The following is a 51,353-nucleotide window of genomic DNA, read 5'->3' as shown; positions in this document are numbered from 1 at the left end:
CGAAGCCGTCCTCGTAGCAGTACAAGGCGTCGGCCGGGTTGGCCCGGCGGCACTTGGGGCAGGTCTGGGGCATTCGGTCCCCCGGGGAGGAGACGGGCGGCTGGGGGAGGGGGGAGTGGGGGAGCGGGGGGGGGGGGGGGGGGGGGGGGGGCTGGCGGGGGTGTACTTCTCGCGGCGGGTGCTGCGGCCCATGCGCTCGCTGGTGAGCGCGGCGGGGCAGGTGGCGCGCGGCGACCTGCGGGTGGCGGTGGTGGCGCCCTCGCACGACGAGGTGGGGGACCTGGGGCAGGCCTTCAACGCCATGGTGGGGGACGTGCAGCGGATGCTGCGGGAGATGGGCGAGGTGTCGCGGGCGACGGAGTCGGACGCCCGGCACATCCACCACTCGGCCGAGGGGCTGAAGCACGCGGCGCAGGACCAGTCGCGGGCGCTGCGGAGCATGACGGACGCGGTGATGGGGATGACGCAGGAGCTCGCCGTGGGGGCGCGGCAGGCGGGGGAGACGGCGCGCTCGGCGGAGGCCAACGAGCAGGTGGCGCGCGAGGGCGGCGCGGTGGTGAGCGGCACGGGCGAGAAGATGAAGCAGATTGCCCAGGTGGTGGAGCGCTCGGCGCGCACGGTGGAGCGGCTGACGGAGTGGAGCGAGGAGGTGGAGCGGGCGGTGGAGCTCATCTCCGACGTGGCGGACCAGACGCGGGTGCTGGCGGTGAACACCGCCATCGAGGCCATGCGCGCCGGGGAGCACGGCAAGGGCTTCGCGGTGGTGGCGCAGGAGGTGCGCAAGCTGGCGGAGCGGGCGCGCGCGGCGGCCGAGCGCATTGGCGCGCTGATGCGGCAGAGCCAGGAGGAGACGCAGGCGGCGGCGGCGCAGATGCGCGAGGGGCGCACGCGGGTGCACGAGGGGCTGGCGCTCTCGGCCCAGACGGGAAGGGCCCTGGAGCGGATTGTCTCGGGCGCGGAGGAGATTCAGCGCCAGGTGAAGGACACCGCCCGGGCCCACGCCTCCCAGTCCGAGGCGGGCGAGGCCCTCACCCTGCGCATCCACGCCCTGGCCCACCAGGCGGCCGAGTCGGCCCTGGGTGTGGTGCAGATAACGAAAGCCGTGGAGGACCTGGAGTCCCGGGCGCGGCAGCTGCGCCAGCTGGTGACGCACTTCCAGGTGGAGCAGCCCGGGCCGCCGCAGGCTCCCCCCGCGAGCAGGCAGGGGACCGTGTGAGGGCCAGGAGACACCACCCCGGCGGCGGCTTGAGGGTGGCGGCGCCGCGTGTTTGAGTGGGACGCAGCAGCCAGAAAGGGAACCGCGGTGGCTCGCAACTCGCGTTCGGACCAGGTCGAGGTGTACGGCAGGAGCGTCCAGGCCCTCCTCAACGCGATGGAGTTCTTCCAGCTCAAGGCCCACAGCATCCTGGCCTCGCACGGAATCGAACGACTCGAGGCGGAGAAGTGGTACCCGCTGCCCAGCGTGCTCGACAGCTTCGAGGACATCCTCGAGCAGGTGGGGCCCCACACCACGCGCGCCATCGGCCATGCCGTGCCCGAGCACGCCGTCTTCCCGCCCGGCATCGACTCGTTCACCTCGGCGATGGAGGCGCTCGACGCCGCCTACCGGATGAACCACCGGGGCACCGGGGACATTGGCGGCTACGCCTTCCACCTCATGACGGAGCGCACCGCCAGCATGGTGTGCGACAACCCCTACCCCTGCGAGTTCGACCGGGGCCTGTTGGAATCCCTCTACAAGCGCTTCCGGCCCAAGGGCTCGCTGCTGCTGCACTTCGACCACGACCCCGCGGAGTGCCGCTCCACGGGCGCCCCGGCCTGCATCTACCAGCTCAAGTGGTGACCCGGGCGTGACTCAGGCGTGCGCGGCGAGCATCGCCCGGCCCGACACGCTCGCCTGGCGCACGCCGGGCGCGGCGCACAGCCCGTCGAACATGGAGTGGAAGGCGGCGTAGACGCGGTCCACCAGCGCCAGGGCCTCGGCCTCCAGCGCGGGCGACATCTCGATGGCGTTGAGCATCGCCTCCATCTGCTCCTCGAAAACCTCGTGCTCCTCCTCGGCCTCCATGTGGTGGGGGGCGAAGTACTTCAGGCGCCCGGCCGCGCCAGCCGCCTGGGCGAGGGCGGCGACCCGGCTGAAGAAGGCGTGGCTGGTGGACTCCAGCGCGAGCACCAGCAGCACCCGCAGCCGGTCATCCATCGGCCGGAGCACCTCGGCGAGCAGGGCGTAGCTGGCGTCCCGGGTGCTCTCGTGCGCGCGGCCCCAGGGCTCCTCGAGCCGGGGGGCGCGCCCCGTCAGCTCGGCGAGGTCCTCGAAGAACCAGTGGTCGTGGCCGCGCTCCTCGGCGCGGTGGCGGCGCATGAGCTGGGAGAGCTCGGCGTCCTGCACCCGCTGGGCATTGAGGCGCAGCACGTCCTGGAAGCACATCACCCAGAAGGACAGGCGCGGGGCGAAGGCCAGTACCTCTTCCAGGGGGCGGCCCGGCTGGAGCTCGTCGAACAGCGGGTGCGCCAGGAACCGGGACTGACGGACGCGGATGTGCTGCAGCGCTGCCCTCATGTTCGTCCTCCTTCACGTGCGGCGAGTCCCCGTCCAGCAGGGACCAGACCCGTGCGGCATGACGGAGACGGAGCCCGCCCGTCCCGCTGCCGTGGATGGGGCGAAGGAGTAGGTACGGATTTTGAGAATGGGAAGTGTTGGCCGGTTCAGCACTGCAATAGCACCCCGGGCCAAGCCCCCGTGGGCCAGGGCCCATGCCACCTGGCCGACAGTCCTCGCCGCGCGAGCGTTCGCGGGGACTCAGTGCTCGGGCTTGCAGCGGCCGAGGAAGCGGACGAGCTCGGTGTGGAACCACTGGGGCGAGTCGAGCATGGGCCAGTGGCTGGCGTGGGGCATCACGGCGTGGGAGAGCGAGGGCCGTTGGGCCACCAGGGTGTCCGGGCCGGTGGTGGCCACCAGGGCGTGGAGGGGCCCGGAGAAGCGCGCGAAGGCCTCGTTGGGGTCGTAGCTGAAGAGGGAGGCCACGTTGCCGGCGATGGCCTCGCGGCGCGAGGTGCGCAGCGTCTTCATCACCAGGTTGCGCGTCTTCTCGCGGGCCTCGAGCAGCAGCGGGGTGAGCCAGTGCTCGTGGAAGGTGCCGTACTTCGCCGGGCTGAAGTTCTCCAGCCAGGCGTCCGCGTCGGTCTTCGTCCAGCGGCGCAGGTCGCCCGGGGCCTCGACGTAGAGCAGCCCGGCGAGGCGCTCGGGGAAGTACGAGGCGAAGGCCCCGGCCACCGCGGCGCCGAAGCCATGGCCCACCAGGACGAACTTCTCGAGCAGCAGCGCGTCGGCCACGGCGGAGACGTCCTCCACCCCGGCCTCCACGCCGAAGGGCCCGTGGGCCCCGCCGCTCTCGCCGAGCCCGCGCAGGTCGAACGCGACGCTGCGGGTGGCCAGCCCCTGCTGGGTTTCCGCCCAGTGCGTGCGGTCGGCGGCGTTGTCGTGCACGAAGAGCACGGGAATGCCCCCGCTGCCCTCGTCCGTCGCCATCAGCCGCCCCGCGCTTCCGGTGACGGACACATTCGTCGCTTCCTTGTGCTTCATCGCGCTGGCTCCTGGCCCCCGGAACGCGCCTCGAGAGGCGGGGGGGCCCTGGCCTCCGAGTCTGACCGACTCCCCCCCGGCGACGCGCCGCGGCAGGGGGGCGAGCGCCCACTGGAGAACAGAGGCGGGCGCGGGAGCTACGCGCCCTCCCCCTCGGAGTCCCCGGTCTCGAGCAGCGCCGCGAGGAAGAGCGCATAGGTGAGCTCGGCGACGGGCCGCTTCTCGCGGCGGGCCTGGGTGCGCAGCGCCTTGGGCAACGAGCACGGCTTGCCGCGCTCGCCCTCGCGCATCCGCACATAGCCCCGCTCGGAGAAGCCGAGCACCTGCCAGCCCCGCTCGCGCAGCGCCTGGCTGAGGTCGTCGGTGAGCTGGTGGTGGACGGCCTTGGCCAGGGGGTGCAGGCCGAAAATCCCGCTCGACCAGCCGCCTGCCTCCTCGCGCCACCCCCGAGCACGCAGGTAGTTCGCCTTGCGCGCGAGCGAGAGCCCTCCGACGTGGCGTTCGAGCTTCATGGGCTCCCCCGGGCCGGCGCGGCGTCGAACGGAGCCCTGTCGGGCCTTTGTACAGGGAGGGTCATCTCGTCGTGGCCGCTCTTCAGGAGAGGGGGCGCGCTCCGAGGGCGCACTCCCGCGTTGCGGATCCTACATAGGTCTGTTCCCATCTGGGCCCCCATGACGGGACTCCCGAAATGCTGAACATCCCAGGGTACACGCTGCGCGGGGCCGTCAAGTCCACGGGCACCAACCTGCTGTTCCACGCGGTGCGCGACACCGACGGGCTCGCGCTCATCCTCAAGACGCCCATGGCGGCCTCCCCCAGTCCCCGGGAGTACGAGCGCTACCGGCGCGAGCTCGCCATCCTCCAGCGGCTCCGGGACGTGCAAGGGGTGCCCCGGGTCCAGGCCTGCGAGCAGCTCCAGGAGCGCCCGGTGCTGCTGCTGGAGGAGATTGTCGGCACGCCCCTGTCCGAGCTCTCCGGCAAGCCCTTCGAGGTGCTCCGCGCCCTGGAGGTGGCCAGCTCCCTGGCCGCGACCCTCGCGGTGCTCCACCGCCGGGGCGTCATCCACAAGGACCTCAAGCCCTCCAACATCATCCTCACGCCCGAGGGCGAGACGCGCCTCATCGACTTCGGCATCGCCAGCCTCCAGCTCGTCGAGCACGTGGATGCGACGCAGAGCTCGCTCGTCGAGGGGACGCTGGCGTACATGTCCCCGGAGCAGACGGGGCGGATGAATCGCGCGGTGGACTACCGCACCGACCTCTACTCCCTGGGCATCACGCTCTACGAGCTGCTCACCGGGAGCCGCCCCTTCCAGGGGAACGACGCGCTCGAGTGGTTCCATGCCCACATGGCGCTGGCGCCGCAGCCCCCGCACGAGCGGGTGAAGGAGCTGCCCGCCGTCCTGTCCGCCATCGTCCTGAAGCTGCTGGCGAAGGTGGCCGAGGAGCGCTACCAGAGCGCGGAGGGGCTGAAGGCGGATTTGGAGCGGGTGCGCGAGGGCCTGCTGCGGGGCGTGCACGAGGACTTCCCGCTGGGCGTCCACGATGTGCCCCCCCGCTTCCAGCTCCCGCAGCGGCTCTACGGGCGCGGCCCGCAGGTGGCCGCCCTGCTGCAGAGCTTCGAGCGCGTGGGCCGCAACGGCCGGCCGGAGCTCTTCCTGGTGCGCGGCTACTCCGGCATGGGCAAGTCCTCGGTGGTGCACGAGCTGCACAAGCCGGTGGTGCGCCAGCGCGGCTTCTTCCTCAGCGGCAAGTTCGACCAGTTCCAGCGCGACATCCCCTACTCCACCCTGGCCCAGGCCATCCGCGGGCTGACGCAGCAGCTGCTCGCGGGCACGGACGAGGAGCTCGCCCGGTGGCGCGAGCGCCTGCTGGAGGCCTGGGAGGGCCAGGGCCAGGTGCTCGTGGACGTGGTGCGGCAGCTGGAGCTCATCACCGGCCCGCAGCCGCCCGTGCAGGAGCTGCCGCCCGCCGAGGCGCAACAGCGCTTCAACCAGGTGTTCCGCAGGTTCCTCGGCGTGTTCGCCACCGCCGAGCACCCCCTCGTGGTGTTCCTGGATGACCTGCAGTGGGCGGACCTGGCCAGCCTCCAGCTGCTCCAACACCTGCTCATCCACCCGGACGCCCCGCCCGTGCTCCTGCTCGGGGCCTACCGGGACAACGAGGTGGACACCTCCCATCCGCTCTGGCTGGTGCTGAAGGCGCTGCGCGAGGCTGGCGCGAGGATGAACGACCTGCAGCTCGAGCCGCTGAGCCTCGAGGAGGTCCAGCGGCTGGTGGCCGACACGCTCCCCGGCGCGAGCGGGGACGTGGTCGGGCCGCTCGCGGTCCTGGCCCTGCAGAAGACCGGCGGCAACCCCTTCTTCCTGCTGCAGTTCCTGCTCACGCTCAACCAGGACGGCCTGCTGGCGCGCACGTCCGAGGGCACGTGGCGCTGGGACGCCGAGGGGGTGCGGGCCAAGGGCTACTCCGACAACGTCGTGGACTTCGTGGTCGGCAAGCTGCGCCAGCTGCCCCACTCCACGCAGCACCTGCTGCGCCTGGCCGCGTGCGTGGGCAACACCTTCTCCCTGCGCATCCTGCTCGTCATCTCCAACGTGACGGAGGCCGCCGAGGTGGAGCAGGAGCTGGGGCCCGCGCTCCAGGAAGGCCTGGTGATGAGCGCCGGGCCCGAGCAGTACCGCTTCCTGCACGACCGCATCCAGCAGGCGGCCCACGCCCTCATCCCCGAGGACCAGCGCAAGGCCGTGCACCTGCACATCGGCCGCTTGATGCTCTCGAGCCTGTCGCCCGTGGAGCTGCGCGAGAAGCTCTTCGACGTGGTGGGCCAGCTCAACGCCGGGCTGGAGCTGCTCACCGACCCCGGGGAGCGCCACCGCGTGGCCCGCCTCAACGCCGAGGCCGGCGCGAGGGCCCGCACCTCCACCGCCTTCCGCTCGGCCATCACCTACCTCACCACCGCCTTCCAGCTCCTCCCCGGAGACCCCTGGGAGAGCGACCCCGAGCTGGCCTTCGAGCTGCGGCGCTCCCAGGCCAGCTGCGAGCTGATGAGCGGCAACGCCGCCGAGGCCCGCCTGCTGCTGGAGGAGCTGCTGCCCCGGGCGCGCACCCCCGCGGCCACGGCGGCCGTCTACCGCTTGAAGAGCGGCCTGCACCTCGCCGCGGGCGAAATCCAGGAGGCCTCCCTCTGCCTCGTGGAGTGTCTGGAGCGGATGGGCCTGCCCATCCCCCCGCACCCCACCTGGGAGGAGGTGCTCGCCGCCAACGAGGAGGTCTGGGCGCTGCTGGGCAACCGCTCCATCGAGAGCCTCATCGACCTGCCCCCCGTGGCGGACCCGGACACGGAGGCGCTGATGAACGTGCTCTCCACCCTGTCCGCGCCCTCGTCCTTCTTCGACCGCAACCTGTTCATCCTCCACCTGTGCCGGATGACCACCCTCGTGCTGCGCCACGGCATCACCCGGTCCGCCCCCTATGGGCTGGGCTGGTACGGCGCGCTGCTGGGCTCCGTCTTCGGCCGGTACCGGGAGGCCCAGGCCTTCGGCCAGCTCGCCTGTGCGCTCGTGGAGCAATACGACCTGACGGCCTTCCGCAGCCGGATCATCTACCTCATGGAGATGCTCCACTACTGGACCCAGCCGCTCTCCAGGACCCAGGAGCCCCTGCGCAAGGCCTTCCAGCTCGCGCTCCAGGGCAGTGAGTTCCAGACGGCCTGCTACTGCTGCATCAACATCCTCACGGACCGCTTCGCCGTGGGGCACCCCCTGGAGGACGTCTACCAGGAATCCGTCGCGCGGCTCGCCTTCGTGCGCAAGGTGGGCTTCCGGGACGCGGGGCACATGCTCCACCACATCCAGCGGCACGTGCAGCAACTGCGCGGGCTCTCCCCCTCGTTCGGCTCGCTGAGCGGAGAGGACTTCGAGGAGCAGGCCTTCGAGGCCACGCTGACCCCCGAGCGCATGAGCACCATGCGGTGCTTCTACTGGATTCTCAAGATGCGCTCGCGCTTCATGAGCGGGGCCTGGGCGCAGGCGCTCGAGGCGGGGACGCGCGCCGCCGGGCTCACCTGGGCCTCGTCCGTCCAGCTTCAGCTCCTGGACTTCCACCTCTACCGCGCCCTGTCCCTGGCCGCCTGCTTCGGCGAGCTGAGCGCCGGGGAGCGGCCCGGGGCCCTCGAGACGCTGCGGGGGGACCACCGCCAACTGGCCGGGTGGGCCAGCAACGTCCCCTCGACCTTCCGCGCGCCCGAGCGGCTGGTGTTCGCGGAGCTCGCCCGCCTGCAGGGCCGCAAGGACGAGGCCCTGCACGCCTACGAGGAGGCCCTCCAGTCCGCGCGCGAGCATGGCTTCATCCAGAACGCCGCCCTGGCCTGCGAGCTCGCGGCGCGCTACTGGCGTGAGCAGCGGGTGCCGAGCATCGCCGAGGCCTACGCGCTCCAGGCACGGGAGGCGTACCAGCGCTGGGGCGCCCACGGAAAGGTCCAGCAGCTGGAGGCCCAGTGGCCGCGCCTGGCCGCCTCCGCGACCACCGAGACGACCGTCACGGACACGAATACGACGCAGGTGGACGCGCTCACGGTGGTGAAGGCCCAGCAGGCCATCTCCGGGGAAATCGTCCTCGAGCGGCTGACGGCCACGCTGCTGAAGGTGGCCATCGAGAACGCGGGCGCCCAGCGCGGCGCCCTGCTGCTGCCCCAGGGCAACACGCTCTCGGTGGTGGCCTTCTCGGGCACCGCGCCCGAGGACGCCGCCCCTGGCATGGCCGAGACCTCCCTGCCGTGGACCCTCATCGCCTACGTCAAGCGCACGCGCGAGCACGTGCTCATCGACGATGCCACCCTGCTGCCCCACCCCTTCTCGTCCGATGCCTGGCTCGAGCGCGGCCGGGCCCGCTCGGTGCTCTGCCTGCCCCTGCTGCGCCAGGAGGAGTTCCGGGGCGTCCTCTACCTGGAGAACAGCCTCGCCACCAACGCCTTCACCCCGGCGCGCCTGGCCCTGCTGGAACACCTCGCCTCCCAGGCCGCCATCTCCATCGAGAACGCGCGGCTGTACGCCGACGTCCAGCGCGCCGAGACGGCCCTGCGCCTCGCCAACGACGAGCTGGAGAAGCGGGTGGACGAGCGCACCCGCGAGCTGCGCCAGGCCCAGGCGCAGCTGGTGGAGACGGCGCGCTCGGCGGGCATGGCCGAGGTGGCCACCAACGTGCTCCACAACGTCGGCAACGTGCTCACCAGCGCCGTCATCAACGTGCAGATGATGCACCACGCGGTGGACTCCTCGCGCCTGGAGCGCCTGAAGCAGGTCTCCACCCTGTTCGAGGAGCACCGGCGGGGGCTCGCGGACTTCCTCACGAAGGATCCCCGCGGCGCCCTGCTGCCGGACTACCTGCGCGAGCTGTCCGACGAGCTGCTGCGCGAGCAGGCGGTGCTGAGGGAGAGCCTGGAGGCGACGACCCAGAACGTCGAGCACATCCGGGCCATCGTCCAGGTGCAGCAGGCCTACGCCCGCAACACGCTCGTCACCGAGGAGTGCGAGCTGTCCCAGCTGGTCGAGGACGCCCTGCGCATGCAGCGGCCCGCGCTCGAGCGCCAGGGCGTCACCGTCGCCCGGGAGGAGTCCGCGCTCCCCCGGGTGCGGGTGGACAAGCACAAGGTGCTGCAGATCCTCATCAACCTGCTCAGCAACGCCCGCAACGCCCTGGCCACGCAGCCCCCGGGACAGCGCCACCTGCACGTGCGGCTCGAGGCGCGAGGCGGCATGGCGCGCATCCACGTGATGGACAACGGCATGGGCATCGCGCCCGAGCTGCGCGGGCGGCTCTTCTCCCAGGGCTTCACCACCCAGGAGGGCGGACATGGCCTGGGCCTGCACTCGAGCGCGCTGGCGGCCCGGATGCTGGGCGGGCGCCTCACGCTCGAGAGCCCGGGGCCGGGCCAGGGCGCCACGGCCACGCTGGAGTTACCGCTGGGCCCGGCGGTCACTCAGCCGAGCTGGAGCGGCAGCGACTTGTAGCCGAGGCTCACCGGGGCGGCCCGCTGCCGCACCGCGGCTCCCGTCCCCCGTCCGAGCACCGGGAAGCGATCCAGGAAGGCGTTGAGCGTGATGCGGGCCTCGAGCCGGGCCAGCGGGGCCCCCAGGCAGAAGTGCGTCCCGAGCCCGAACCCGAGGTGCTGTGCGTTCGTCGGGCGCTCCGGCCAGAACGTGTCCGGATTCTCGAAGACGGCGGGGTCGCGGTTCGCCGCCCCGAAGACGACGTCCACGATGACTCCCTCGGGAATCTCCACCTCACCGACCTTCACCGGCCGGGTCGTCACCCGGGGGAAGCGCTGCACGGGGCTCTCGTAGCGCAGCACCTCCTCGATGATGGGATCCACCAGCGAGCGGTCCTCGCGCGCCCGGCTCCAGAGCTCCGGACGCTCGGCGAGCAGGGCCAGCATGTTGCCAATGAGGTTGGTGGTGGTTTCGTTGCCCGCGAGGAGCAACACCGCGGCGAAGCTGCGGATCTCCGCGTCGGAGAGGGCCGCGCCCTCGACCTCGGCCTCCACGAGCGCGGAGATGAGGTCCCCCGTGCGCTGCGCGCGGCGCGAGGCGATGGCCCGGCTCAGGTAGCCCATCATCTCCTGGGCACTGCGGGCGCGCTCCTCGGGGGGGATGCCGACGTAGGAGAGGATGGCCTCCGTCCACTGCTTGAAGGACGGGTAGTCCTCGTCCGGAACGCCCAGCATCCCGGCGATGACGCGCGTGGGCAGGGGCACGGCATACGAGGCCATGAGCTCCACGGGGCCCTTGCCCGTGGTGTCGAGCAGCTCGTTCGCGATGCGGCCAATCCACTCCGACAGCGAGGCGATGCGCTGAGGGCTGAACGCCTTGCTCACGAGCCGCCGCAGGTGGGTGTGGTGCGGTGGGTCATCGTGCAGCAGCGCGAACTTGGGCATCGTCTTGAGCACCAGCTGCGACTGCGAGGAGAACGTCGCGGGGTCGCGGATGGCGGCGAGGACGTCTGCGTGGCGGAGCAGGGCCCAGGCGTAGAGGGGCTCCGTCCTGCCCGTGATGGCCCCCGCGGGGAGGCGCACGTAGCGCACCGGGTTGGGGCTCCGGAAGGCGCGATAGGCGGGATAGGGGTCGGCGATTCCCTCGGGAGTGCCGAGCACGTCGGGGGTGAGCGGAGCGGGAGCGAGCATGACGGTCATCTCACCTCAAAGGGCTCCAGCGCGCCAATCCCACCGGGACCACGGGTGAAGCCCCCACTCCCTGACGCGGTGCGGGAACCGGAGCGGCCCGCCGGAGCGTGCGCCAGGCAAGTGCCCGAGGGCTCGGCGGCGGGCAGCGCTCGACGGCGCGCTCACCCCGGATTCACGCCGGAGCCCCGTGGCTCGCCGAGAGGGTGCGCCGGTCCACCTTGCCCGCGCTGGTGCGCGGCAGCGCCTCGAGGAAGCGCACCGAGCGCGGCTGCTTGTAGCGGGCGAGCCGGCCCTGGCAGAACTCGAGCAGCTTGCCCTCGGTGAGGTCGGCGCCGGGGCGGCCCACCACGAGCGCCCGGGGCACCTCGCCCCACTTGGCGTCCGGCACGCCAATGACACACACCTCGGCGACCTCGGGGTGCGCGGCGAGCACGTTCTCCACCTCGGAGGGGTAGATGTTCTCCCCGCCCGAGATGATGAGGTCCTTGCTGCGGCCGACGATGGAGAAGTACCCCTCCGCGTCGCGCCGGGCGAGGTCCCCGGTGTGGAGCCAGCCACCGGCGAACGTCTTGGCGCTCTCCTCGGGGCGGCGCCAGTAGCCGGAGCACAGGTGGGGGCCGCGCAGGAGCAGCTCGCCTTCCTCGGCGTCGCCCTCGATGCGGGCCTCGACGTGGAACAGGGGCACGCCGACACAGCCGGGCTTGCGGCGGGCGTCCTCGGGGGGGAGCCAGAAGTTGTTGGGCCCGGCCTCGGTGAGCCCATAGCCCGTCTTGAAGGCCACGCCGCGAGCGAAGAAGCGCTCGAAGACGGGCTGGGGGCACGGGGCGCCGCCGCTGATGAGCAGCTTGAGGCGGGAGAAGTCCACCGAGTCGAAGCGCGCGTGGCGCTGCATCTCGATGAACATGGTGGGCACGCCGAAGAAGAGGTTGATGGTGCCGTGGTGGATGAGGTCGAAGACCTGCTCGAGAGCGAACGAGCGGGCGACGACGGTGGTGCCGCCCACGTAGACGAGCGGGGTGGTGAAGACGTTGAGGCCGCCGGTGTGGAAGAGGGGCGCGTTGAGGAGCGCGGTGTCGTCGGCGGTGAGGCCCCAGCTCACCACGGTGTTGGCGGCGTTGGCGGTGATGGAGCGGTGGGTGAGGACGGCGGCCTTGGGGATGCCGGTGCTGCCGCCGGTGTAGCAGAGCACCCACGGATCCTCGGGCTCGACGTCCACGGGGGGCAGCGGCGCGTCGGAGAGGGAGTCGCGTCGGCTGAAGGGGATGTCGCCGGGCTGGACGGCGGACGACTCCTCCAGGTGGACGAAGTGGCGCACGGCGCGGGCGAGCGGGCGCACGGCCTGCACCTGGGACTGGAAGTCGGAGCCGTGGACGAGGACGGCGGGCTCGGCGTCGGCGAGGAGGGCGGAGAGCTCGGAGGGGCTGAGGCGCCAGTTGAGGGGCTGGAGGATGGCGCCGAGCTTGGCGCAGGCGAAGAGCAGGTCGAGGAACTCGGTGCAGTTCATCGCGAGCACCGCGACGCGGTCGCCGCGGCGCACGCCGAGCACGTCCTGGAGGAGGCGGGCGGTGCGGTTGGCGGAGGCATTCCACTGGCGCCAGGAGATGCGGCGGTCACCATGGAGGGCGTCGATGAGGGCGGTGCGCTCGGGGGCGAGCGCGGCGCGGCGGGCGAGCCAGTCGTAGACGATGGGCACGGGTCGGGTCCGGGAGGGCGTTTGCCCCATCATACCCGCCGCGCCGCCGCGCCAACATCCTGGCGGCTACAGCTCGACGATGGACTTGAAGCCGCCGTAGACCATCCGCTTGCCGTCGAAGGGCATGAGCTTCGGGTCCACCATCATGGCCTTCATGCGCGGATCCTCCATGACCTTCTTGTTGACGCGGTCGCGGTGCGCGCGCGACTTGTAGACGATCCACGAGAACACCACGGTCTCGTCCGGCTTGAGCTTGACGCTCTGCGGGAAGGACGTGAGCTTCCCCGGCTTCACGTCATCGCCGATGCATTCGATGTACTCGAGCGCGCCGTGCTCCTTCCAAAGCCTTCCCACCTTCCGGGCGATGCTGCGATAGGCCTGCAAGTTCTTCTTGGGTAGAGGTATGACGAAGCCGTCGACGTAGCGCATGAATCCCCCGCACGAGATGGCGAAGTGGTTACTCGAACCGGCGGCAGCGGACCAGGGCTTCGGTGCGGGGACTTCCCAAAAGCCATCAGATTGCGCCTCACTCCGAGCGACGATGCACACTCTCCTGCTCTGCCTCGCCCTGCTGTTCGCCACGGCCGCTGCGGCCGAGCCCCCGACCACCCTGTCCCCCACCCGCTCGAGGAACCTGGAGACGGTGCTGCTGCGAGCGGTGCGCGAGGTGGGCTTCGACCAGGTGCGGGACTGGAGACACAAGGGCGAGCGCATCCGGCACATGCCGAACGTGGACGTGGCGGTCATCGAGCTGGACGCGGAGGGCCGTCCGGTGGCGGCGGCGAACGTGCTGCTCTCGAGGGACTACCCGAAGGGGCAAGCGGTGCCCCTCGACGCACGGACATTGGGAGCGGAGTCGGTGCGCTTCACGAAGTGGGACCTGGAGCGCTGGGACGACAAGAAGGGGTGGGCGGACGCACCGGCGGGTGACGACATTGTGCCCGGGCGCGAGGGAGCACCGCTGCGCTTCATGGCGCCCTATCCCGCGTCGCTGTTCAAGATCCTCATCGCGTACCGGGTGATGAGGCTGGTGGACCGGGGGGAGCTGACGCTGGACACGCCGTACCGCTTCCTGAGGGACACGGAGGACAAGGGCGAGCGCCCGCTGCGGGCCTGGCTGGAGCCCATGATCGTCGAGTCGAACAACACCGCGACGGAGGCGCTGGTGAAGCTGCTGCATGAGCGGGGGGCGATGGAGGGGCTGAACGCGGAGTACGCGGCGCTCGGGCTGGGGACGCTGCAGGTGAACGGGACATCGCCGGTGACGGGGAGGAACTGGCAGCCGGGGAGCCTCCACATGACGGCGATGGACACGGCGAAGCTGTTCCTGCTCATCAACGGAGGGCCAGGGGTGCTGTGGAGGACGCGGGAGGGGCGGGCGGTGACGGCGGCGGAGCTGTCGGAGCCGGCGAGGCGCTACCTGAAGAAGCTGCTGGCGGATCAGGGCTACACGGAGGGGCTGAGCTCGACGGTGGTGTGCGGGGACCCGCACGCGAGGAAGGGAATCCCGACGGCGGAGCCCGCGAGGTGGCTGGCGGCGGACGGGACGGCGACGGTGGGGGAGACGGCGTTCAAGAGGGACACGCGGCCGTGCAACGCGGCGGCGGAGGTGGAGTTCCTGCACAAGACGGGGCGGACGGAGAACTACGCGAGCGACGCGGGAATCGTGCATTCGCTGCCGGGGAATGCGCCGCGGCACTACGTCATCGCGTTCCTGTCGAACCTGGGGGACCGCTACTACGACGAGGGTCTGGCGGGAGCGGCGAACTTCGCGGACGAGGAGAATGGCACTCCCGCGAAGGTGACGGGCATCCGGGAGACGCAGAGCATCGCGGAGCTGGGCCACCGGGTGGACGAGGCGCTGAAGCAGCGGAGCCCCGGGAAGCGGTAGCTCCGCCCCTCACGGCACCAGCACGAGCTTGCCCACGGTGGAGCCGGACTCCAGCGCGCGGTGCGCATCGGCGACGCGCTCGAGCGGGAAGCGCGTCACGGTGAGCGGAGCAATCCGCCCCTCGTCCACCCACGCGAGCAACCGGCCCATGGCCTCCTCGAGCACGTCGCGCCGCTCGAAGAGATAGGACAGGTTGAAGGCAAGCACGCTCGCATTGTCGTTGGTGAGCTTGAGCGGCTCGAAGCGCGGGGTGCGCAGGAAGTCCGAGGCGAGCTTCACCCAATTGGGCCGTCCACCCTCGCGCGGCAGCATGGAGTGGAAGCCGTAGATGACGAGCTTGCCGGGCTTCGCGAGGTGCCGGTAGCTCTCGCGCAGCGTGGACACCCCGTTGGCATCCAGCACCACGTCATAGCCCCGGGGCGAGGCCTGCTCGGCGGCGCGCCAGAGGTCCTCGCGGCTCTTGTCGATGACGACGTCCGCACCGAGCGCCCGCGCGGCCTCGACCTTGTGACTGGAGCCGACGACGCCCACGGTGCGGCACCCGGCGATGCGCCCCAGTTGCAGCAGCGCTCCGCCCACGCCACCCGCCGCCGAGTGCACGAGCAACGTATTGCCCGGACGCGGGTGGGCCAGCTCGAAGAGGGCGAAGTACGCGGTGAGGAAGACGGTGGGGAACCCGGCGGCCTGGGCCATGTCGAAGCGCGCGGGCAGGGGGAACACCTGATGCCGGGGCACGGCGATGTGAGAGGAATAACCCCCGAAGCGCGTGACGCCGAACACCCGCGTCCCCGGAGCGAGGTCCTTCACGGCGGCGCCTACCGAGGAGACGGTGCCAGCGAACTCGAAGCCGGGAGTGATGGGCCAGCCCACGTACTCCTTGGCCGAGGCATACAGGCCCATGCGGATGACGCAGTCGGCGTAGTTGACGCCGATGGCCTCCGTGGTGACGACGACCTCCTCGGGGGCGGGAGTGGGCTCGGGCTGCGTCTGGAGCGTGAGCCGGTCGTAACCACCGGCGCGGGGGATGACCACCTTGCGCATGGCCCTGACATACCCCCTCCCGGTCGCATTCTTCAGCAACTGGTCCGACCATCGGACCAGTTCGTACGAAACGTGACCGGCAGGCGCTCCAGCCTCACGCCTCGTCGTCGAACGGCAGCCCCACCGGCTTCGCTTCTGGCTGCGCGCCGGAGACCTCGGCGGACCCACCGTGGACCGGGACCGCCGCCGGAGCCTCCACCGGGGCCTCGCTCGACACCTCCACGGACAGAGCGGCCACGTCCTCCGCGAGCATCACGGACGGCTCGTCCGCCACGGGCTCCCCCACTCCGCCCTGCTCCACCGCCTCGGGGGCCGATTCGAGCGCGGCCTCGGAAACTGGCTCCGAGGCGGGCTCGATCGCGACCTCGGGAGCCGGCTCGGGCACGAGGTGGGCGATGTCATCCAGGCTCGCGACGAAGTCATTCGCGTGGGGGTCATCGAACTCCGCCCCACCCTGCTCGAGGTTCTCGATGTCCTCGAGGCTCGCGACAAACGAATCCGCGCCTGGATCGCTGTACGCCTCCTCGGCCCCATCGAGCCCCTCCACCTCCTCCAGCTCCGCCTGGAGCGCCGAGAGCTCCGCCTCCATCCAGCTGTTGTCCTCCACCCCGCCCCCAGCGTCCACGGAGGCAGCGGCCGCCTCCGCCGCGGCCCGTTCCGCCTCGGCCTGGGCCAGCGCGGCCCGCTCCGCCTCGGCGCGCTCGGCCCGGGACACCGACGCGTACACATTGGCCCGGGCCAGGTGCGCGAGTGATACGCCCGGCTTGCCCGCCCCGGCCCTGTCCGCGACGGGCGCCCGCTCGGCCACGCCTCCCTTGAGGTCCACCAACTCCTTGGGAGCGGCCTCGTACCCATCGGCGAGCATCAGCTTCGCGCGCAGCTCCGCGCTCTCTTGCTCCCGCTGGGCCCGCTCGGCCTCGAGGGCGTCCAGCTCGGCCTGCTGCTGGGCATTCAGGGACGCGAGCGCTTCTTCCTCGGTCATCGGCTCCGCGTCATCGGCGCCGACGTGCTTCTCCACGGCCTCGATGCGCTTCTGGGCCTCGATGACGGCCGCGGTGTTGACGAAGGGATTGAAACCGATCCTTCGGATGCTCATGGAAGGTCCTCGCAGGGCGCACGGGGGGTGCTTCGTCCTGGATTGTCGCAGCAAGGCGGCCCGGGTTGCGACCCCCCCTCAAAAACGTGACGGCCCGGACCCGTCACACGCGGTAGCCTGGGGCTCCACCCGTACAACCCGTTCACCCGGAGGCCGCATGTCTTCCGCGTCCAGCCACTACAAGCACAACCTGCGCGACCTGTCCTTCAACCTCTTCGAGTTCCTGGACATCGGCCGGCACTCGCTGGGCAAGGCGCCCTTCGGGGACTTCGACGAGACGGCGGCGCGGCAGACGCTCGAGACGTTCGCCGAGGTGTGCGTGAAGGAGATGGCCCCGAGCTTCTCCGAGTCCGAGCACAACCCTCCCAAGCTCCACAATGGGACGGTGACGTTGCCGCCGGGCCTCCAGAAGGCGATCTCGGCCTACCACGAGTCCGGAATGGGCCAGCTGGAGCTGCCGGTGCACATGGGGGGCATGGGGGCACCGCCCTCGCTGGGGTGGGCCACCTATGAGCTGATGGTGGGGGCCAACCCGGCGGTGGCCTTCTACACGCTGGGGGGCATCCTCGCGCGCGTCATCGACCGGCTGGGCACCGGGTCGCAGAAGAAGCGCTTCCTACCGGCGTTGATGGAGCGGCACTGGGTGGGCACCATGGTGCTCACCGAGCCGGACGCGGGCAGCGACGTGGGGGCGGCGCGCACGAAGGCGCGCCACGTGGGCGGCGACGTGTGGGAAATCGAGGGCGTGAAGCGCTTCATCACCAGCGCCGAGACGGACCACGCGGAGAACCTCGTGCACATGGTGCTGGCGCGGCCCGAGGGCGCGGGGCCGGGCACCAAGGGGCTCTCGCTCTTCATCGTCCCCAAGTTCTGGGTGGAGGAGGGAGGCAAGCTCGGCGAGCGCAACGGCGTGGTGTGCACGAACATCGAAGACAAGATGGGGCTGAAGGGCTCGGTGACGTGCGAGCTGACGTTCGGCGACGGCAAGCCCGCGCGTGGCCTGCTGCTGGGCGAGGTGCACGACGGCATCCGGCAGATGTTCCACATCATCGAGCAGGCGCGCATGGCCATCGGCATGAAGTCCATGGCGACGCTGTCCACCGCGTACCTCAACGCGCTCGAGTTCGCGAAGGAGCGCAAGCAGGGCTCGGACCTCATGCAGGCGCGTGACGCGAAGGCCCCGCGCGTCACCATCCTCCACCACCCGGACGTGCGGCGGATGCTGATGGCGCAGAAGGCCCACGCCGAGGGCATGCGCGCGCTGTGCCTCTACGCCGCCTCCATCCAGGACCAGGTGGAAATCAAGGGCGGGCACCGCTCGCTGGAGGCCGCCGAGTCCGACTCGCTCAATGACTTGCTGCTGCCGCTGGTGAAGGGCTACTGCTCGGAGAAGGCGTACGAGCTGCTGGGCATGGCGCTGCAGTGCCTGGGCGGCTCGGGGTACCTGAAGGACTACCCGATGGAGCAGTACATCCGGGACCAGAAGATCGACACGCTCTACGAGGGCACCACGCACATCCAGGCGCTGGATTTGCTGATGCGCAAGGTGGCGCGCGATGGAGGGGCGACGCTGCAGCGGCTGCTCGGGCAGGTGCGAGAGCTGGCGGAGTCGAACGCGGGCGGCAAGGAGCTGGAGGCCGAGCGGGCGGCGCTGGGCAAGGGGCTGTCCGACGTGGAGACGATGCTCGGCACGCTGATGGGGAAGCTGGGCGAGTCCGTGTACCACGTGGGCCTGCAGGGCAACCGGGTGCTGATGGCGGTGGCGGACCTCGTCGTCGGCTGGCTGCTGGTGCGGCACGCGGTGGTGGCGCTCGAGCGCGTGAAGGAGAACCCGGGCGACAAGGCCTTCTACGCGGGCAAGCTCGCGAGCGCGCGCTGGTTCTGCCACGAGGTGCTGCCGGGACTGGCCCACGCCGCGCGCATGGTGGAGCAGAGCACGCTGGACCTGATGGAGGTGCCCGAAGAGGCGTTCTGAGACCCCCCGCCTACGCGAGGCGCTGAAGTCCCCACGGGCGGCCCCTGTCACGAGGGAGCCGCCCGTCGTCATTCGCTCACCGCGACCAGACGAGCGCCAGTTCCAGCTCGATGGCGTCGAACGGCTCGGCGCGGACGGACTCATCGCCCACGAAGGAATCGACGAGGAGCCAGTTCTTCCCCTCGAGCCGGAAGATGTCCAACGAGCTGGCGAGCGGATCCATCTGCCACACGTACCGCACGCCTTCGCGGGCGTAGATGCGCATCTTCTCGCGCTTGTCGATGCGCCGCGTGCTCTGGGAGAGCACCTCACACACCCAGTCCGGCGCGAGGTCGTAATACGCCGGGGCATCCTCCCCTCCGACCGCGTCCGGCAGGCGCTCGCGCCTCCACCCGGCGAGGTCCGGCACGAGCTTGTCCGGGCGGGGACCGAAATGGAGTTCCGGCTCATCGAGGAGCACCCACCCACCGGGCCCTCCCCTGCCGAACCTGAAGGGCGCTCCGAGGAGGATGCCCAGGTTCGACGCCACGTTGGTATGGGGGCGGGCCGGCCGGGGGCTCACATGCAGCTCCCCGTCGAGGATCTCCGCCACCATCTCGGGCGGGACCGCTTGGAAGGCCGCCTCCGTGGACGGGGGGTTTCGCTCGGTGGACTCGGAGTCTGGAGGGCGGCGGAGGGACATGAAGTGAGATTTCATCATGCCCCTCGCGCGGTGCAATGCCGGGGCCGATTCCCGCTGACTACCGCCGGTAGACGGTGCCGCCCTTCATGACGAAGCGCACGTGGCGCAGCGCGGAAATCTCTCGCGTGGGGTCGCCCTCGACGGCGACGAGGTCCGCGAAGAGTCCCTCCTTCACCAGGCCGATGCGGTCCTCCATGTGGAGCATGCGCGCGTTGACGGAGGTGGCGGCCTTGAGGGCCTGCACGGGCGTCATGCCGTAGCCCACGAGCAACTCCAGCTCACGCGCGTTGTCCCCGTGGGAGAACACGCCCACGTCACTGCCATTGCAGATGGGGACGCCAGCGGCGAGCGCGGCGCGGAAGCTCGCACGCTTCTGCTGGATGGAAGGGGGCTCGGGATCGGTGCCCTTCTTCCAACCGCCGTACTGGTAGATGGCATCCCCGGCGGCGAGCGTGGGGCAGAGATAGACACCGTGCTCGGCCATGAGCTTGAAGACCTCGGGGGTGCCGTTGTCACCGTGCTCAATCGTTTCCGCACCAGCGAGCACGGCGCGGCGCATGCCCTCGGGGGTGCTGGTGTGGACGACGACGGGGCGGCCGCCATCGCGAGCCGTCTGGACGATGAGCTTGAGCTCCTCGAGGGAGAAGGTGGGGGCGGCCTCGCCCCTGGGGCCCCAGCGGTAGTCGCCGTAGATTTTGATCCAATCGGCGCCCTTGCCCATCTGCCCGCGGACGGCGCGGATGAGCCCGTCGACGCCATCGGCCTCCTCGGCGCCCTGGGGGACGTGCCACTCGGGGGCGAAGCCCTTGGGGCCGTAGGAGCCGGTGGCGACGATGGCGCGGGTGGTGGCGAGCACGCGCGGCCCGGGGATGATGCCCTGATTGATGGACAGCTTGAGGCCCACGTCGGCATCGGCGGCGCCCTCGGTGCCGAGGTCCCTCACGGTGGTGAAGCCGGCGAGCAGGGTGTCACGGGCGTGGTTGGTGGCGCGGGCGACGCGCAGCGCGAGCGGCTCGCGGAGCACCTGATCATTCCAGGAGGTCTCGTTGTAGGGGTGCAGCAGCAGGTGCGAGTGGCCCTCGATGAGACCGGGGAGGAGGGTGGTGTTGGGGAGGTCGACGACCTCGGCCCCGGCGGGGGTGCCCACCTGGGCGGCGGGGCCGACGGCGGCGATGCGCTCACCGCGGACGAGCACGACCCAGCCCTCCTGGGGCTTCGCGGAGACGCCGTCGAAGACGCGAGCGGGGCGCAGGAGGAACGAGGTGGCCGGAGCAGTGGGGGCGGGAGTCTGGGCGGAAGCCATGGAGGGCCCGACACAGAGGAGCGCGACGAGCAGGGCGAGCGGAGAGCGCATGGAGAGCGGGGGGAGAAGGAGAATGGGTCAGCGACCTATCACAGGTCCGCCCGTCCGCTCCCTTCCTCGCCGCTCACTCGTCCTCTTCGACCGCCGAGGCGTCCTTGCCGAGGGGAGGCCCGGAGACGCCGGAGAGCTGCCGCTCCTTCAATTCCTTGTCACGCTCCAGGTCGGCGTAGCTCATGCCGGGGGACTCGAGGCCTGGACGCTGGGAGTCCTCCTCGGAGTGCCCGCGGAAACGAGCGGACAGCTTCTGCCAGATGCTCATGGATGACGACCTCCTGCGGACACAATGCGCACGACGGGCCGCGGACCCTGGGGGCACGGAGGTGTACGGAGATGAACCGGGCGGGCCCTTCCCGCGCGGAGCATCGTGCGCTCCCATGACTGGCCGCTCGGATGGCGCGTGCAAAGCGGCACGCTTTGACGCACAACGCGAGGAAGGAGGCGCCGGGCACACCGGCCCTCCGCATCTCAGCGCGCCGGGAGAGGCGCGAAGGACGGTCAGGCGGAAGATGCACGAGGTGACTGCGGGAGCATCCGGGCGGGTGGCGTCGTGGCTGGAGCTGTCGGCGGGGGCGTTGGCGGCGAACGTGGCCACGCTGCGCAAGCTGTCGACGGACACGGGAGGGCCGAGGGCGCTGGGCGCGGTGCTGAAGGGCAACGCGTACGGGCACGGCCTGGTGCAGATGCTGCCGCTGGTGCACCCGCTGGTGGACGTCCTGTACTTCATCACGCCGGGGGACGCGCTGACGGTGCGTGCGTTCGAGCAGGCGCGAGGGCTGCCGCGCAAGCAGGTGCTGGTGATTGGCGCCATGGACGCGGAGGAGGCGGTGGCGCTGGCGCGGGCGGGCGTGGAGGTGGTGGTGGGGGACGGCTCGTGGAAGGACACGGTGGCGGAGCTGCGCCACGCGAAGCTCGGGCACCCGCTGCGGGCGCACGTGCACGTGGACACGGGGCTGGGGCGCGAGGGCTTCACGCCGGGGCAGATAGCGGGAGGCGAGCTGGACTTCCTGCGCGACGCGGCGGACGTGTTGCAGGTGGTGGGAGTGCTGAGCCACTTCGCGAACACGGAGGACGTGACGGAGCAAAACTACGCCGAAAGCCAGCTCGACGTCTTCGAGGGCGGGCTGATGGCGTTGCGTGCGAGCGTGCCGGTGAAGGAGCCGCTGCAGAGGCACATGGCGGCGAGCGCGGCGACGCTGGTGCTGCCGAGGGCGCGCTTCGACGCGCAGCGGGTGGGAATCTCGCTGTATGGGCTCTGGCCGTCGACGGAGACGAGACTCTCGGCGCGTCTGGTATTGGGGCGGGTGCCGGAGCTGCGCCCGGTGCTGAGCTGGCGCTGCCCGAGCCAGGTGGTGAAGTGGCTGCCGTCGGGGAGCTACGTGGGTTACGGGTGCACGTACCGCACTCCCGAGGCGACGCGGGTGGCGGTGCTGCCGGTGGGCTACTTCGACGGCTACGCGCGGCTGATGTCGGGCAAGGCGCACGTGCTGGTGAACGGCCGGCGCTGCCCGGTGCTCGGACGCGTGATGATGAATCACATCATCGTGGACGTGACGCGGGCGACGCACGACGAGCGCCCCCTGACGGCGACGCTGCTCGGCAAGGACGGCGACGAGCACCTGCACGCGGAGAACCTGGCGGACTGGGCGCAGACCATCCACTACGAGCTGGCGACGCGCCTGGGCGCGCACCTGCGAAGAGTCGTGGTCCCCTGAGCCCCACCTCCCCTCGCCCTCCGGGAGAGGGACGGGGTGAGGGTATCGAGAACCCCCTGTTGGAGCCCGAGCCGGGACATGGCTGGCATCGGGCCATGTACCATGTGGCCAATCAGGTAGGCCGTCTCGTGGAGAGGAGCGGGCACGCGGGGAGCAACTCCTCCAGCGGCCCGCCCAGCTCGAGAGGTGAGCCGGTCTACCGCCGCAAATCCGGGGTGCACCCAAAGACAGACATGTCCTCGGTGACGGTGGAGCAGGACCAGCCGGGGCCGCAGGCCTTGTCATCCAGCGGGTCGCACTTGCGGAAGCAGGTGCTGTCGGTGGCGCTGCCCATGCCACAGACCTCGCTGGAGGAACACGAATCCACGGCCATGGGATTGCAGACCTTCGCACACCAGAAAACAGCGCGGCCCCGGGCCATGCGCAGGTTGCAGCGCTCGCCGCCGGGGCACGGGTTCTCACGGCAATCTCCCCGCGAGTCCGCGAGACACTGATACTGCTCGTCGTGGACGCGGGCACAGCGTTGGCCCTCGGGGCACCCACGTTGCTGGCAGTCGGGAAAACACCCGGGACCCTCCAGCCCCTCGGTGCATACGAATCCCGAGGCACACTTCACGCTCCCGTCGAGCGAGCACGGAGCGGAGCACACCTGGTTGACGCAGCGCAGGCCCTCGCGGCACGAGCCGGCGGAGGACACCGGAAGCGAGTCACAGGACTCCCCTTCTCGGCGCACGCCCTCGGCGGCACAGCGGCGGACGACGGTACCGGTGGCGCCCGTGGTGACGGCGCGGCACACGGTGCCGGGAAAACAGTGCGAGTCCTCTTCACACTCGGAGGCCAGGCACTCGAAGCGGCGCGTCTCGCGGTTGGCCACACAGCCCTGGCCGGTGGGACAGTCCCCGTCGGTGCGGCAACTGCCACAGTCGAAACCCTCGCCCGAGCGGGTACAGCGCATCGCCGAGACGGGCAGTCCATCCGGTGCGCGCTCCTCGGAGGACAGGGGTAATACGGAAGAGGAGGCCGGCGAGGCGGAGGCCACCTCGGGGGCGGGCTCGGGAGCGTCTGCCTGGGGACGTTGCCGCATCCACGAGGGGACGGCCACCACGAGCCGGGAGACGGACGAGGCCGCGAAGCGGGTGGGCAGCGCGGAGGCCACTTCGGTGGGAGGGTCTCCGGGTGGCGGAGGTTGCTGGTGGAGCAGGGGGAAGTCGGGAGGGGATTCCCGGCGGCCCGGAGCGGGAGCGGCGGTGGCCAGTTGCCAGAGAAAGACGGCCACCCCGCTCAATGCGAAGGCGAGTGCGGCCCGCTTCGGGCGGGTCCTGTCACGCCGCATGTGCTGCGCCTCTCATGTCATCCCCTCCGTGACGGTGGGCATTCCCATCCACGGCGCTCCGGGCCCCGAGGAGCCCCTCCTCCCTCATTTTCCGGGGGAAGAGTGACGCGGTTTCGTATCAATCCGACAACCGTTCCGTCAGCCCTCAGCAAGCATTGACATCACAACACATGAGGTAGCCTCCGTCCGCGCCGCAGCCGCACGGCGTGCACGTCCAGCACTCCTTGTTCATCGCATAGGCCGCGCCCCCACCGAGCGCGGCGGCGGTGGCGATGATCAACATCCAACGGCGCCAGTGGGTCCTCATGTTCGCTTTCATGACGTCCTCCTCGGGGCACTGCGGGAAAGGCCGTTCACAACGCGACGCCCTCGGGTGGTGCCTCGGAGGCACCACCCCGCCCACGCAACTCCAGCTCGAACCGGGCCTGCCCATCCCTCGGCAGCGCCCGGGTGACGACGACGAGCCAGCCCCACCCGCCGGGCGGGAGCGGCTCGGGCCCCATGCGCAGGGCCAGCACTTCCACCTCCCCGCCTCCCTCCTGACGCACCCGGACCTGGCCGGGCTCCCAGGACCGCAGCGGCTCCGGATTCCTCACGCGCACCACGAAGCCGGACAGCACGCCCACGTGGAACAGCCGCCGCTCCACCTCGGGCCCCGCGCCCGCGTGCCAGCCCGGCTCCGGGGGCCGCGGCTCGGAGCGCGCGGCGAGCACCAGCATGGACTCGGCGAGCCGGCCCGCGCGGCCCTCGCCCTGCTGGGAGCGGGGGCGCTCGGGCCACTCGGCGCGCGGCGTGCCCAGGGCGTGCTCGCGCTCGCGCCACACCGCGGACACCACCGTCGGTGTCTCAACGAGCGTTGGAGCCGCGGCCGGGCCGTGCCGGGAAACCCGTACCTGCACATCCACCTCGGTGGCACCGGCGGCGAGCACGAAGGGCACGTGTGTCCCGTCCGAGAGCACCACATCGAGCGTCACGCGCTCGTCGGCGGGGAGCTCCTCGCGCGGGGTGACGACGAGAAAGCCATTGCCCAACAAGAGGGGCTCGAAGCGCCCCTGCCCGTCTTCCAGGCGGGTGCGCGCCGCGTCCACGGCGGTATCGAAACGGATCCGCGTCGCCGTCCTGGCGGCCACACGCACCTCCTCGACCCGACCCGACACCGTGACTGCGCGCAGCCTTGGCTTACGAGCCGTTGGCCGCGCCTCCTCCCCCGCCGCGGAGACACGCGTGGTCAGGAGCAGCATGACGCAGAGAGTCATCCCTGCGAGTCCTGACCTCATGCGTCGCCAACCTATGCAGCAGGGCGAAACCTGGGGAGGGCTGAAGTCAGGCCTTCGTGCACCGGAAAACTCCAACGTGGAGGCAATCAAACGTGGAAAACGCTATAATCACGCATTGCGGCACATTTCCCGTGCACGCCTTCATTCCCCCGGAAACAAGGAGAAGAACCATGCAGCTGCGTCATTCCCTCTCACTGACGGGCGCGCTGTTGTTGGGCTCGCTCATGGCTGGCTGTGGTCCCGCGGAAGAGGTTTCCGAGGCCCCCCAGCAGGCCGCTCCCACGCAGGAGACGGCCACCACCCAGTCGGCGGTGACGACGACGGGTTTCACCTCGCACTTCCGCGGCTGGCTGTCGGCCAACGGCTACGAGCCCGCGTACAACCTGGTCCGTGATGACCTGGTGGGCGGCAGCTACGGTGGCAAGGCGAGCAGCACGGACACGGTGGTGAACCAGCCGGTCATCTTCATCCACGGCAACTCGGACAAGGCCATCGGCACGGGCTCGGCGGGCCAGTCGGGCTGGAACGCCTCCATCGATTACTTCCTGACCCATGGCTACAAGACGAGCGAGCTGTACGCCACGACGTGGGGCCCGGCGGACTCCTCGTTGTCGGCGTACCAGTACCACTCGAAGACGAACGTGATGAAGGTTCGCAAGTTCATCGAGGCGGTGAAGGCGTACACGGGCGCCACCAAGGTGGACATCGTGACGCACTCGATGGGCGTGACGCTGGCGCGCAAGGCCATCCTCGGCGGCTACGCCACGGACTCGCTGGAGGGCGGGCAGTACTACATCGGCCCGTCGCTGACGTCCTCGGTGGACACCTTCGTGGGCATCGCCGGCGCCAGCCTCGGCCTGACGTCCTGCTACCAGACGGGCCCCACCACGCCCACCTGCGGCAGCACCAACGGCCTGTACCCGGGCGTGTTCAATGGCATCAGCGTGAGCGGCCGCTCGGCGTACCTCAATGACCTGATGTCCAGCAGCGGCTACGAGGGCGCCTTCCGCTACACCATCTGGTCCACGGCGGACGAGGTCATCGGCTACGGGGACGTGGTGTACGGCAGCTACACCTCGCGGATTCCTTCGCAGACGGGCGAGAAGGTGTACTCGGGCTACCCGTACGGGCACTTCGGCCTGAAGGACCAGACGCCGAGCGTGCAGCTGAGCATGGTGAAGAGCCACATCATCCCGTAATGGCACCGTAGGCCAGACCCACCGGGCGGGGGACGAAGCCCTGTCCCCCGCTGCGGTGTCTGGCTTTGCCGGAAACCCCGCCCGGCCTCGTCAGGGCTGCTGCGGGGCGCCGGACCCGAGGCCCTTCAAGAAGGCGAGCACCCGGGTGTTGTACTCCTCGGGGCAGTCCATCTGGATGGTGTGGCCGCAGCGCTCGAGGCCCACCAGCGTCGAGCCGCGGATGTGCTCGTGGCCGTAGGACATGATGTCGCGCGCCTCGCCCCCGTGGAGGAAGGGATTGGGGATGAGGCGGTCATCCTCGCCGAAGATGATGAGCGTGGGGACGGTGATGAGCCCGAGGCTGTCGCGCACGAAGTCGTCGTGGGCCAGCCCGTCCACCGTGCGCACGTTGGCGTAGGCGTAGGAGTCGAACTCGGGGCTCTTCGCCACGCGCACGCGCTCCTCGACGAGCCAGTTGAGCTCGGGCCGCCAGCGCTCGAAGTTGGACTGGCGTACGCTGCCCCAGATGCCGTACTCGGTGGCGCTCCGGATGAGGGCGGTGCTGAAGGAACGCTTGAACCAGGCCTTCTCCTTGGGGCTGATCTTCTCGAAGCCGGCGGGAGAGGTGAGGACGATGGCCTTCAAGTCGTCCGGGTAGCGGATGGCGTACGAGAGCGACGTCTGCCCGCCCATGGAGTGGCCCACGAGGATGGGCTTGCCCGCGTGGAGCTTCTGGGCCACCTCGTGCACCACGTCGGCCATGGCCTCCATGGTGTACGGGAAGGAGGCGGGCTTGTCGGACTTGCCGTAGCCGGGCAGGTCCACGGCGAGGACGCGGTAGCCCTGGGCGGCGAAGGTGTCGAGCTGGTAGCGCCAGAACTTCAGGTACGAGCCCAGCCCGTGGATGAAGAGGACGGTCTGCTGTCCCTCGGGGTTGAGCTCGACGTAGGCGACCTCGGGGGCGCGCGCCAGGCCGTGGGCGGCGGCCGTGTCGGGCAGGGCCAGACGCTTGAGGGGCCAGGGCTTGCCGTCGGGCGAGGAGTAGTCGAAGTCCTGGAAGGACAGCGGGGGGCGCGAGCTGTACGAGGTGACGCACCCGGTGGAGAGGCCCGCGAGCGCGAGCAGGGCCAGAGCACGAGTCTTCATGGTCAGAAGGCGTACCAGGTGAAGGTGGAGAAGGCGGCCCAGGGGTTGGCGGTGACGCGCGGGTTGCCGTCGTAGAAGCTGCCGCGGAACATGTAGCCGCCGTGCAGGCCCACGGTCATGAGGTAGCGGATGGTGTAGCGCAGCTCGGCGTTGATTTCGGTGCCGATGACGCGGCCGCGCGCCACGCCGGGAGTCGTCTCGGGCGGAGCGACGGTGCTCTGGGCATAGCCCGCGCCCAGCTTGAGGTTGAGCTTGTTGGGGACGATGTCATACGCGCCGGTGGCGAGCACCGTCTGCAGACCGAAGCCCTGGTTGGACAGGTCCGTCACCGCGCCGGTGTAGTTGTTGGCGGTGCTGGTGAAGGGGAACAGCAGCAGCATCTTGTGGTTGAACCACACGGCGCCGGGGATGCCGTACTGGTTGAGCGTGAAGGCGCTGGTGTAGCGGCCGTCGTTGAGGTCCTTGTCCCCGGTGGAGAACATGCCCTCGAGCGTCACGAGGTCCCCCGAGGTGCGCCCGTAGTGGTAGAGCAGCTCCAGGTTGGCGGAGAGGCCGCTGATGTCCACCTTGGAGTTGAGGGTCGTCCCCGGGTTGCTGCTCCGGAAGCGGCCCAGGTTGTACATGGCGAAGCCCGAGGCGGCGAGGCGGCCGGTGCGGAAGTCGATGTTGTGGTGGAAGTTGGCGCCCAGCCACCCCACCCAGCCCGTGGGCCGCTCGATGTTGAAGCGCGCGGTGCCCGTGAAGGACGACAGGCCCGTGGAGGCCGGACCGCTCTTCACCAGGCCCTCGTAGGCGTAGGCATCGCCCTTGGTCTCATCGCGCAGGTACCACGCGGACACGCCCACGTTCGTCCCCGGCGCCACCGGGTAGGCGTAGTCGGCCATGGCCAGCCATGCGTACTTGAGCCGGGGGTCGTCCAGCAGCGCCTTGTCCGACTGCGCGCTGCCCAGGGGCAGCAGGCTCAGGCGCGAGAAGCCCTTGTAGCCGCTGAAGGCGGAGATGCCGGTGGCGTCGCTGCCGAGGAAGGCCAGCTTGTAGCCGGTGCGGATGATGTCGTTGAGCGGGGTGCGCGTCGGGTCGAAATACGCGTCGTAGACGGGCTGCGTGCCCACGACGATGGCGAGCTGGCCCGGGTCGCGCGTGGGGTAGAGGGCGACGTTGACGTTCTTCGTCTGGATGTTGATCTGATCCGCGTTGAAGCCGCCGCCCTCGTTGGGCTGCACGGTGTTGGCCGAGCGGCCCCAGAGGTAGTCCACCTCGAACTGGGCGCGAAAGCTGGCCAGGCCATCCACGAAGAGAGGGCTGTATTCGATGACGGGAATCCAGCGCTGCTCGACGTAGAAGGCGGAGTCCTTGCCGACGCGCACCTGGCTGCCGCCCACCTGCCCGATGGGCCCGAGCGACACGCCCTTGAGGCCGGAGGGGTCTCCGAGCTGGTTGGTGAAGGAAGCGCGGGTGAAGAAGTAGTTGATGAGGACGAACTCACGAGGAGGAGCGTCCTCGGAGCGGTCCTTGGCCTCGCGCCAATCGGTATAGGCCCCGGGCAGCGGCGTGCTGCCCTGAGCCCACGCGGGCAGGGAGAAAGCCACCGTGCCCAGGGCGAGCGCCAGCGCGCCTCCCCGTAGCTGTCGACCTGAATCGGAAAACCGCCACGTCATATGCGTTTCGTCTCCGGGGTGAAGAGGCGCGCGGGGAGGCGCGGCCAGGGATTACTGGCTGATGGTGTAGACCTGCACCGCGTTGCCGGTGAAGGGCTGGCCGTTGAGGGTGACCGTCGCCGAGCCCACCGCGCCGTTGGCGCAGCGGTTACCGGTGGCCTGGCCCTCGAAGAACAGCTCCAGCTTCGCCGTCGAGCCGTCCTGGCTGATCTGCCCGCGGCCGGCCTGCTTGAAGCCGGTATAGGTATACGTCACGTCGAAGCAGCTGCCGTCCGTCGCCACGTTCTCGATGAGGACGGCGGTGGTGGAGAACTTGAGCTCGGTGGACTTGGTGTCGTGGTCACACGTGCCGGTGTTGCCGGGCTGGGGGGCATCGCGCAGGGTGCCCAGCACGCTGGTGACGTTGTAGACGCCGGCGGCGACCTGCATGGTCGTCGACTGGTAGCACTGGGTGGCCGAGCCGTAGTTGACGTCCTCGTTGTAGCCGTTGGGATGGCTGGGGATGTTGGCCCCGGTCATCGTCAGCGTCTTGCCCTCGAGGTACGTGTTGATCTTGTCCGCCGTGTTGTACTTGGGCCCGGTGTCCGGGGTGGGCGTCCCCGTCTGGTCATCCCCACAGCCCACCAGCCCCAGCGTGCACAGCATCACCGCGGAAAACAGTTGCTTCTTCATGTGACGGCTCCTCTCCGTTTCCGGCGCGTGGGCACCGGCTCGACTTGACGCGACGTGTCTGGGATTGCCCCGCGGGACGCAGCGGGAAGGCCCTTACCCTAACAGGGAAAGGGGCATGAGGCTCAATTCTTGTCGGCCGCGATGGCGCGCTCGCGCAGCTCGCGCTTGAGAATCTTGCCCGCCGCCGACACCGGCAGGCCGTCCACCAGCTCCACCTTCTTGGGCACCTTGTAGCGGGCCACGCGGCCGCGCAGGTGCTCCAGCAGGGCCTCGGGCGTGGCGGACGCGCCGGGCTTGAGCACCACGAAGGCGCGCCCCACCTCGCCCCATTTGGGGTCCGGCACGCCCACCACCGAGCAGGCCTGCACGGCGGGGTGCTCGTAGAGGGCCGTCTCCAGCTCGAGCGGGTACACGTTCTCCCCGCCGGAGATGAACATGTCCTTCTTGCGCCCGTTGATGAAGTAGAAGCCGTCCGCGTCGCGGTGGGCCAGGTCGCCGGTGTGGAACCAGCCGTCCTTGTCGATGGCCTCGGCGGTGGCCTCGGCGTTCTCGAAGTAGCCCGAGCTCATGGAGGGGCCCTTGAGGACGAGCTCACCGGTGCCCCCCTCGGGCACGTCGCGGCCGTCGTCGTCCACCAGGCGCGCGTCGATGAAGTAGTTGGGCCGGCCGATGGAGCCCGCCTTGGACACGGCGAACTCGGGGCCCATGCTGAAGATGCCGGGGCCGAACTCCGTCATGCCGAAGCCCTGCTTGAAGGGCACCTCGTGCACGGCCTGCCACGCCTGCAGCAGGGGCACGGGCAGGGGCGCGCCACCGCTGGTGACGAAGCGCACGCTGGAGAGGTCCGCCGAGCGGAAGCGCGGCGAGTCATACATCTGCTGGTACTGCGTGGGCACGGCGAAGAAGAGCGTCACCTTCTCGCGCTCGACGAGGCGCAGCATCTCCTCGGCGTCCCAGCGGCGCATGAGCACCACGGTGCCGCCACTGGAGAGCATGGGCACCGTGTAGACGAGCAGTCCGCCCGTGTGGAACATGGGCGTGTGCGTCACGGTGACGTCGCCGGGCCGCACCTCGTGGATGAGCGTGTTGAGCGTGTTCCACGCCACCATGCGGTAGCTCACGCGCGCGCCCTTGCTCTTGCCCGTGGTGCCGCCGGTGAAGAGCAGGCAGATGATGTCCTCCTCGCTCACCTGCGGATTCGTCGCCTTCGAGCCGGACACGTGCGCGAGCGTCTCGGCGTACGCCACGCTCCCAGGCAGTCCCGGCCCCTCGAGGTGGACGAGCTTCAGCGCGGCGCCCACCTGTTCGTGCACCGTGGCGATGCCGTCGCGGAAGTCATCGCTGAAGAGGAGCACGCGCGGGCCGGTGTCGCGCACCAGCTCCGTCAATTCCTGCGCATGCAGGCGCCAGTTGAAGGGGACGAAGACAGCGCCCAGCTTGCCGCAGGCGAAGAAGACGTCCAGGTACTCGACGCCGTTGTGGGCCACGAGGCCCACGCGGTCTCCGCGAGACACGCCGGCCACGTCACGCAGCCAGCCCGCGAGCGCCTCGGCGCGCGCATTCATCGCCCGGTAGGAGAAGCGGCCCGAGTCTCCCTTGGCCACATCCACCACCGCGGTCTGCTCGGGCCAGTACATGGCCCCACGACCCATCCAGTCGCCGATGAACATGCTGTCCCCTCCCTCGAGTTGCGTGCTGCGAATGGCGTGAAGCGCGGCTCAGGCCGTCCAGCGGTAGAGCGCCGAGGCCATGGCGAGGCCGCCGCCGCTGGCGCACAGGGCGACGAGGTCACCCTTCTTCACCCGGCCCTGCACCACCGCGTCATCCAGCGTCATGGGGATGCAGGCCGAGCCCGTGTAGCCCCACTTGTCCATGGTCCAGTTCGTCTTGGACATGGGCTGCTCGAGCACCTTCATGGTGGCCTCGATGGTGCGCAGGTTGAGCTGGGTGAAGACGAAGTGGTCCACGTCGTTCATCGTCAGCTTCGCGCGCTCGAGCAGCTGCTTGAGCAGCATGGGCCAGCGCTCGGTGTTGAAGGTGGCGGGGAACTTGCGCACGAACTGCACCGAGGGCTTGCCGTTGGTGAGCGTCAGCGTCTCGGCGGTGGCGGGCCGGTACGTGCCGCCGGTGTAGACGCCCAGCGCGTCGTGGTACTCGCCGGCCGCGAGCAGCTTCGCGCCCATGAAGCCCGGCTTGTCACTGGCGCCCAACACCACCGCGCCCGCGCCGTCCGCGAAGAGCGTGCAGGTCTTCTTGTCCTTCCAGTTGATGTAGCGCGACATGCCGTACGCGCCGACCACGAGCACCCGGTGGTAGCTGTCGTCGGCGGAGAGGGTCTTGCTCGCCACGTCCAGCGCCGTCACCCAGCCGGCGCACGCGGCGTTGATGTCGAAGGTGCCCGCGTTGCTCGCGCCCAGCTTCGCCTGCACCGCCGAGGCCGTGGCCGGGCTGAGGTAGTCCGGCGTGTCCGTGGAGATGATGATGAGGTCCAGCTCCTGGGGCTTCACGCCCGCGCGCTGCATGGCCTGCTTCGCGGCCTCCACGCACAGGTCACTCGTCACCTGGTTGTCCGCCATCAGGTGGCGCTGCTTGATGCCCACGTTCTGCTGGAGCCACTCGTCCACGGGCTCGCCGATGATGCGCTCCACGTCGGCGTTGGTGAGGACCTTCTCGGGGACGTAGCGGCCGGTGGCCAGGATGTTGGCGTATCTCATCGGGTCGTCTTCCTGCTCCGGGGGGCGCGCACCTTGCCCGTCCCCTTCTTGCTGCGGGTGTCGGCCCCGGCCGGACGCGCGTCCATGCCGTGGCGGATGAAATCCATCGCGGTGTCCAACACGTGCTCCGGGCCGCCGCCCTCGTCCTGCCACAGCACCCAGCGCATGCCCAGGAAGTCACTCAACCCCATCAGGCAGTAGGCCAGCGCCTCCGGGTCCATGCGCCGCACCTCGCCCTCGGCCATGGCGCGCTCCAGCCCCGCCACGTAGCCGCGTGCGAACAAATCGTAGTAGCGCCGGAAACACGCCTCATCGACGAACTCCGCCTGCCGGACGATGCGGTACAGGTTGCGGTGGCGGGCCACGAACTGGAAGAAGGTGCGCAAGCCCTCGCGCTCCACCTCGATGCGGCCCTGGCACCCGGCCACCGCCTCGGCGATGAGCCGGCGCAGCCGCGCTCCCAGCTCGTCCACCACCTCGACGAAGATGGACTGCTTGTCCGGGAAGTAGACGTAGAAAGTTCCGAGCGCCACTTCCGCCGCGCGGGTAATATCCGCGATGGAGGCGTGCTCGTAGCCCTTCTCCCCGAAGACGGTCTCCGCCGCCTGCAACAGCCGCTGGCGCGTGCGCTGCCCTCGAGGGGTCGCTGGAACGAGGCGCACGGCTGGCGAAGTTGAAGACCGATTCATCTTTCAACCTTGCGTAACACCCCCCGCGCGGTATTGTCAAAAACTGTCATTCATCCGCTGGCGCAAGCACATGCAACGCATTGCGTCAGCCACGGAAGAGGGAACGCATGCAGCTCAAGGACATGAAGGTCATCGTCACGGGCGGCGCCCGGGGCATGGGCGCTCACTTCGCCACGCGCCTGCACGAGGCCGGCGCCCAGGTGGCCGTGGGAGACGTGAACGAGGAGCTGTTCGCCTCGCTGCCCGCCGCCATCCACCGCCGCCGCCTGGACGTGTCCAAGGAGGAGGACTGCATCGCCTTCGTCGAGTGGGCGCACGGGGCCATGGGCGGCCTCAACGGCCTCATCAACAACGCGGGGATTCTGCGGGACTCGCTGCTGGTGAAGAAGGACAAGGCCACGGGTGAAGTGAAGAAGCTGTCCACCGCGGACTGGAACGCCGTCATCGGCGTCAACCTCACCGGCGCCACCTTCATGGTGCGCGAGGTGGTGGCGAAGATGGTGCAGACGGATCAGCGCCCCGGCGTCATCGTCAACATGAGCTCCATCGCCCGGCACGGCAACCGCGGGCAGAGCAACTACGTGTCGGCCAAGGCCGCGCTCGCCGCCAACACCGTCACCTGGTCGCGCGAGTTCGCCCCCTTCGCCATCCGCGTGGGCGCCGTGGCCCCGGGCATGGTGGAGACGCCGATGACCCAGGGCATGAACCAGAAGGCGCGCGACGCCCTGGTGGCCAACATCCCCGTGGGCCGCATCGGCCTGCCCGAGGACCTGTGGCTGGCGGTGAAGTTCGTCCTCGAGTGCGACTACTTCAACGGCCGCACCATCGACGTGGACGGCGGCCTCAACATGTAGTCCAGGCGACAGGGGCCCTCGGAGGCCCTGCTCGCCATTCAACGGGCCGGCGCGGGGGTGTCAGACCCATCCGCCCGGCCCGTGCGTTTCAGGGTGCATGGCGACGCGTGAACCCAGGACGGTGGCGGCGCCCGGCAGGCAGGCGGGCAACGGCTCTCTCCTGCCCTCTCCCAGCGGGAGAGCAACCCTGTACCCGAGGCCAATGAAAAAGGGTGCAAGGTGGGACTTCTTCGCGCGGAAGCAAGGGCAACAGGCGTTCAGGGGGTTGCCGCCTGGAAGTCAAGTGAGTAAATCATTTCCAGTCGGGAATAGACGGGACGCTCGGAAGGTCCAGCATGGCAGGCGAAGGGACGCCCACCCAGGGGCGGCCATCGCGAGCCGAGGAACCGAGCCCCTCATGCAGCAAGGGAGTCCCGACGACGCGAGGGGAAACCTCGAGCCCCGCTCAGCTGTCCAGGTTGAGGGGCTGGCTCAGGTGTACATCTCGAGGCCAGCAGTGCGGCCGGCATCGAACTGCGGCGAGCGCTGGAGCTGCTCCAACACCCGGGGCGTGCAGTAGAGCGTCACCATGGGGAGGGAGCCGGGCTCGCTGATCCACCTGACGGCGCCCATGAGGTGGTGCGCCTGCAGGAAGTTCAGCACCGAGTCGCGGAACTGCTTGCCCTGATCGCACGCGGCCTTGTGGACGTGCGAGCGGTCACGTTGGATGGACGGCTGCCAGGCCGCTCCGGGCTCCTCCCGGGGCATGACCATGGCCTCGATCCATCCCTGCGCACTCTCCACCCGGGAGCCCGGGAGGGGCGTGACGCCGGAGATTTTGGGAAAACGGCCGGAGGCCCGGCGCGGCGATGTGGCTGTCTTCCTGCTCATCCCACTTCCTCCCGCAGGCCCGGCGCTCACTCGGCGCCGACCCTGGTAGCCGCCATCACTTGTAAACCGCCAGACCCCGGCCACTCCGTCCCGCCGGGTTCTTGGGCAGCTTCAGCGCATTGTCCAGAATCAAATCCCTGACTTCAACAGCCGTCAAGTCCGGGGAACGGCAGCGATATAGCGCGGCCAACCCAGCGACGTAAGGGGCGGCCATGCTCGTTCCACTCATTCGTTCGTAGAACGCTTGGTTATTACACCTTCGCTCTGTGCTCGAGTAGACGTTCACGCCATAACCCATCAGGTCTGGAACAGATCGCTGGTTGACCACGCCGCTGGCCGAAAAGCTGGCCACGCGCCGCGCGAAGTCGACCGCCCCCACGGACAGGGCCTCTGGGAAGCCCGCTGGGTAACCGGCCGTGCCAGCGCCTCCATTGCCGGCCGCCACGATGGGCAACACGTTGGCATCCACCAGGCGGCGCACGAGCGTCTGCAGGGCCCGGATGTTCAACCGGTACTCCAGGTCGCTGACGCCGGGAGGAGCCTGCACGGGGAACCCCAGGGACATGTTCACCACCGCCGGACGGGTGGCGTTCTCGGGACGTGAGAACTGGTGTAGCAGCCATTCCATGCCGGCGGCTACCCGTCCCAGGCTCGTGCGTATGGTTTCGGACTCGATGACCGAGGCGACGTAGAGGTCCACCTCGGGCGCCACGCCGTGGAACTGGCCGGCGGCGATGCCGCACACGTGCGTGCCGTGCCCGTCCGGGTCGAAGCCGCGCACGTCGCGCGCCGGGTTCTGCGGCGAGTTGGGGAAGAGCGAGACGTAGCGGAACTGGATGATGCGGTCCTGGTGCTCGGGGTGGTCCGCGTCCACGCCCGTGTCGAGGATGCCCAGCATCACCCCCGCGCCTTTGATGCCCTGGGCGTGGGCGGCGTTGATGCCACACTCCTCGGGCCACTCGCGGTTGACGAGCGAGGACAGGCCGCGGTTGCGCGGCCCCAGCTGCCCCGCCGACACCGGGCCCGGGAAGGTGAGCTGCACCGTGTCCGGGATGAACTCGAAGTCGCGGCCGAGCTCCTCCTTGGCCACGCGCTCGGCCTGCTCCGAGGTGAAGTGCGCCATGGTGGCGCCGATGAGCGGCATGTGCCGGTAGGTGCCCACGTCCGAGGCCGTCACCGCCGCCGGCTCCATCACCGGCCCCTCGGTGGCCACCAGCTGCGCCTCGCCCTCGCGGCCCCGGCCGCCCTTCTTGCCCTTGGCCGTCTTCTTCTGGCTCTTCGCCGGGGTGGGAGGGGTGCTCACCTCGGGCAGACGCCCGGGCAGCGTCGCGGAGCGCAACCCGAGGCTGCGCAGCATGTCCGGCGCCCGCCCGCTGATCATGAACTGAAGGGCGGTGGTGCGCTGCAGCACACGCTCTCCCTGCTCCGTGCCCCGCACACCTGGCCGGGCATGGGTCTCGAACGACTCCTTCGGAACCAGGAGGTAGGACTTCATGATGGGTTCGCTCCTTTACAGAATACCGACTGCACTGACAGCACGGGCCAGACCGTGGGTGGGCGCCGGCCGCGCCCGGGCGGAGGGGGGGTGGGACACCGTCGTCGTTCGCACCATCGGCTCACAGTGCGACTAGAACGGCCCCCCCTGACATGACCCGCGGCATTCTCCGCTCTGGACGTCAGGGGCCGCCCCGGGCGTTCCAGTGGACGACGTTCACAACGTACGAAACCAGAAACCATTCACGGGTTGTGAGCGTAATACAGACCGTGACAGGTCGGAAAATAGCCGCCTGGCCGTGCCCGAGCCCGAAAAACCGGCCCGCGCCGCACCGGCTCCCCATCCCCTCCGTCACAGGTCCACGCCCCGCCCGTGTGGGGCCCGATGAGGGGGGTGGGCGTGAAGCAGCGTGGGGCACTCCGCCCCAACGCCGACCCCAGCGAGGGCGCCCGGCTGCCCGCCTGCTTTTCCGACGACCTTGGGGAAGGCACTTCCCCCATGATTTGTTCGCCACCTGGCGCTAAGGCGGACCCTGGCTGTGGGCCCTTTCCACTCCACACCCGCCGGAGAGACTCGTGATTCCCTACCTGCACGTCCCCCCCATCAACCTCGGGCCCATCCATATCGAGGCCTTCGGCATCTGCGTCGCGCTCGGCATCATGCTCGCCGCCCGGCTCCTGTCCCGCCAGGCCGAGCGCGAAGGGCTCGATCCGAACCCCCTCCAGGACTACGCCCTCTGGGGCGTGGGCGTGGGTGTCGTCGTCGGCCACCTCTTCCACCTCTTCGCCTACCACCCCGAGGAGCTCTCCAAGAGCCCGTTTCAGATCTTCAAGGTCTGGGACGGCCTGTCCTCCTTCGGCGGGCTGATCGGCGGCATCCTCGCCGCCGTCGTCTTCTTCCGCATCCGCAAGCTGCGCTTCCGCGACTACGCCGATTCCTTCGCCCTCGGCGTCGCCCCTGGCTGGGCCGTGGCCCGCATCGGCTGCTTCGCCGCCCACGACCACCCCGGCGTCCGCACCGACTTCTTCCTCGCCGTCAACTTCCCCGGCGGGCCCCGCCATGACCTGGGCATGTATGACGCCCTCTTCCTCTTCGCCCTCTCCGGCCTCCTGTACGCCCTGCGCAACTCGGGCAAGCTGCGCGGCAAGCTGCTCCCCCTGCTCTCCCTCCTCTACGCCTGCGGCCGCTTCTTCTTCGACTCGCTGCGCGCCACCGACCTGTCCTATGTCGACGCCCGCTACCTCGGCCTGACGCCCGCCCAGTTCGGCTGCTTCGCCCTCATCGCCTTCGGCCTCTACGGCCTCGTGAAGTGGCAGGCTCCCGCCGCCAAGGCCACGCCCCAGGTCGGCGCTGGCGGTGGTGTTCAAGCACAGGCCCGATAGGGCTCTCCGGTAACGTGGGGGTGGACCGCGCGAGCCGCACCGCGAGTCGCAGCGGGGGCCGCTAGTGGGGCGGGCGTCCCCACGGGTATGCTCCGCCCCCATGACTTTCAAGACCAGTTACAAGGTCGGCCTCGCCGTGCTGCTGTGCTACCTCGTCGCCTGGCTGGACCGGATGGCCATCAACATGGCCGGCCTGAGCATCCGCGGTGAGTTCCAGTTGGACGCGGAGCAGTTCGGCTGGGTCCTCAGCGCCTTCTTCGCGGGCTACTCGCTCTTCCAGATTCCCGGCGGGATGCTCGCCGACCGGATCGGTCCCCGGAAGGTCATCCTCGTCGCCCTGGCCTGGTGGTCGGTGTTCACCGCGCTCACGGGGGTGGTGGGCGGCTTCGTCAGCATGCTGGCGGTGCGCTTCCTCTTCGGCGTCGGGGAGGGCGTCTTCCCCGCCTCCGTCTGGAAGGTCATCGGCAACTGGTACACGAAGAAGAACCGCGGCACCGCCAACGCCGCCATCCTCTCCTCCATTGCCTTCGGGCCCGCCATCTCCTCGCTGCTGCTCGGCTGGTTCCTGCCCGTCATCGGGTGGCGCAAGAGCTTCTTCCTGCTCGGCATCGCCGGCGTCATCTGCGTCCTGATGGCCTGGCTCTACGTCACCAACTCCATCCACGAGAACCCCAAGGTCTCGCGCGAGGAGCTCGAGGAGTTCGAACGCGACAGCCTCTCCCAGGCCGCCAACGCCGAGCAGACGCTGGAGAAGGCCAGCTTCGGAGAGTTGCTGCGCTCCCCCGCCATCTGGGTGCTCTTCTGCGTGGCGCTCATCTACAACCTGACGATGTACGGCTGGTTGAACTGGCTGCCCACGTACCTCGTCGAGGTGAAGAAGCTCTCCTTGCAGAGGACCGGCTTCGTCGGAGCGCTCCCCTTCTTCTGTGGAGGCATCGGCTGTGTGCTGGCCGGGTATGTGTCGGATCGCTGGTTCCGCGGCCGGCGCAAGGTGCTGGTGTTCGGCTGCCAGGCCGTGGGCGGCATCTGCCTCTACCTGTTCACGCAGATCAACGACCCCGTCCAGTACACCCTCGTCCAGTGCATCGCCGGCTTCCTGCTCTTCATGGCCGCCGGCGCCTTCTGGACCCTGCCGATGATCCTCGTGCCCACCAAGCTCATGGGGAAGGGCTCGGGCTTCATCAACACCGGCGGGCAGATCGGCGGCTTCATCACCAACATCCTCATCGGCTACGTCATCAAGTGGAACAACAACGACGCCGCCGCCGGCTTCCACGTCATGCTCGGCGCCCTCGTGGTCGCCGCGCTCCTCGTCCTGTTCGGCATCCGCGAGCAGCCCGCCTCCGCTCCGGCCAAGCCGTCCACCGAGCCCGCGCTGTCCTGAGCCCGGCGCGCCTCGCGGAGAGGCGCTCGCCACACGGGGGTGAGCCCGGGACTCCCGGTCCCCTCACCCCCGTCCCCTCTCCCGGTGGGCGAGGGGTGAAGGGCTACCAGTAGTTCACCGACTTCAGGTCGAAGATGTCCGTGAAGCCGTGCGACCTCAGAATCTGCGTCGCCATCGCGCTCCGGCCTCCCGCCTGGCAGTACACCACCACCTTCGTCGTCCCCGGCGGGCCCACTTCCTTCACCCGCTGCTGAAGCTCCTGCACCGGGATGTTCTTCGCCGGCTCCGGATGCCCCTGGCGGAACTCCTCCGGCGACCGCACGTCCAACAGCACCCACCCCTGCCCCACCAGCTCCCGCGCCTTCTCCGACAGTTCTTTCGGTGTCATGGGCGCCGGACTGTAGCCGGAAACTGGAGCCCTCGCGCCGCGGCGCTACAGTCCTGTCGCAGCATGCCCCTGTTGGACAAGAACACCCTCGTCGAGCAGCTCGCCGACCGCCTCCGCCAGAGCGACAAGCTCGCCCACCGCGCCGAGCTCGAGGCCCGCGAGGCCGCCCGCACCCTCGCCACCGAGTCCGAGAAGAAGGAGGACGGGCGCGCCGTCATCGAGTACGGCAGCCTCGCCACCGGCCAGGCCAACCGCGCCCGCCGCGTCCAGGAGGAGCTCAAGGCCCTCGCCGACTTCCAGGACTCGGGCCTGCCCCGCTTCTCGCGCAGGGACGCCGTCGCCCTCGGCGCCCTCATCGACATGTCCACCGAGGACGATGACGGCTTCTCCGAGCGCACCTTCTTCCTGCTCCCCGTGGGCGCCGGCACCGAGCTCACCGGCCCCGGCGGCGATGGCTACCTCTCCGTCATCACCCCCGCCTCCCCCGTCGGCCGCGCCCTCCTCGGACGTCGGGCCGGCGACACCATCGAGGTCACCCTCGCCGGCGAGGTACGCGAGTGGACGGTCCTCGAGGTGGCCTGAGCCCTCCGGCTTGAATGCCGCCCCGCTTCCTTTCACGCTGGCCCTCGAAAGCAGGCGCTGGGGGGTCCTGCGCCACAGGAGGTGCGCCGTGCCCACGCTCCGTGCCGCCGCGAAGAGCGTCCTTCCGGGAGACCCGGAGGAGGCCGCCTCCGTGAGCCCTTCCCCCGACGCGTGGAGCTTCGCCGCCGAGCACCCCGATGGCTACCTCGCCGTGGGCTCGGTGCGCGATGACTCCGGCGCCCTGGTGGACTTCCGCTGGGTGTACGCCAACCCCGCCGCCGAGGCCCTCATGGGCATGCGCCTGGCCGGCCTGCTCGGCCACGGCGTGGTGGAGCTGTTCCCCGACCTGCGCACCCGCGGCCTCTTCGCCCGCCTCGCGCGCGCGGTGGACCGCGGCGAGCCCTACGTCGACGAGGTGCTCTTCCCCATCGACGGCCGCGAGCGCTGGTTCCGCGTCGTCGCCCTCCAGCGCGGCGAGGGGCTCTCCATCTGGTTCAACGACATCTCCCGCCGCAAGCGCGAGGAGCAGGAGACGGGCTTCCTCGCCGAGGCCAGCCACCTGCTCACCGCCTCGCTCGACGTGGAGGCCGCCCTGCATGAGCTGTCCCGGCGCTGCGTCCCCACGCTCGCCGACGGCTGCGTCCTCCAGGTGATGGACGGCCGCGGCCAGCCGCTGCTGCTGGAGACGGTGGCCAGCGAGCCCACCCAGGAGGCGCTGCTCGCCGAGGTGGTGCGGCGCTCCGGCTCGCCCTCCACCGGCGAGGCCGGCCTCGTGGGCCTGCTGCTGCCCCAGGACACGCCCCAGCTGCTCCCCGAGGTGACGCCCGCCCTCCTCCAGTCCCTCACCCAGGACGCCGAGCACCTGCGCCTCATGCGCGTGCTCGGGCCCCGCTCCCTGCTCGCCGTGCCCCTGCGCGCGCGCGGCCGCCCCCTGGGCGCGCTCGTCCTCGTCACCTTCTGCGGACGCACCTTCGGCCCCGACGACTTGCGCTTCTGCGAGGACCTCGCCGACCGCATCGCCCTGTCCGTGGACAACGTCCTGCTCTTCCGCGAGGCGCGCCTGGCCGTGGCCCAGCGCGACGAGTTCTTCACCGTCGCCGCCCACGAGCTGCGCACCCCCACCACCTCCCTCAAGCTCAACGTGCAGTCGCTCCTGCGCGGCGCCCGCCGCGGCGAGGCCGGCGCCCTCCCCTCCCCCCTCCTGGGCAAGCTGGAGGGCATCGACCGGCACGCCGGCCGCCTCAATGCGCTCGTCAACGAGCTGCTCGACGTCACCCGCATCCACGCCGGCCGCCTGCGCATGGACCTGGAGGAGGTGGACCTCACCGCGCTCGTGCAGGACGTGGCCGCGCGCTTCGAGCTGCCCGCCACCCAGGCCCGCAGCCCCCTCCTCCTGGAGAGCCCCGGCCCCGTCTTGGGCACGTGGGACAGGCTCCGGCTGGAGCAGGTGGTGACGAACCTGCTGTCCAACGCCCTCAAGTACGGCGCCGGCAAGCCCGTGCGCGTGCGCGTGGAGACGAGCGGCGGACTGGCCCGGCTCGAGGTGCGCGACGAGGGCATCGGCATCGCCCCGGAGAGCCTCCCGCGCATCTTCGGCCGCTTCGAGCGCGCCGTGTCCGACCGCCACTACGGCGGCCTGGGCCTGGGCCTCTACATCACCCGTCAAATCGTCGAGGCGCTCGGGGGCAGCGTGAGCGTGCGCAGCGCTCCGGGCGCCGGCGCCACCTTCACCGTGGAGTTGCCGCGCCAGGCCACCCCCTGACGCATGCTATCGTCCCCTACACCCGCTCCTGTCAGGCGATGGACGATCCACTCGCGGGCGGTGGATTTGCTCCAGACAAGCTGATTGGAAGAGAGCTTCATGCAAGCAGAGCCCGCGCGCACGCCTTCGCTCCCCATCACGTGGCCCGCTGCGGTATTCGGCCTCATCTTCGGCGTGGCGATGGCGTACATGCCGTACGAGTTCCACGCCGCGTCCTTCCGGCCCCTCTACCCGTACGCGCGCGCCATGGGCGTGGCCTACCTGGCCAGCAGCATCGTGCTCATGGCCACCATGCTCTACCCGCTGGCCCCGCGCTGGCTGGACGTGCTGGGGCGCGTGGGCTTCGGCGCCGTCACCGGCCTGTACTGGTGGGTGCTCAGCGTGCGCACCGGCGGCCTCACCGGCGCCATCCTCTACCCGCTGCTGCTCACGGGCGTGGCGCTGGAGACCTCCCCCGCCTGGCGCAAGCGGCCGGTGTTCCGCGGCGTCATGGGCGTGCTGGCCCTGTGCTTCGGCCTCATCATGCTCGTGGCGCGCGAGCGCTTCCCCCCCGTCTTCTACGCCGCGCTCTCGCCCCTCATGCTGCCCATGGGGCTGCTCTTCCTGCTGTGCGGCGCGGGGATGCTCTCCCCCCTGGACACGCGCTGGCCCCGGCTGCCGCGTGCGCTCTTCGCCCTGCTCGCGGTGGACTTCGGCCTGCTGTGCTGGGGCCTGGGCCGCATCGGCCTGGGGCCGCCCGCCAGCATCTACCTCATCCTCACCTGCTCGTGCGCCGCCGCCGCCGCCGGCCTGCGCCCGCGCGCCCCCCGCACCGTGGGCTTCAAGCTGCTGCGCGGCCTGGCCTTCGCCGGCGTGGTGCCCCTGCTCGCGCTCGGAGCGCTCGCGGCGTGGCTCGCCCAGGGCGCCATCGAGCGCCAGGTGCGCGACGACACCGTGCGCGCCGCCGCCGGCGAGGCCGACTTCCTCGTGCGCTACCTCGACGACGCGCGCGAGTCCCTCCAGCTGCTGCTGGAGTCCCCCGGCTTCCGCAACGCCTTCGCCTCGCGGGACCGCAAGCTGCTGGAGGCCTACCTGCGCAACCTCCCCGCCCAGGCGCGCGCCTTCGACGCCGCGCTCGCCCTGGACAAGGAGGGCCTGGGCCTGGCCGCCTCCTACGACTGGGAGGACCTGGGCAGCTTCGCCCACCGCGACTACTACGGCGGCGTGCTGAGCACCGGCGCCGCCTACGTCTCGCGCCCCTACACCAGCCAGCTCGGCCTGCCCCACGTCGCCGTGGCCCTGCCCTTCAAGCACGAGGGCAAGCTGGAGGGCCTGCTCGTGGGCCTCTTGTCCCTCGAGCGCCTGTCGGCCGCCGTCACCCCCGCCGCCCAGCGCTTCCGCGTCCAGGTGCTGGACAGGCGCGGCCTGCTGCTCTTGCGCGACACCCAGCCCGGCGCCCCCCTGCTGAGCGAGGCCCACCTGCCCGGCACCCTGCGCCTGCACCTGTCCAGCAGCGACGAGGGCGTGGTGGAGACGTCCGGCCCGGAAGACCAACGCATTCTGCTCGCCGCCGACGCGCCCGTGCCCGGCACCGAGTGGAGCGTCGTCGTCACCCAGGACCTGGGCGTGGCCTACCGTGCCATCACCCGCACCAGCGTGGCCTTCATCGCCATCCTCGCCGCGGGCGTGCTGCTCATGCTGGCCCTCTCCCAGTTCGTCGCCCGCGACATCATCCGCCGCCTGGAGACGCTCGTGGAGGCCACCGCCGCCATCGGCCACGGCGAGCTGTCCCGGCGCGTGCCCGAGGAGGAGGACGACGAGCTGGGCGGGCTGTGCCGCGGCTTCAACGAGATGGCGGCCCGCACGGAAATCGCCCAGGGCGAGCTGCGCGAGGCGGTGCGTCTGCGCGAGGAGTTCCTCTCCGTCGCCAGCCACGAGCTGCGCACCCCCCTCACCCCCCTCAAGGGCTTCGCCGCCCTCACCTTGAGCCGCATGGAGAAGGGCGGCGACTTCCCCGAGCGCGAGCGCACCCTCAAGGCCCTGCGCTCCATGGCCCGGCAGACGGACCGGCTCACCCGCCTGGTGGACGACCTGCTGGACACCTCCCGGATTCAGGCCGGCCGCTTCGAGCTGGAGCGCGCCCGGGTGGACCTGGTGCCCCTCGTCCGCGAAATCATGGAGCGCTTCGAGCTGCGCGGCGACGAGAGCCTGCGCTTCGTCTTCGAGGCCCCCGCCGAGCCCGTGGAGGGCGTCTGGGACGGCCCCCGCCTGGAGCAGGTGGTGACCAACCTGCTGAGCAACGCGGTGCGCTACTCGCCCCAGGGCGGCAGCGTGCGGGTGAGCTTCCACCTCAGCCCCGAGGCGGTGGAGCTGCGCGTGCGCGACGAGGGCATCGGCATCCCCCCCGAGAGCGTCGCCCTGCTCTTCCAGCCCTTCGCCCGCGCCTCCAACGCCACCGCGCGCCACTACGGCGGCCTGGGCCTGGGCCTCTTCATCTGCCGGGAAATCGTCCAGCGCCACGGCGGCTCCATCTGGGCGGAGAGCCCCGGGGCCCAGCTGGGCAGCTGCTTCCACGTCCGCCTGCCCCGTGAACAGGCAGCCAACCTCCCCGCGGCCGCCGCGAGCTGATCCTCCGAGGCGCGTAATACCTGTTTTCTTGGAGGCTGGTGCACACGGGTGTAGGGCAGAGTATCCTCGCTCTCAAGCGAGGCGGTTCCCCGGGACGCCCCCAGCCCGAGGAACTGGAGCCCCCCTCTTCTCATGCATCCGAAGCCCCTGCCGAACGAGCCCCTTCCCGCGTCGCACGAGCAGCACTACCAGCTGGTCGTCGAGAACCTGCGGGAGGTGGTGTTCCAACTCGATAAGTCGGGCCGGTTCCTCTACCTGAGCCCGGCGTGGACGGAGCTGACGGGCTTCAGCGTGGAGGAGTCGCTGGGCCAGCCCCACCTGGAGTACGTCCACCCGGCGGACCACGCGCACTGCTACGAGTACGGCCGCGCCCTGCTTTCCCGGCAGAAAGAGTGCTGTAAGCACGAGCTGCGCTACCGTACCCGGAACGGCGAGCACAAGTGGGTGGAGGTCTACGTGAGATTGGTTCCCTCCGAGGACGGCGCCTACGTGGGCACGTTCGGAACCCTCAATGACATCAGCGAGCGGCGGCGCACGACGGACGCGCTGGCCCGGCGCGAGCGCTACCTCACCGCGGTGGTGGAGATTCAGCAGCGGCTGCTGGCGGCCTCGCCCTCGGAGAGCCTCTTCGAGCGGCTGGTGGGCCCGCTGGGAGAGGCCTCGGGGGCCAGCCGCGCCTATATCTTCGAGGCGCACCGCTCCCCCGACGGCAACCTGCTCTTCAGCCAGCGCGCCGAGTGGTGCGCGCCCGGGGTGAAGCCGGAGATCGCCAACCCGGAGCTGCAGAACATGCCGCTGGAGCGGCAGATGCCGCGCCTCTACGAGCTGCTGTCGCGCGGACAGGTGCTCACCGGGCTGGTGAAGGACTTCCCGCCCGAGGAGCGGGCGGTGCTGGAGCCACAGAGCATCCGCTCCCTGCTGACGCTGCCCCTGTGGGTGCACGGCACGCTGGCGGGCTTCATCGGCTTCGACAACTGCGCCGAGGAGCGCGAGTGGGACAAGCTGGAGGTGGATCTGCTGTGGGCCGCGGCGGGTGCCATCGCGCTGGCCATGGAGCAGCGGCAGTCCGAGCGCGCCCTGCGGGAGCGCGAGCTGCGCTTCCGGCGCACCGCGGAGAACGCCTCGGACGTGCTCTACCGCTACCAGCTGGCGGGCACGCGCAGCTTCGCCTTCGTCAGCGGCGTGGTGACGCGCCACCTGGGCTTCACCCCCGAGGAGCACTACCGCGACCCGGAGCTGTGGCACCGCCAGGTGCACTTCGAGGACCGGGAGGCGATGAAGCGGCTGCTGTCCGAGCCCGAGGCGCAGGACACTCCCGTGGTGGTGCGCTTCCTGCGGCGCGACGGGCGCATGGTGTGGCTGCAGCACGTGGTGACGCCGGTGCTGGACGCCACGGGGCTGTGCGTGGCGGTGGAGGGCATCGCCCGCGACATCACCGAGCACCGCCAGTTCGAGGAGGCCCTCAAGCTGTCCGAGGCCAGCTTCCGCATCCTCCTGGAGGGCGTGCCGGAGCCGGCGGCCATCCAGCGCGACGGGCACATCATCTACGTCAACACGGCCATGGTGTGCGCGCTGGGCTTCGCGCGCCCCGAGGAGCTGATGGGGCGGCACCTGCGGGAGTTCTTCCTGGACGAGGAGCCGTCCCCGCCCGAGGGCCAGGTGGCGCTGGTGACGGGCGAGCGGCGCCTGCGGCGGCACGACGGGAAGGTGCGGGTGGCGGAGTTCGCCTCGCTGCCGCTGCTCTTCGACGGTGAGCCGGCCGTGGTGTCCATCGCCCGCGACGTCACCGAGCAGCGCCAGTTGCAGTCGCGCCTGTCCCTGGCGGACCGCATGGCCTCCATGGGCACGCTGGCCGCGGGCATCGCCCACGAAATCAACAACCCGCTCGCCTTCGTCATCACCAACCTGGGCTACCTCCTGGACGAGCTGCGCCGCATGCCCTCGGTGATTCCGGGAGGCATCGCCTCGCGGCCCGAGGTGGACGAGTGGCGCTCGGTGCTGATGGAGGCGCGCGAGGGCGCCGAGCGCGTGCGGCAAATCGTCCGCCAGCTCAAGACGTTCTCCCGGCCGGACGAGGAGCGCGTGGTGCCGGTGGACCTGCACGCGGTGCTGGACTCGGCGGTGATGCTGGCGGCCAACGAAATCAAGCACCGCGCGCGGCTCAAGCGCGAGTTCGGCCCGGTGCCGCCCGTCATGGGCAACGAGGGCCGGCTGTGCCAGGTGTTCCTCAACCTGGTGGTGAACGCGGCGCAGGCCATCCCCGAGGGCTCGGCGGAGAAGAATGAAATCCGCCTGCTCACGCGCGGAGTGTCCGACGGGCGCGTGGTGGTGGAGGTGCAGGACACGGGCTCGGGGATTCCGCGCGAGGTGCTCGGGCGCATCTTCGATCCCTTCTACACCACCAAGCCGGTGGGCGTGGGCACGGGCCTGGGCCTGTCCATCTGCCACGGCATCATCACCAGCCTGGGCGGGGAAATCTCCGTGGAGAGCGAGCCGGGCCGGGGCACCACCATGCGGGTGCTGCTGCCCGCGGCGAGCACGGGCGTGAAGGTGGAGAAGCCGGTGGCGCCCATGCTGGCACCGGTGTCCCAGCGCGGACGGGTGCTCATCGTGGACGACGAGCCCGCGGTGGGCCGGGCCCTCAAGCGGATTCTGCGCGAGCACGACGTGGAGCTGGCCACCAGCGGGCGCCAGGCGCTGGAGAAGCTGTCGGAGGACACGCGCTTCCACGCCGTGCTGTGCGACGTGATGATGCCGGACCTCGGGGGCAAGGACCTGTACGAGGCCGTGCAGCAGGCCGGCTCGGGGCTGGAGCGGCGCTTCATCTTCGTCTCCGGCGGCGCCTTCACCCAGGGCGCGCGGGACTTCCTGGCGCGGGTGCCCAACCCCACCCTGGAGAAGCCCTTCGACGAGACGGCCGTGCGGCGCGTGGTGCGCGAGCTGGTGATGAGCATCCCGGTGCCCCCCACCGGCACCTGACGGCATCCGCCGGTTGTCCGACCCTCCTCCCGCTGACGGATGCGGAAGCCGGGACACCTGGGACAGGCTGCGCTTCCCGCCTTCCCCCCGCTCCGCCGAGGACCGCCGATGAACCGGACACACCTGCTGCTGGCCACCGCCGTGCTGCTCGCCCTCGGGGCAGTCGTCGTCGGCCTGCCCCGCCAGAAGGACACCAGCCACACCGTGGCCCGGCCCGGCGAGGCTCCCACGGGCGTGGTGCTGCCACCCACCACCGCCAGGGACGGCGCGCTCACGCTCGAGGGCAAGCTGTCCGGGGCATACCTGGCGGCCGGGCCGAGCGAGGCCTACGCCGCCCTCACCGTGCGCGCCGACAAGCCCCGCGAGGAGAAGCGGCTGCCGGTGAGCCTCGCGCTCGTCATCGACCGCTCCGGCTCCATGCGCGGGCAGAAGCTGGCGGACGCGAAGCAGGCGGCGCGGATGCTCGTGCAGAGCCTGAGCGACGGGGACCGGCTCGCGCTCGTGCACTACGGCACCGACGTGCGCGTCTTCGCCAGCCAGCCCGTGTCCTACGAGACGCGCCAGCAGATGCTCGCCTTCGTGAACGCCATCGAGGACGAGGGCTCCACCAACCTCAGCGGCGGCCTGGAGGCGGCGGCCCTGGAGCTGCGCCCCCACGTGCACGACTTCCGGGTGAGCCGCATCCTCCTGCTCAGCGACGGCGAGCCCACCGAGGGCCTCACCTCGGAGCCGGAGCTGCGGCGGCTGGCGGCCACCTACCAGCACGAGGGCATGGCGGTGAGCGGGCTGGGCGTGGGCGAGGACATCAACGAGCGGCTGATGCGCGGCCTGGCCGAGCAGGGCGGCGGCTTCTACGGCTACATCCAGGACTCGGAGAAGCTGACGGACATCTTCCGGCGCGAGCTGGAGCAGGCGGCGGGGACGCTGGCGCGCACGGTGGAGCTGCGGCTTCAGCTGCCCGAGGGCGTGACGGACGCGGAGGTGCTCGGCGTGTCGGCGCGGCGCGAGGGCCGCGAGCTGGTGGTGCCCCTGTACGACCTGGCCGGCGGGCAGGAGGCGCGCGTGGTGGTGAAGCTGACGCTGGGGCTGGAGGCGGTGGACGCGCCCCGGAGCGTGCTCGGCGCGCGGCTGCGCTACTGGGACGTGGAGGCCGCACGGCAGGTGGAGGTGGCGCTCGGACTGTCCGCGAAGGTGACGGAGGACGAGGCCCTGGTGCGCGCCAACCTGGACCAGGAGGTGCGGATGTACGCGGTGCGGGCGCTCGGGGCGCGGCAGATGCAGGCGGCGGCCGAGGAGATGAAGCGCGGCAACCGGGAGCGGGCCCTGGGCCTGCTGGACAACGCCCGCAGCCTCTTCGGCACCTCGGCGGAGGCGCTCTCGGGTGAGCTTGCGGACGTGGACCAGACCCGGGCAGCCTATCTCAACGCGCGGGATGAAACCTCCGTGAAGCGTGAGGCGTTACAGCTTCATCGCAAGTCGCTGAAGACCTTCGGACAGAACAATTCGTACTAGGGAAAGGCCGGCCATGCCCCTGTCGGTACAGCTGCAGGAACGCGAGGATTTCGAGGTGCGCACCCTGCGTGCGCTGGGTGGCGGAGCGGCCGCGGGCCTGCTGGTGGCGGCCGCCGCGCGGCTGCTCGTCCACGTGGACCTGGGCTTCTTCGCGGTGGCGGGCGCGGCGCTGGCCAGCGCACGGGTGGACTGGAAGCTGCGCCTGGGCATGCTGGTGGGCCTGCCCGTGCTGCTGAACATCCCCGAGGTGCTCAACGTCCCCACGCCCCTGGCCGAGGCCTGCATGGGCACGCTCGCGGCTGGAGTCGTGGGCGCCCTGGGCACGACGTGGCGGCCCCGTCCCCTCCAGGTGCTGGCCGGAGCGGTGGGCGCCGGGGCCATGGTGCCCCTCGGCCTGTACGTGAAGGCGGTGATGGACGCGCGCCTCTTCGACGGGCGCCTGGGCGCGCTGGGCACGGTGCTGGGGCTCGCGGCGGTGGGCCTCTTCTGGAGCGTGGGCACGCTGGCCTCGCACGTGTCGGTGCACGGCAACGCGGTGGAGGCCCGGGGCTCGGCGCTGGAGAAGCAGCTGTCCGGCGAGGCCCAGGGCCTGGTGATGCGCGCGGTGACCCTCTACGGCCAGTGCCAGAAGGAGGCCGCGCGGATGACGGCGGGCCCGGGCAAGACGGAGCTGCTGGGCGTGCTGGAGAAGATGGTGCGCGAGGTGTTCTCCCTCGCCGAGTCGCACGCGAACCTGGAGGCGCAGCTGCACGCCGTGCAGCAGGGGGACGTGGACGCCCAGGTGCGCGAGCTGCGCGCCAAGGCGGCCGCCACCACGGACGCGGTGGCACGGCGGCAGCTGGAGCTGGCGGCCTCGTCGCTCGGCGAGGAGCTCAACCACCTGGACTTGCTGGGGCGCAAGCGCGAGCGGCTGCTGGCGCAGTTGCACGCCCAGGTGGCGCTGCTGGAGCGCGCCCGGGTGTCCCTGGTGGGCGTGCGCGGCGGTGACGTGGCCTCCAAGGGTGCCCAGGCCGCGCAGCTCGCGCGCAAGCTGGAGTCCCTGGGCCAGGAGGACTCGGGCGCCCCGGCTCCGGCTCCCCTCCCCGAGTCCAACAAGGTCGTGGGCTAGAAGCTCACTCCCCGGGCTCCGGGCGGTGCCGCAGGCAGATCGCGCTCATCAGCAGCGCGAGGCCCATTCCCAGGAAGGTGGCACCGTCCGGCGTGAACCCATCGCGGCTCATGATGATGCCCGGGATGAAGCCCACCGTGCTCATCAACACGAGCGCCCCGTTGCCGAGGTACTTCAGCCACTTCTGGCGGTAGCGCTCCCCCAGGGCCGATAGCGCCGCCGGCAGGAACAGCACGCCCGCGAGGATGGCCGGCCCCTCGAGCTGGTTCCACACCCCGGTGTCGTACCACCACCTGCCCGGGCTGGTGGACACCACCTGCCCCATGACCGGCACGAGCGCGTTCACCCCCGCCAGCCCCAGCCCCCAGCGCGACGAGCGGGACAGCGCCCGCGCCACGCTCCCCCGCATCTCGGCCAGCACGTCCGGGGGCACCTCGAGCGCATAGGGAAAGCCGAGCCCGATGAGCGCCTCCAACGCCAGAGGACGCACCTGCCGCTCGTTGCTGTCCGTAAGGTCCCCGAGCGCCTCGTCCTGCAGCAGGCGCAGCAGCTGATCCGCCCGCTGGCGCGTGGACTCTCCCGGCGCGAGCGGCGCCGACAGTCCGTCCAGCAACGACTCCACGTCCTCGCGCGTCACGCCGGGTGAGGCCACCACCTCCACCCGCTCGCCCAGGGAGATGGGCGCCGCCACGGCGGGCTCCACGGCCATCACCTCCGGCGGGGCACTCTCCTCGGCGGGAACGGCGGTGGCGGCTCGGATGCGCTCCATGACGCCGCGAGTCTAGGCCATCCCCGCGGGAGGAGCACCCCGGGCGCGTTTTCCCGCAACTGGTCCGATGGTCGGACCGGACCGCGCGGAAGGCGCCCAGGGGGCTGGTGCCGCACGCCGAATTTCCACATATTTCCGTGCGCAACAGAGTTTCTCACTAAGCCGATAATTCGAGACGGTTCCCTCCAGAACCCATCCACCGCTCCGGTACCGGGGCAGGACCCAGACACCGTGCACAAGACCGAAACCTCTTCGAGGTACCCGCTGCTCGACCGCCGATTGCTCGCGGCAGCGCTCTCCCTCCTGCTGGCGGCCTGCGGTGGCGCGCAGCAGGACGGACAGGCCGATGACCTCCAGGGCACCCAGGAGGCCGCGCTCAACGTCCCGCTGCGCCTGATGGCCGCCAACATCACCAGCGGCAACCTGCAGAGCTACGACCCCGGCGAGGGCATCCGCATCTTCAAGGGCATCAAGCCCGACGTGGTGATGCTCCAGGAGTTCAACTACGGGGACAACTCGGCGACGGCCATCCGCGGCTTCGTCGACAGCACCTTCGGCACGAGCTTCTCCTACTACCGCGAGGGCGGGGCGCAGATTCCGAACGGCATCATCAGCCGCTACCCCATCATCGCCTCGGGCGAGTGGGACGACACGCAGGTGACCAACCGCGACTTCTCGTGGGCGCGCATCGACGTGCCGGGCCCGAAGGACCTCTGGGTGGTGAGCGTGCACCTGCTCACCTCGGACGCCGCCACGCGCAACACCGAGGCCACCAACCT

Annotated in this window: 41 protein-coding genes (1 of these 41 only partly in view); 17 read left to right on the top strand and 24 right to left on the bottom strand. The window is 70.4% G+C overall.

The genetic code is table 11. From position 1 onward, the window contains the following. Positions 1-160 precede the first annotated feature (160 nt). Together ACJ8AN_RS09380 and ACJ8AN_RS09375 are read left to right on the top strand one after the other, a co-directional pair. The gene (locus tag ACJ8AN_RS09380) at positions 161-1,216 is read left to right on the top strand and encodes a methyl-accepting chemotaxis protein (RefSeq protein ID WP_407754927.1); all 1,056 of its coding nucleotides are present in this window, start codon (positions 161-163) and stop codon (positions 1,214-1,216) included. 87 nt (positions 1,217-1,303) lie between these two features. Beyond that, a complete protein-coding gene (locus tag ACJ8AN_RS09375) occupies positions 1,304-1,843 on the top strand; it encodes a hypothetical protein (RefSeq protein ID WP_407754926.1) in 540 nt (179 codons plus the stop codon). A 12-nt stretch (positions 1,844-1,855) separates the two neighbouring features. Here ACJ8AN_RS09375 and ACJ8AN_RS09370 read toward each other — a convergent pair whose 3' ends face one another. The 3 genes from ACJ8AN_RS09370 to ACJ8AN_RS09360 all read right to left on the bottom strand — a co-directional run bounded on the left by ACJ8AN_RS09370 (position 1,856) and on the right by ACJ8AN_RS09360 (position 4,095). Further along, positions 1,856-2,560 carry a hypothetical protein gene (locus tag ACJ8AN_RS09370; protein ID WP_407754925.1) on the bottom strand — a complete coding sequence of 235 codons (705 nt, stop codon included), beginning with the start codon at positions 2,558-2,560 and terminating at the stop codon, positions 1,856-1,858. 240 nt (positions 2,561-2,800) lie between these two features. Beyond that, complete coding sequence (locus tag ACJ8AN_RS09365) at positions 2,801-3,583, bottom strand: alpha/beta fold hydrolase (RefSeq protein ID WP_407754924.1); 783 nt, start codon at positions 3,581-3,583, stop codon at positions 2,801-2,803. Positions 3,584-3,720: 137 nt separating this feature from the next. After that, positions 3,721-4,095 (bottom strand): hypothetical protein, encoded by a 375-nt coding sequence (locus ACJ8AN_RS09360; protein ID WP_407754923.1) that lies wholly within the window; start codon positions 4,093-4,095, stop codon positions 3,721-3,723. A gap of 176 nt (positions 4,096-4,271) precedes the next feature. Here ACJ8AN_RS09360 and ACJ8AN_RS09355 point away from each other — a divergent pair, with 176 nt between their 5' ends. Next, positions 4,272-9,593, top strand: coding sequence for an AAA family ATPase (locus ACJ8AN_RS09355; protein ID WP_407754922.1), 5,322 nt, complete (start codon positions 4,272-4,274; stop codon positions 9,591-9,593). On the opposite strand, the gene ACJ8AN_RS09350 is transcribed toward ACJ8AN_RS09355, so the two are convergent. The 3 genes from ACJ8AN_RS09350 to ACJ8AN_RS09340 form a co-directional block, all read right to left on the bottom strand. After that, positions 9,563-10,771 carry a cytochrome P450 gene (locus tag ACJ8AN_RS09350; protein WP_407754921.1) on the bottom strand — a complete coding sequence of 403 codons (1,209 nt, stop codon included), beginning with the start codon at positions 10,769-10,771 and terminating at the stop codon, positions 9,563-9,565. The two genes, ACJ8AN_RS09355 and ACJ8AN_RS09350, sit on opposite strands and share 31 nt — an antisense overlap. Before the next feature lie 163 nt (positions 10,772-10,934). Then, positions 10,935-12,455: an acyl-CoA synthetase gene (locus ACJ8AN_RS09345; RefSeq protein WP_407754920.1), complete on the bottom strand. Its 1,521-nt coding sequence runs from the start codon at positions 12,453-12,455 to the stop codon at positions 10,935-10,937. A 66-nt stretch (positions 12,456-12,521) separates the two neighbouring features. After that, the gene (locus ACJ8AN_RS09340) at positions 12,522-12,884 is read right to left on the bottom strand and encodes a DUF1428 domain-containing protein (RefSeq protein WP_407754919.1); all 363 of its coding nucleotides are present in this window, start codon (positions 12,882-12,884) and stop codon (positions 12,522-12,524) included. A 112-nt stretch (positions 12,885-12,996) separates the two neighbouring features. Between ACJ8AN_RS09340 and ACJ8AN_RS09335 the strand changes: the two genes are divergently transcribed. Further along, entirely contained in the window at positions 12,997-14,346 is a 1,350-nt protein-coding gene (locus tag ACJ8AN_RS09335) for a serine hydrolase (RefSeq protein WP_407754918.1), read from the top strand. 9 nt (positions 14,347-14,355) lie between these two features. Here the strand turns inward: ACJ8AN_RS09335 and ACJ8AN_RS09330 are convergent, their stop codons facing one another. Beyond that, positions 14,356-15,387 (bottom strand): synaptic vesicle VAT-1 family membrane protein, encoded by a 1,032-nt coding sequence (locus ACJ8AN_RS09330; RefSeq protein WP_407754917.1) that lies wholly within the window; start codon positions 15,385-15,387, stop codon positions 14,356-14,358. Between the two features lie 94 nt (positions 15,388-15,481). Then, the gene (locus tag ACJ8AN_RS09325) at positions 15,482-16,483 is read right to left on the bottom strand and encodes a hypothetical protein (protein ID WP_407754916.1); all 1,002 of its coding nucleotides are present in this window, start codon (positions 16,481-16,483) and stop codon (positions 15,482-15,484) included. A 157-nt stretch (positions 16,484-16,640) separates the two neighbouring features. Between ACJ8AN_RS09325 and ACJ8AN_RS09320 the strand changes: the two genes are divergently transcribed. Beyond that, positions 16,641-18,458 (top strand): acyl-CoA dehydrogenase, encoded by a 1,818-nt coding sequence (locus tag ACJ8AN_RS09320; RefSeq protein ID WP_407754915.1) that lies wholly within the window; start codon positions 16,641-16,643, stop codon positions 18,456-18,458. A gap of 76 nt (positions 18,459-18,534) precedes the next feature. Here ACJ8AN_RS09320 and ACJ8AN_RS09315 read toward each other — a convergent pair whose 3' ends face one another. The 3 genes from ACJ8AN_RS09315 to ACJ8AN_RS09305 all read right to left on the bottom strand — a co-directional run bounded on the left by ACJ8AN_RS09315 (position 18,535) and on the right by ACJ8AN_RS09305 (position 20,762). After that, positions 18,535-19,140 (bottom strand): Uma2 family endonuclease, encoded by a 606-nt coding sequence (locus ACJ8AN_RS09315; protein ID WP_407754914.1) that lies wholly within the window; start codon positions 19,138-19,140, stop codon positions 18,535-18,537. Positions 19,141-19,198: 58 nt separating this feature from the next. Beyond that, positions 19,199-20,443 carry an amidohydrolase family protein gene (locus ACJ8AN_RS09310; protein WP_407754913.1) on the bottom strand — a complete coding sequence of 415 codons (1,245 nt, stop codon included), beginning with the start codon at positions 20,441-20,443 and terminating at the stop codon, positions 19,199-19,201. Between the two features lie 124 nt (positions 20,444-20,567). Then, the gene (locus tag ACJ8AN_RS09305) at positions 20,568-20,762 is read right to left on the bottom strand and encodes a hypothetical protein (protein WP_407754912.1); all 195 of its coding nucleotides are present in this window, start codon (positions 20,760-20,762) and stop codon (positions 20,568-20,570) included. 247 nt (positions 20,763-21,009) lie between these two features. Here ACJ8AN_RS09305 and alr point away from each other — a divergent pair, with 247 nt between their 5' ends. Continuing rightward, on the top strand, positions 21,010-22,215 hold the full coding sequence (gene alr, locus ACJ8AN_RS09300) for an alanine racemase (protein WP_407754911.1): 1,206 nt from the start codon (positions 21,010-21,012) through the stop codon (positions 22,213-22,215). 196 nt (positions 22,216-22,411) lie between these two features. Here the strand turns inward: alr and ACJ8AN_RS09295 are convergent, their stop codons facing one another. From ACJ8AN_RS09295 to ACJ8AN_RS09285, 3 genes are all read right to left on the bottom strand, one after another. Further along, positions 22,412-23,548, bottom strand: a complete 1,137-nt coding sequence (locus tag ACJ8AN_RS09295; protein WP_407754910.1) for a hypothetical protein — start codon at positions 23,546-23,548, stop codon at positions 22,412-22,414. Between the two features lie 145 nt (positions 23,549-23,693). Further along, complete coding sequence (locus tag ACJ8AN_RS09290; protein ID WP_407754909.1) at positions 23,694-23,867, bottom strand: hypothetical protein; 174 nt, start codon at positions 23,865-23,867, stop codon at positions 23,694-23,696. A 34-nt stretch (positions 23,868-23,901) separates the two neighbouring features. Further along, the gene (locus tag ACJ8AN_RS09285) at positions 23,902-24,789 is read right to left on the bottom strand and encodes a DUF2381 family protein (RefSeq protein ID WP_407754908.1); all 888 of its coding nucleotides are present in this window, start codon (positions 24,787-24,789) and stop codon (positions 23,902-23,904) included. Positions 24,790-24,995: 206 nt separating this feature from the next. Between ACJ8AN_RS09285 and ACJ8AN_RS09280 the strand changes: the two genes are divergently transcribed. After that, positions 24,996-26,024 carry a lipase family protein gene (locus ACJ8AN_RS09280; RefSeq protein WP_407754907.1) on the top strand — a complete coding sequence of 343 codons (1,029 nt, stop codon included), beginning with the start codon at positions 24,996-24,998 and terminating at the stop codon, positions 26,022-26,024. A gap of 90 nt (positions 26,025-26,114) precedes the next feature. Here the strand turns inward: ACJ8AN_RS09280 and ACJ8AN_RS09275 are convergent, their stop codons facing one another. The 6 genes from ACJ8AN_RS09275 to ACJ8AN_RS09250 form a co-directional block, all read right to left on the bottom strand. Then, on the bottom strand, positions 26,115-27,149 hold the full coding sequence (locus tag ACJ8AN_RS09275) for an alpha/beta fold hydrolase (protein ID WP_407754906.1): 1,035 nt from the start codon (positions 27,147-27,149) through the stop codon (positions 26,115-26,117). 2 nt (positions 27,150-27,151) lie between these two features. Then, the gene (locus ACJ8AN_RS09270) at positions 27,152-28,807 is read right to left on the bottom strand and encodes a hypothetical protein (protein WP_407754905.1); all 1,656 of its coding nucleotides are present in this window, start codon (positions 28,805-28,807) and stop codon (positions 27,152-27,154) included. Positions 28,808-28,858: 51 nt separating this feature from the next. Then, complete coding sequence (locus ACJ8AN_RS09265; RefSeq protein WP_407754904.1) at positions 28,859-29,479, bottom strand: hypothetical protein; 621 nt, start codon at positions 29,477-29,479, stop codon at positions 28,859-28,861. Between the two features lie 122 nt (positions 29,480-29,601). Continuing rightward, complete coding sequence (locus ACJ8AN_RS09260) at positions 29,602-31,149, bottom strand: class I adenylate-forming enzyme family protein (protein ID WP_407754903.1); 1,548 nt, start codon at positions 31,147-31,149, stop codon at positions 29,602-29,604. A gap of 48 nt (positions 31,150-31,197) precedes the next feature. Then, complete coding sequence (locus tag ACJ8AN_RS09255; RefSeq protein WP_407754902.1) at positions 31,198-32,193, bottom strand: 3-oxoacyl-ACP synthase III family protein; 996 nt, start codon at positions 32,191-32,193, stop codon at positions 31,198-31,200. Further along, positions 32,190-32,882 carry a TetR/AcrR family transcriptional regulator gene (locus tag ACJ8AN_RS09250; RefSeq protein ID WP_407754901.1) on the bottom strand — a complete coding sequence of 231 codons (693 nt, stop codon included), beginning with the start codon at positions 32,880-32,882 and terminating at the stop codon, positions 32,190-32,192. The genes ACJ8AN_RS09255 and ACJ8AN_RS09250 overlap by 4 nt, the downstream gene beginning before the upstream one ends. A 107-nt stretch (positions 32,883-32,989) precedes the next feature. On the opposite strand from ACJ8AN_RS09250, the gene ACJ8AN_RS09245 reads away from it, so the two are divergent. Further along, a complete protein-coding gene (locus tag ACJ8AN_RS09245) occupies positions 32,990-33,736 on the top strand; it encodes an SDR family oxidoreductase (RefSeq protein ID WP_407754900.1) in 747 nt (248 codons plus the stop codon). 471 nt (positions 33,737-34,207) lie between these two features. Here the strand turns inward: ACJ8AN_RS09245 and ACJ8AN_RS09240 are convergent, their stop codons facing one another. Next, on the bottom strand, positions 34,208-34,606 hold the full coding sequence (locus tag ACJ8AN_RS09240; protein WP_407754899.1) for a hypothetical protein: 399 nt from the start codon (positions 34,604-34,606) through the stop codon (positions 34,208-34,210). A gap of 55 nt (positions 34,607-34,661) precedes the next feature. Further along, positions 34,662-36,101, bottom strand: coding sequence for a S8 family peptidase (locus ACJ8AN_RS09235; RefSeq protein WP_407754898.1), 1,440 nt, complete (start codon positions 36,099-36,101; stop codon positions 34,662-34,664). 575 nt (positions 36,102-36,676) lie between these two features. Between ACJ8AN_RS09235 and ACJ8AN_RS09230 the strand changes: the two genes are divergently transcribed. After that, complete coding sequence (locus ACJ8AN_RS09230; protein WP_407754897.1) at positions 36,677-37,483, top strand: prolipoprotein diacylglyceryl transferase; 807 nt, start codon at positions 36,677-36,679, stop codon at positions 37,481-37,483. A 100-nt stretch (positions 37,484-37,583) separates the two neighbouring features. Next, on the top strand, positions 37,584-38,867 hold the full coding sequence (locus ACJ8AN_RS09225; RefSeq protein ID WP_407754896.1) for an MFS transporter: 1,284 nt from the start codon (positions 37,584-37,586) through the stop codon (positions 38,865-38,867). 103 nt (positions 38,868-38,970) lie between these two features. On the opposite strand, the gene ACJ8AN_RS09220 is transcribed toward ACJ8AN_RS09225, so the two are convergent. After that, on the bottom strand, positions 38,971-39,255 hold the full coding sequence (locus tag ACJ8AN_RS09220) for a rhodanese-like domain-containing protein (RefSeq protein WP_407754895.1): 285 nt from the start codon (positions 39,253-39,255) through the stop codon (positions 38,971-38,973). A 63-nt stretch (positions 39,256-39,318) separates the two neighbouring features. On the opposite strand from ACJ8AN_RS09220, the gene ACJ8AN_RS09215 reads away from it, so the two are divergent. From ACJ8AN_RS09215 to ACJ8AN_RS09190, 6 genes are all read left to right on the top strand, one after another. Then, complete coding sequence (locus ACJ8AN_RS09215; protein ID WP_407754894.1) at positions 39,319-39,837, top strand: GreA/GreB family elongation factor; 519 nt, start codon at positions 39,319-39,321, stop codon at positions 39,835-39,837. A gap of 88 nt (positions 39,838-39,925) precedes the next feature. After that, positions 39,926-41,599: an ATP-binding protein gene (locus ACJ8AN_RS09210; protein WP_407754893.1), complete on the top strand. Its 1,674-nt coding sequence runs from the start codon at positions 39,926-39,928 to the stop codon at positions 41,597-41,599. Positions 41,600-41,698: 99 nt separating this feature from the next. Further along, a complete protein-coding gene (locus tag ACJ8AN_RS09205; protein WP_407754892.1) occupies positions 41,699-44,206 on the top strand; it encodes an ATP-binding protein in 2,508 nt (835 codons plus the stop codon). Positions 44,207-44,338: 132 nt separating this feature from the next. Next, positions 44,339-47,185 carry a PAS domain S-box protein gene (locus ACJ8AN_RS09200; protein WP_407754891.1) on the top strand — a complete coding sequence of 949 codons (2,847 nt, stop codon included), beginning with the start codon at positions 44,339-44,341 and terminating at the stop codon, positions 47,183-47,185. 108 nt (positions 47,186-47,293) lie between these two features. Then, on the top strand, positions 47,294-48,697 hold the full coding sequence (locus ACJ8AN_RS09195) for a vWA domain-containing protein (protein WP_407754890.1): 1,404 nt from the start codon (positions 47,294-47,296) through the stop codon (positions 48,695-48,697). Positions 48,698-48,710: 13 nt separating this feature from the next. Then, a complete protein-coding gene (locus tag ACJ8AN_RS09190; RefSeq protein ID WP_407754889.1) occupies positions 48,711-49,805 on the top strand; it encodes a hypothetical protein in 1,095 nt (364 codons plus the stop codon). 4 nt (positions 49,806-49,809) lie between these two features. Here ACJ8AN_RS09190 and ACJ8AN_RS09185 read toward each other — a convergent pair whose 3' ends face one another. Next, the gene (locus ACJ8AN_RS09185) at positions 49,810-50,574 is read right to left on the bottom strand and encodes a hypothetical protein (protein WP_407754888.1); all 765 of its coding nucleotides are present in this window, start codon (positions 50,572-50,574) and stop codon (positions 49,810-49,812) included. Positions 50,575-50,805: 231 nt separating this feature from the next. On the opposite strand from ACJ8AN_RS09185, the gene ACJ8AN_RS09180 reads away from it, so the two are divergent. Further along, positions 50,806-51,353: the 5' end (the start) of a lamin tail domain-containing protein gene (locus ACJ8AN_RS09180; RefSeq protein WP_407754887.1), read on the top strand. Its footprint extends 1,162 nt past the window's final position; 548 of the gene's 1,710 nt are visible here — the first part of the coding sequence; it begins with the start codon at positions 50,806-50,808; the stop codon falls past the right edge of the window.

The sequence above is a fragment of the Archangium sp. genome, from assembly GCF_045802675.1.
In the GTDB taxonomy this organism is placed as follows: Bacteria; Myxococcota; Myxococcia; order Myxococcales; family Myxococcaceae; genus Archangium.
This window is presented reverse-complemented; position numbering and strand designations above follow the sequence as displayed.

Coding starts and splice junctions, on each gene's coding strand:
- ACJ8AN_RS09370 (WP_407754925.1), bottom strand. CDS start 2,560: ATGAGGGCAGCGCTGCAGCACATCCGCGTCCGTCAGTCCCGGTTCCTG.
- ACJ8AN_RS09215 (WP_407754894.1), top strand. CDS start 39,319: ATGCCCCTGTTGGACAAGAACACCCTCGTCGAGCAGCTCGCCGACCGC.
- ACJ8AN_RS09240 (WP_407754899.1), bottom strand. CDS start 34,606: ATGAGCAGGAAGACAGCCACATCGCCGCGCCGGGCCTCCGGCCGTTTT.
- ACJ8AN_RS09365 (WP_407754924.1), bottom strand. CDS start 3,583: ATGAAGCACAAGGAAGCGACGAATGTGTCCGTCACCGGAAGCGCGGGG.
- ACJ8AN_RS09245 (WP_407754900.1), top strand. CDS start 32,990: ATGCAGCTCAAGGACATGAAGGTCATCGTCACGGGCGGCGCCCGGGGC.
- ACJ8AN_RS09185 (WP_407754888.1), bottom strand. CDS start 50,574: ATGGAGCGCATCCGAGCCGCCACCGCCGTTCCCGCCGAGGAGAGTGCC.
- ACJ8AN_RS09275 (WP_407754906.1), bottom strand. CDS start 27,149: ATGAAGACTCGTGCTCTGGCCCTGCTCGCGCTCGCGGGCCTCTCCACC.
- ACJ8AN_RS09255 (WP_407754902.1), bottom strand. CDS start 32,193: ATGAGATACGCCAACATCCTGGCCACCGGCCGCTACGTCCCCGAGAAG.
- ACJ8AN_RS09305 (WP_407754912.1), bottom strand. CDS start 20,762: ATGAGCATCTGGCAGAAGCTGTCCGCTCGTTTCCGCGGGCACTCCGAG.
- ACJ8AN_RS09310 (WP_407754913.1), bottom strand. CDS start 20,443: ATGGCTTCCGCCCAGACTCCCGCCCCCACTGCTCCGGCCACCTCGTTC.
- ACJ8AN_RS09250 (WP_407754901.1), bottom strand. CDS start 32,882: ATGAATCGGTCTTCAACTTCGCCAGCCGTGCGCCTCGTTCCAGCGACC.
- ACJ8AN_RS09350 (WP_407754921.1), bottom strand. CDS start 10,771: ATGACCGTCATGCTCGCTCCCGCTCCGCTCACCCCCGACGTGCTCGGC.
- ACJ8AN_RS09220 (WP_407754895.1), bottom strand. CDS start 39,255: ATGACACCGAAAGAACTGTCGGAGAAGGCGCGGGAGCTGGTGGGGCAG.
- ACJ8AN_RS09270 (WP_407754905.1), bottom strand. CDS start 28,807: ATGACGTGGCGGTTTTCCGATTCAGGTCGACAGCTACGGGGAGGCGCG.
- ACJ8AN_RS09235 (WP_407754898.1), bottom strand. CDS start 36,101: ATGAAGTCCTACCTCCTGGTTCCGAAGGAGTCGTTCGAGACCCATGCC.
- ACJ8AN_RS09340 (WP_407754919.1), bottom strand. CDS start 12,884: ATGCGCTACGTCGACGGCTTCGTCATACCTCTACCCAAGAAGAACTTG.
- ACJ8AN_RS09360 (WP_407754923.1), bottom strand. CDS start 4,095: ATGAAGCTCGAACGCCACGTCGGAGGGCTCTCGCTCGCGCGCAAGGCG.
- ACJ8AN_RS09320 (WP_407754915.1), top strand. CDS start 16,641: ATGTCTTCCGCGTCCAGCCACTACAAGCACAACCTGCGCGACCTGTCC.
- ACJ8AN_RS09190 (WP_407754889.1), top strand. CDS start 48,711: ATGCCCCTGTCGGTACAGCTGCAGGAACGCGAGGATTTCGAGGTGCGC.
- ACJ8AN_RS09315 (WP_407754914.1), bottom strand. CDS start 19,140: ATGTCCCTCCGCCGCCCTCCAGACTCCGAGTCCACCGAGCGAAACCCC.
- ACJ8AN_RS09260 (WP_407754903.1), bottom strand. CDS start 31,149: ATGTTCATCGGCGACTGGATGGGTCGTGGGGCCATGTACTGGCCCGAG.
- ACJ8AN_RS09355 (WP_407754922.1), top strand. CDS start 4,272: ATGCTGAACATCCCAGGGTACACGCTGCGCGGGGCCGTCAAGTCCACG.
- ACJ8AN_RS09280 (WP_407754907.1), top strand. CDS start 24,996: ATGCAGCTGCGTCATTCCCTCTCACTGACGGGCGCGCTGTTGTTGGGC.
- ACJ8AN_RS09205 (WP_407754892.1), top strand. CDS start 41,699: ATGCAAGCAGAGCCCGCGCGCACGCCTTCGCTCCCCATCACGTGGCCC.
- ACJ8AN_RS09265 (WP_407754904.1), bottom strand. CDS start 29,479: ATGAAGAAGCAACTGTTTTCCGCGGTGATGCTGTGCACGCTGGGGCTG.
- ACJ8AN_RS09295 (WP_407754910.1), bottom strand. CDS start 23,548: ATGCGGCGTGACAGGACCCGCCCGAAGCGGGCCGCACTCGCCTTCGCA.
- ACJ8AN_RS09325 (WP_407754916.1), bottom strand. CDS start 16,483: ATGAGCATCCGAAGGATCGGTTTCAATCCCTTCGTCAACACCGCGGCC.
- ACJ8AN_RS09330 (WP_407754917.1), bottom strand. CDS start 15,387: ATGCGCAAGGTGGTCATCCCCCGCGCCGGTGGTTACGACCGGCTCACG.
- ACJ8AN_RS09225 (WP_407754896.1), top strand. CDS start 37,584: ATGACTTTCAAGACCAGTTACAAGGTCGGCCTCGCCGTGCTGCTGTGC.
- ACJ8AN_RS09335 (WP_407754918.1), top strand. CDS start 12,997: ATGCACACTCTCCTGCTCTGCCTCGCCCTGCTGTTCGCCACGGCCGCT.
- ACJ8AN_RS09290 (WP_407754909.1), bottom strand. CDS start 23,867: ATGAAAGCGAACATGAGGACCCACTGGCGCCGTTGGATGTTGATCATC.
- alr (WP_407754911.1), top strand. CDS start 21,010: ATGCACGAGGTGACTGCGGGAGCATCCGGGCGGGTGGCGTCGTGGCTG.
- ACJ8AN_RS09285 (WP_407754908.1), bottom strand. CDS start 24,789: ATGCTGCTCCTGACCACGCGTGTCTCCGCGGCGGGGGAGGAGGCGCGG.
- ACJ8AN_RS09195 (WP_407754890.1), top strand. CDS start 47,294: ATGAACCGGACACACCTGCTGCTGGCCACCGCCGTGCTGCTCGCCCTC.
- ACJ8AN_RS09200 (WP_407754891.1), top strand. CDS start 44,339: ATGCATCCGAAGCCCCTGCCGAACGAGCCCCTTCCCGCGTCGCACGAG.